The sequence below is a fragment of the Candidatus Pelagibacter sp. IMCC9063 genome (assembly GCF_000195085.1).
Taxonomy (GTDB): domain Bacteria; phylum Pseudomonadota; class Alphaproteobacteria; order Pelagibacterales; family Pelagibacteraceae; genus IMCC9063.
The window spans coordinates 167,672-225,342 of the sequence record NC_015380.1; the positions used below are offsets into that span (position 1 = coordinate 167,672).

At 32.0% G+C, this 57,671-nt stretch carries 53 protein-coding genes and 1 tRNA gene (2 of these 54 running past the window's edge); 14 read left to right on the top strand and 40 right to left on the bottom strand.

What is annotated here, in order from left to right:
- The 6 genes from pstB to SAR11G3_RS00915 all read right to left on the bottom strand — a co-directional run.
- Positions 1–97 carry the 5' portion of a phosphate ABC transporter ATP-binding protein PstB gene (gene pstB / locus SAR11G3_RS00890; RefSeq protein ID WP_013694837.1) on the bottom strand. 668 nt of this gene lie to the left of the window's left edge, so the window shows 97 of its 765 coding nt (coding positions 1–97); it begins with the start codon at positions 95–97; its stop codon lies off the left edge, out of view.
- A gap of 2 nt (positions 98–99) precedes the next feature.
- The gene (gene pstA / locus SAR11G3_RS00895) at positions 100–1,362 is read right to left on the bottom strand and encodes a phosphate ABC transporter permease PstA (protein ID WP_013694838.1); all 1,263 of its coding nucleotides are present in this window, start codon (positions 1,360–1,362) and stop codon (positions 100–102) included.
- Positions 1,355–2,761 (bottom strand): phosphate ABC transporter permease subunit PstC, encoded by a 1,407-nt coding sequence (pstC, locus tag SAR11G3_RS00900; protein ID WP_013694839.1) that lies wholly within the window; start codon positions 2,759–2,761, stop codon positions 1,355–1,357. The genes pstA and pstC overlap by 8 nt, the downstream gene beginning before the upstream one ends.
- Positions 2,762–2,849: 88 nt before the next feature.
- A complete protein-coding gene (locus SAR11G3_RS00905; protein WP_013694840.1) occupies positions 2,850–3,863 on the bottom strand; it encodes a substrate-binding domain-containing protein in 1,014 nt (337 codons plus the stop codon).
- A gap of 303 nt (positions 3,864–4,166) precedes the next feature.
- Positions 4,167–4,625: a DoxX family protein gene (locus SAR11G3_RS00910; protein WP_049775404.1), complete on the bottom strand. Its 459-nt coding sequence runs from the start codon at positions 4,623–4,625 to the stop codon at positions 4,167–4,169.
- Between the two features lie 18 nt (positions 4,626–4,643).
- On the bottom strand, positions 4,644–5,765 hold the full coding sequence (locus SAR11G3_RS00915) for a HupE/UreJ family protein (protein ID WP_013694842.1): 1,122 nt from the start codon (positions 5,763–5,765) through the stop codon (positions 4,644–4,646).
- A gap of 22 nt (positions 5,766–5,787) precedes the next feature.
- Here SAR11G3_RS00915 and SAR11G3_RS00920 point away from each other — a divergent pair, with 22 nt between their 5' ends.
- Complete coding sequence (locus SAR11G3_RS00920; RefSeq protein WP_013694843.1) at positions 5,788–6,573, top strand: DUF4198 domain-containing protein; 786 nt, start codon at positions 5,788–5,790, stop codon at positions 6,571–6,573.
- Between the two features lie 3 nt (positions 6,574–6,576).
- Here SAR11G3_RS00920 and SAR11G3_RS00925 read toward each other — a convergent pair.
- Positions 6,577–6,653: transfer RNA gene (locus SAR11G3_RS00925), tRNA-Arg, on the bottom strand.
- A gap of 111 nt (positions 6,654–6,764) precedes the next feature.
- On the opposite strand from SAR11G3_RS00925, the gene SAR11G3_RS07225 reads away from it, so the two are divergent.
- Positions 6,765–6,980, top strand: a complete 216-nt coding sequence (locus SAR11G3_RS07225) for a hypothetical protein (RefSeq protein WP_148225688.1) — start codon at positions 6,765–6,767, stop codon at positions 6,978–6,980.
- 68 nt (positions 6,981–7,048) lie between these two features.
- On the opposite strand, the gene SAR11G3_RS00930 is transcribed toward SAR11G3_RS07225, so the two are convergent.
- From SAR11G3_RS00930 to SAR11G3_RS07805, 11 genes are all read right to left on the bottom strand, one after another.
- Complete coding sequence (locus SAR11G3_RS00930; RefSeq protein WP_013694845.1) at positions 7,049–9,244, bottom strand: autotransporter domain-containing protein; 2,196 nt, start codon at positions 9,242–9,244, stop codon at positions 7,049–7,051.
- A 16-nt stretch (positions 9,245–9,260) separates the two neighbouring features.
- Entirely contained in the window at positions 9,261–11,396 is a 2,136-nt protein-coding gene (locus SAR11G3_RS00935) for an autotransporter outer membrane beta-barrel domain-containing protein (protein WP_013694846.1), read from the bottom strand.
- A 178-nt stretch (positions 11,397–11,574) separates the two neighbouring features.
- Positions 11,575–11,907, bottom strand: a complete 333-nt coding sequence (locus SAR11G3_RS00940; protein WP_041862296.1) for a hypothetical protein — start codon at positions 11,905–11,907, stop codon at positions 11,575–11,577.
- A gap of 45 nt (positions 11,908–11,952) precedes the next feature.
- The gene (locus SAR11G3_RS00945) at positions 11,953–14,007 is read right to left on the bottom strand and encodes a CHASE2 domain-containing protein (protein ID WP_013694848.1); all 2,055 of its coding nucleotides are present in this window, start codon (positions 14,005–14,007) and stop codon (positions 11,953–11,955) included.
- A 13-nt stretch (positions 14,008–14,020) separates the two neighbouring features.
- The gene (locus tag SAR11G3_RS00950) at positions 14,021–16,153 is read right to left on the bottom strand and encodes an autotransporter outer membrane beta-barrel domain-containing protein (protein WP_148225689.1); all 2,133 of its coding nucleotides are present in this window, start codon (positions 16,151–16,153) and stop codon (positions 14,021–14,023) included.
- Positions 16,154–16,190: 37 nt separating this feature from the next.
- Entirely contained in the window at positions 16,191–18,380 is a 2,190-nt protein-coding gene (locus SAR11G3_RS00955) for an autotransporter outer membrane beta-barrel domain-containing protein (RefSeq protein ID WP_237697293.1), read from the bottom strand.
- Positions 18,381–18,472: 92 nt separating this feature from the next.
- Positions 18,473–19,708: a FecR family protein gene (locus SAR11G3_RS06940; protein ID WP_013694851.1), complete on the bottom strand. Its 1,236-nt coding sequence runs from the start codon at positions 19,706–19,708 to the stop codon at positions 18,473–18,475.
- 125 nt (positions 19,709–19,833) lie between these two features.
- Positions 19,834–21,225, bottom strand: a complete 1,392-nt coding sequence (locus SAR11G3_RS00970; RefSeq protein WP_013694852.1) for a porin family protein — start codon at positions 21,223–21,225, stop codon at positions 19,834–19,836.
- The gene (locus SAR11G3_RS00975; protein WP_013694853.1) at positions 21,218–21,448 is read right to left on the bottom strand and encodes a hypothetical protein; all 231 of its coding nucleotides are present in this window, start codon (positions 21,446–21,448) and stop codon (positions 21,218–21,220) included. Before SAR11G3_RS00975 ends, SAR11G3_RS00970 begins: the two co-directional genes overlap by 8 nt.
- A gap of 28 nt (positions 21,449–21,476) precedes the next feature.
- A complete protein-coding gene (locus SAR11G3_RS07850) occupies positions 21,477–21,899 on the bottom strand; it encodes a type IV pilin protein (protein ID WP_013694854.1) in 423 nt (140 codons plus the stop codon).
- A gap of 18 nt (positions 21,900–21,917) precedes the next feature.
- Positions 21,918–22,391, bottom strand: coding sequence for a type IV pilin protein (locus SAR11G3_RS07805; RefSeq protein WP_013694855.1), 474 nt, complete (start codon positions 22,389–22,391; stop codon positions 21,918–21,920).
- 149 nt (positions 22,392–22,540) lie between these two features.
- Here SAR11G3_RS07805 and SAR11G3_RS00990 point away from each other — a divergent pair, with 149 nt between their 5' ends.
- Both SAR11G3_RS00990 and SAR11G3_RS00995 read left to right on the top strand, forming a co-directional pair.
- Positions 22,541–22,840 (top strand): STAS domain-containing protein, encoded by a 300-nt coding sequence (locus SAR11G3_RS00990; protein WP_041862452.1) that lies wholly within the window; start codon positions 22,541–22,543, stop codon positions 22,838–22,840.
- Positions 22,840–23,253 carry an ATP-binding protein gene (locus tag SAR11G3_RS00995; protein ID WP_013694857.1) on the top strand — a complete coding sequence of 138 codons (414 nt, stop codon included), beginning with the start codon at positions 22,840–22,842 and terminating at the stop codon, positions 23,251–23,253. Before SAR11G3_RS00990 ends, SAR11G3_RS00995 begins: the two co-directional genes overlap by 1 nt.
- Here the strand turns inward: SAR11G3_RS00995 and SAR11G3_RS01000 are convergent.
- The 9 genes from SAR11G3_RS01000 to SAR11G3_RS01035 all read right to left on the bottom strand — a co-directional run bounded on the left by SAR11G3_RS01000 (position 23,250) and on the right by SAR11G3_RS01035 (position 33,533).
- The gene (locus SAR11G3_RS01000; RefSeq protein WP_013694858.1) at positions 23,250–24,242 is read right to left on the bottom strand and encodes a type II secretion system F family protein; all 993 of its coding nucleotides are present in this window, start codon (positions 24,240–24,242) and stop codon (positions 23,250–23,252) included. The genes SAR11G3_RS00995 and SAR11G3_RS01000 overlap by 4 nt on opposite strands.
- 70 nt (positions 24,243–24,312) lie before the next feature.
- Positions 24,313–24,480 (bottom strand): hypothetical protein, encoded by a 168-nt coding sequence (locus SAR11G3_RS07425; RefSeq protein ID WP_013694859.1) that lies wholly within the window; start codon positions 24,478–24,480, stop codon positions 24,313–24,315.
- Between the two features lie 9 nt (positions 24,481–24,489).
- Complete coding sequence (locus SAR11G3_RS01005; protein ID WP_013694860.1) at positions 24,490–26,250, bottom strand: GspE/PulE family protein; 1,761 nt, start codon at positions 26,248–26,250, stop codon at positions 24,490–24,492.
- Positions 26,251–27,807 carry a type IV pilus secretin PilQ gene (gene pilQ, locus SAR11G3_RS01010; RefSeq protein WP_013694861.1) on the bottom strand — a complete coding sequence of 519 codons (1,557 nt, stop codon included), beginning with the start codon at positions 27,805–27,807 and terminating at the stop codon, positions 26,251–26,253.
- Positions 27,797–28,183, bottom strand: coding sequence for a hypothetical protein (locus tag SAR11G3_RS01015; RefSeq protein WP_013694862.1), 387 nt, complete (start codon positions 28,181–28,183; stop codon positions 27,797–27,799). Before SAR11G3_RS01015 ends, pilQ begins: the two co-directional genes overlap by 11 nt.
- Positions 28,184–28,214: 31 nt before the next feature.
- Complete coding sequence (locus tag SAR11G3_RS01020) at positions 28,215–28,877, bottom strand: hypothetical protein (protein ID WP_013694863.1); 663 nt, start codon at positions 28,875–28,877, stop codon at positions 28,215–28,217.
- 5 nt (positions 28,878–28,882) lie between these two features.
- Positions 28,883–31,126 carry a pilus assembly protein PilM gene (gene pilM / locus SAR11G3_RS01025; RefSeq protein WP_013694864.1) on the bottom strand — a complete coding sequence of 748 codons (2,244 nt, stop codon included), beginning with the start codon at positions 31,124–31,126 and terminating at the stop codon, positions 28,883–28,885.
- 605 nt (positions 31,127–31,731) lie between these two features.
- Complete coding sequence (locus SAR11G3_RS01030; protein WP_013694865.1) at positions 31,732–32,982, bottom strand: MFS transporter; 1,251 nt, start codon at positions 32,980–32,982, stop codon at positions 31,732–31,734.
- Positions 32,982–33,533: a hypothetical protein gene (locus SAR11G3_RS01035; protein WP_013694866.1), complete on the bottom strand. Its 552-nt coding sequence runs from the start codon at positions 33,531–33,533 to the stop codon at positions 32,982–32,984. Before SAR11G3_RS01035 ends, SAR11G3_RS01030 begins: the two co-directional genes overlap by 1 nt.
- A 353-nt stretch (positions 33,534–33,886) precedes the next feature.
- Between SAR11G3_RS01035 and SAR11G3_RS07430 the strand changes: the two genes are divergently transcribed.
- Entirely contained in the window at positions 33,887–34,225 is a 339-nt protein-coding gene (locus SAR11G3_RS07430) for a prepilin peptidase (protein WP_013694868.1), read from the top strand.
- A gap of 17 nt (positions 34,226–34,242) precedes the next feature.
- Positions 34,243–34,650 carry a prepilin peptidase gene (locus tag SAR11G3_RS07435; protein WP_237697303.1) on the top strand — a complete coding sequence of 136 codons (408 nt, stop codon included), beginning with the start codon at positions 34,243–34,245 and terminating at the stop codon, positions 34,648–34,650.
- 10 nt (positions 34,651–34,660) lie between these two features.
- Here the strand turns inward: SAR11G3_RS07435 and SAR11G3_RS01045 are convergent, their stop codons facing one another.
- Genes SAR11G3_RS01045 through SAR11G3_RS01075 form a run of 8 tightly spaced genes read right to left on the bottom strand, consistent with a single transcriptional unit; the run spans position 34,661 to position 43,697 of the window.
- Complete coding sequence (locus tag SAR11G3_RS01045; protein ID WP_013694870.1) at positions 34,661–39,223, bottom strand: PilC/PilY family type IV pilus protein; 4,563 nt, start codon at positions 39,221–39,223, stop codon at positions 34,661–34,663.
- Between the two features lie 16 nt (positions 39,224–39,239).
- A complete protein-coding gene (locus SAR11G3_RS01050; protein WP_013694871.1) occupies positions 39,240–39,779 on the bottom strand; it encodes a hypothetical protein in 540 nt (179 codons plus the stop codon).
- Between the two features lie 3 nt (positions 39,780–39,782).
- Positions 39,783–40,361 carry a hypothetical protein gene (locus tag SAR11G3_RS01055; RefSeq protein ID WP_013694872.1) on the bottom strand — a complete coding sequence of 193 codons (579 nt, stop codon included), beginning with the start codon at positions 40,359–40,361 and terminating at the stop codon, positions 39,783–39,785.
- Positions 40,362–40,372: 11 nt separating this feature from the next.
- The gene (locus SAR11G3_RS07440; protein ID WP_013694873.1) at positions 40,373–40,561 is read right to left on the bottom strand and encodes a PilX N-terminal domain-containing pilus assembly protein; all 189 of its coding nucleotides are present in this window, start codon (positions 40,559–40,561) and stop codon (positions 40,373–40,375) included.
- 8 nt (positions 40,562–40,569) lie between these two features.
- Complete coding sequence (locus SAR11G3_RS01060) at positions 40,570–41,457, bottom strand: PilW family protein (RefSeq protein WP_013694874.1); 888 nt, start codon at positions 41,455–41,457, stop codon at positions 40,570–40,572.
- Positions 41,457–42,023: a type IV pilus modification PilV family protein gene (locus tag SAR11G3_RS01065; RefSeq protein ID WP_148225710.1), complete on the bottom strand. Its 567-nt coding sequence runs from the start codon at positions 42,021–42,023 to the stop codon at positions 41,457–41,459. Before SAR11G3_RS01065 ends, SAR11G3_RS01060 begins: the two co-directional genes overlap by 1 nt.
- Before the next feature lie 5 nt (positions 42,024–42,028).
- Positions 42,029–42,721, bottom strand: coding sequence for a pilus assembly FimT family protein (locus tag SAR11G3_RS01070; protein ID WP_013694876.1), 693 nt, complete (start codon positions 42,719–42,721; stop codon positions 42,029–42,031).
- Positions 42,684–43,697 (bottom strand): type IV pilus twitching motility protein PilT, encoded by a 1,014-nt coding sequence (locus SAR11G3_RS01075; RefSeq protein ID WP_013694877.1) that lies wholly within the window; start codon positions 43,695–43,697, stop codon positions 42,684–42,686. Before SAR11G3_RS01075 ends, SAR11G3_RS01070 begins: the two co-directional genes overlap by 38 nt.
- A 57-nt stretch (positions 43,698–43,754) precedes the next feature.
- On the opposite strand from SAR11G3_RS01075, the gene SAR11G3_RS01080 reads away from it, so the two are divergent.
- Positions 43,755–46,196 carry an autotransporter outer membrane beta-barrel domain-containing protein gene (locus tag SAR11G3_RS01080; RefSeq protein ID WP_148225690.1) on the top strand — a complete coding sequence of 814 codons (2,442 nt, stop codon included), beginning with the start codon at positions 43,755–43,757 and terminating at the stop codon, positions 46,194–46,196.
- Positions 46,196–46,540, top strand: coding sequence for a hypothetical protein (locus tag SAR11G3_RS01085; protein WP_013694879.1), 345 nt, complete (start codon positions 46,196–46,198; stop codon positions 46,538–46,540). The genes SAR11G3_RS01080 and SAR11G3_RS01085 overlap by 1 nt, the downstream gene beginning before the upstream one ends.
- 8 nt (positions 46,541–46,548) lie before the next feature.
- Here SAR11G3_RS01085 and SAR11G3_RS01090 read toward each other — a convergent pair whose 3' ends face one another.
- Positions 46,549–48,354 (bottom strand): hypothetical protein, encoded by a 1,806-nt coding sequence (locus tag SAR11G3_RS01090; protein ID WP_158304707.1) that lies wholly within the window; start codon positions 48,352–48,354, stop codon positions 46,549–46,551.
- A gap of 614 nt (positions 48,355–48,968) precedes the next feature.
- Here SAR11G3_RS01090 and SAR11G3_RS01095 point away from each other — a divergent pair.
- Positions 48,969–49,955 carry a TAXI family TRAP transporter solute-binding subunit gene (locus SAR11G3_RS01095; protein ID WP_013694881.1) on the top strand — a complete coding sequence of 329 codons (987 nt, stop codon included), beginning with the start codon at positions 48,969–48,971 and terminating at the stop codon, positions 49,953–49,955.
- A gap of 11 nt (positions 49,956–49,966) precedes the next feature.
- On the opposite strand, the gene SAR11G3_RS01100 is transcribed toward SAR11G3_RS01095, so the two are convergent.
- The 3 genes from SAR11G3_RS01100 to SAR11G3_RS01110 are packed head-to-tail and all read right to left on the bottom strand — an operon-like array spanning position 49,967 to position 52,898.
- Positions 49,967–51,142, bottom strand: coding sequence for an L-rhamnonate dehydratase (locus SAR11G3_RS01100; RefSeq protein ID WP_013694882.1), 1,176 nt, complete (start codon positions 51,140–51,142; stop codon positions 49,967–49,969).
- Positions 51,129–52,130, bottom strand: coding sequence for a 4-hydroxythreonine-4-phosphate dehydrogenase PdxA (locus SAR11G3_RS01105; protein ID WP_013694883.1), 1,002 nt, complete (start codon positions 52,128–52,130; stop codon positions 51,129–51,131). Before SAR11G3_RS01105 ends, SAR11G3_RS01100 begins: the two co-directional genes overlap by 14 nt.
- A 51-nt stretch (positions 52,131–52,181) precedes the next feature.
- On the bottom strand, positions 52,182–52,898 hold the full coding sequence (locus tag SAR11G3_RS01110) for a GntR family transcriptional regulator (protein WP_013694884.1): 717 nt from the start codon (positions 52,896–52,898) through the stop codon (positions 52,182–52,184).
- Positions 52,899–52,979: 81 nt separating this feature from the next.
- Here SAR11G3_RS01110 and SAR11G3_RS01115 point away from each other — a divergent pair, with 81 nt between their 5' ends.
- From SAR11G3_RS01115 to SAR11G3_RS01135, 5 genes are read left to right on the top strand one after another with little or no spacing between them, the layout of a single operon-like run.
- Positions 52,980–53,954, top strand: a complete 975-nt coding sequence (locus SAR11G3_RS01115) for a Bug family tripartite tricarboxylate transporter substrate binding protein (RefSeq protein ID WP_013694885.1) — start codon at positions 52,980–52,982, stop codon at positions 53,952–53,954.
- Between the two features lie 18 nt (positions 53,955–53,972).
- Positions 53,973–54,482, top strand: coding sequence for a tripartite tricarboxylate transporter TctB family protein (locus tag SAR11G3_RS01120; RefSeq protein WP_013694886.1), 510 nt, complete (start codon positions 53,973–53,975; stop codon positions 54,480–54,482).
- A gap of 6 nt (positions 54,483–54,488) precedes the next feature.
- On the top strand, positions 54,489–55,985 hold the full coding sequence (locus SAR11G3_RS01125; protein ID WP_013694887.1) for a tripartite tricarboxylate transporter permease: 1,497 nt from the start codon (positions 54,489–54,491) through the stop codon (positions 55,983–55,985).
- A gap of 10 nt (positions 55,986–55,995) precedes the next feature.
- Positions 55,996–56,829, top strand: coding sequence for a fumarylacetoacetate hydrolase family protein (locus SAR11G3_RS01130; protein WP_013694888.1), 834 nt, complete (start codon positions 55,996–55,998; stop codon positions 56,827–56,829).
- A gap of 13 nt (positions 56,830–56,842) precedes the next feature.
- Complete coding sequence (locus SAR11G3_RS01135) at positions 56,843–57,589, top strand: SDR family NAD(P)-dependent oxidoreductase (protein WP_013694889.1); 747 nt, start codon at positions 56,843–56,845, stop codon at positions 57,587–57,589.
- 12 nt (positions 57,590–57,601) lie between these two features.
- Here SAR11G3_RS01135 and SAR11G3_RS01140 read toward each other — a convergent pair whose 3' ends face one another.
- On the bottom strand, positions 57,602–57,671 hold the final stretch of the coding sequence (locus SAR11G3_RS01140) for an isocitrate lyase/PEP mutase family protein (RefSeq protein WP_013694890.1). 812 nt of this gene lie beyond the right edge of the window; only the last 70 of its 882 coding nucleotides appear in the window; its start codon lies beyond the right edge, outside the window; it ends in the stop codon at positions 57,602–57,604.

The window sequence follows — 57,671 nt, forward strand, 5'->3', positions numbered from 1 at the left end:
CATTTTGATTAATTTCTAAATTAATATCAAACAGAGCCTGTTTTTGTCCGTAAAAAACATTCAAATTATTTGATTTAATTTTAATTTTATTATCCATAGTTAAATCCATTTTTTCTCAAACTTTTGTCTTGCATAAACTGCTATGGAATTCATCGCAATTAAAAAACCAAGTAACATCATAATTGTTGCTGAAGTTTTTTCAACAAACCCTCTTTCAGCTGATTCTGACCACAAATAAACCTGCACTGGTAAAGAAGAAGATGGATCCATTGGGGTACCAGGTACCTGCACTACAAAGGCAACCATTCCAATTAATAGCAAGGGGGCCGTCTCTCCTAAGGCTTGCGCTAAGCCAATAATTGTACCAGACAACGTTCCTGGCATCGCCAAAGGAACCACATGGTGCATCACGGATTGAACTTTTGAAGCCCCCACTGCAAGCGCTCCTTCTCTAATAGACGGTGGAACCGCTTTTAGAGATGCCCTACATGGAATAATAATTCTTGGTAAAGTCATAAGTGCCAATGTAATTCCTCCTACCAAAGAAGTAGATCTTGGCAATTCAAAAACATTAAGAAGAATACCCAAGCCCAAAAGTCCAAACACGATCGAAGGAACTGCAGCCAAGTTATTTATATTAATCTCGATAAAATCAGTAAAAGCATTTTTAGGCGCAAACTCTTCTAAATAAACTGCAGCAAGAAGAGCTATGGGAAAAGATATAATTAAACAAACTATAATACTAAAGAATGAACCCAGCATAGCACCTCCTATACCAGCAATTTCTGGGTTTCTAGAATCTCCATTAGAAAAAAGATAATTATTAAAAATTTTACTAATTTTATTTTCTTTTAATAAAAAGTCATAAATTGTTAATTGAAAATTAGAAACTTTTCTTCTCTCTTCAGGAATATCTCTCGTGTAATTTCCTTTATGCATTTGATCTAAGTCCGATGCTGCTGTAATTTTAAAAAAAACCTTCTGGCCAATTAAATTTTTGTTAGACAGGATAAAATCTTTTACTTCATATTCAAAGTCTGAACTAAATAAGGTTAATAATTCTTTTTTTTCCTTAGTGGTTATTGCAGGATATATTTTTAAAATGTGCTGTTGGGCAAAGTCATAAAAATCTATATTTTCAAAGTCTTCCTTGCTAGGTTTTTCAGGTAAGTTTAATTTTTCTTTACTAAGATCCAGCTCCAACTGAATAGCTGTTTTAACAAACGCTCCCGATCCTTCAGAAAAAACTTTAAAAACTAAAATCCCAACAAAAAGTAAGGCAGCACATACAGATATAATTCCATAAGCTTTAAATCTTTTTTCTGCAGAATATCTTTTTTTTAATCTTTGTTCTTTAGTCATATTTTTCTCGGTATTTATTTACCGCTCGTAGAGCAATAAAATTTAAAATTAATGTCATAACAAACAAAGTTAGTCCCAAAGCAAAAGCAGCTTGTGTTTTTGCACTGGTAAATTCTTGGTCGCCAACCAAAATCATAACAATTTGTGTAGTGATGGTAGTAGTTGAATCTAGTGGATTAATAGTCAGTTTAGCTGCTAATCCTGCGGCCATCACCACAATCATAGTCTCTCCAATAGCTCTGGATACAGCCAGTAAAATTGATCCAATAATTCCTGGAAGAGCCGCTGGTAATACTACTTTTTTAATTGTTTCTGATTTCGTAGCACCCAATGCATAAGATCCTTCTCGTAGTGATTGGGGAACTGCATTGATAACATCATCTGATAATGAAGAAATAAAAGGAATGATCATTACACCCATTACCAAACCTGCAGCAAGAGCGCTCTCAGAAGAAACAGCTAACCCTAAAGATTCTCCAATAGTTTTGATAAAAGGCCCTACCGTTAAAGCAGCAAAAAAACCATACACCACCGTTGGAATTCCAGCTAAAATTTCAATAATTGGTTTTCCAAACTTCCTTACGCTAGGAGTTGCGTATTCAGCTAAGTAAATCCCAGAAAACAAACCTATCGGTACAGACACACACATTGCAATAAAAGCAATAAATCCAGTTCCAGCAAATAATGGAACCGCTCCAAAAGCCTTGCTCAATTCTTTTGCTTCTTTTGCACTTAGAGCTACTGAAGTATCGCTCACAAATGCTTTTTGTGGACTCCAGCCAAGACCAAATAAAAAATCAAAAAAATTAATTTGAGAGAAAAATTTTATACTTTCTAATAATAGTGAAAAAATAATCCCAGCAGTAGTTAATACGGCGACAACGGAACAAGAGATTAATACAATCTTAAAAATAAACTCCACACCTTCTCTTGCATGGGTATTATTTTGAATTTTCTTGTAAGCAACCAAGGCAAAACCAATAACCAGGGTTAATACTAAGACAACTTTTGCACCCTGGGCTATAGAAAGAAAATGACCATATTGTTCAGCTCCTTTTTTTATTTGCTCGCTAGCAATACCAGTAAAATTTCCGAAGTAAGATGCCTTAATTTTTTGATATATTAAATTCAGTTGATCGGGATCAATAGAGTTAATTGAAATTTTTTCTAAACCACTAATGATTAAGTATTTAACAATGAATGGTTCAAAAATAGACCATAACAAAACAATTAAGAGAGCTGGCAGCGCACACCATAAAGATAGGTAAAAACCATAAAAATGAGGTAGCGCCTTGGGTTTAAATTTTTGTGAATATGCAATTTTTTTAATTTGAGATTTTCCGAAGAAAAAGCAGGAAAAACTAAATAAGGCTATAAAAGCTAATATTAATATATTCATATTTTCCTACCCCTTAAAATATTAAGAGCCAGAAAATTTCTGGCTCTTAATCTTATTAACTAAATTACAAGCAACTAGCTTGCAAAACTTACATCTTAATGTTGGTAAGTTTCGTAGCTGAGTTTCTTGTGGTTTTATATTTGTCATTACTCAAAGGTACCAAACCAATGTCCGCTAAGTAGCCTAAATTTCCCATTGCTTTCTTGGAAGTAAATTCATTTAAGAATTCCTTAATACCAGGAACAACACCGATGTGAGCTTTTTTTACGTAGAAAAAAAGAGGTCTTGCTATTGGGTAAGAGTAATCTTGGATGCCTTCTAATGAAGGTTTTACTCCATTGATAGAGGCAGCTTTAATTTTATCTTTATTTCCAATTAAGTAACTGTAGCCAAATAATCCAAATAATTCTGGATCAGCTGCAAGCTTGTTTACAATCAAAGTATCATTTTCACCCGCTTCAATTGCCAAACCATCTTCTCTAAGTTTTGGACAACCTTTTTTTGCATCTTTTCCGGCAAGTTCTTTATAAGCTTTTGAACAACCTTTACCCATAACCAATGAGTTCCAAGCATCTCTTGTTCCTGAAGTTGGGGGAGGAACCATAATTTTAATTCCAAAATTTGGAAGTGACTTATCTATATCGCTCCATTTTTTGTAAGGATTAGCAACTATCTTTCCATTGATATCAACATCATGTGCTAAAGCTCTCCAAAGTTGCTCTTTAGTAAAATTTGCATCTTTTGCTTTTAAAGAATGTGAGAATACAATTCCGTCATTTCCTACAACAATTTCAATAATATCATTCACACCATTTTTAGCACAAAGAGCTTTTTCTTTAGATTTGATAGCTCTTGATGCATTAGTAACATCTGGATGTTGCGTTCCAACACCTGAGCAGAATAATTTCATTCCACCACCAGTACCTGTGCTTTCAACAACTGGAGTTTTAAATTTTCCGCTTTTACCAAATTTTTCAGCAACAACAGTTGTGTAAGGATACACTGTGGACGATCCTACAATTTGAATTTGATCTCTTGCTGAAGCGGCAAAAGTTATACCAAGCCCCAAAACAAGAACTGCAATAAACTTTATTTTATTCATTTGTTATTTTTCCTTTTTTTAATTGTTTAATTGCAGTTTAAATAATTTGTATTTGGAACAATTGTGTTACAGAATTGTTAAAGTTTTATGACAAAAGCAAACTTTATAGTTGTATTAAAAATCTGTTTACTTGAAAAACCTATGTATATTGGGGCTTATAAGACTATCGTTGTAAATATTTTAAAAAACAGAGAACTTAATTAAGTAATGACTATACGATTAAAGTAATTCCAAGAATCACTGCTGCAACTAAAATCAAAAATACTACAACAGCTTTACTAAGAGGTAAGCTTGATAAATTCATTAAAATTCTTTTCCGAGTAGGTTGTCTATGCTCAATCTGTACCCACCTTTAATGGTAATAGCAACCATGACTACTAACCAAAACAATGGGTATTCATATCCACCCTTAACCCACATAAAACCACTTGGTAAATGAATATAAAAAGTAGCCACCGCAAGAACTCCGATGAGTTGTGCTGACATGAATCTAGTAAACAATCCAAGAGCCACGCAAATACCGCCAACTAACTCAATCAAACCAACATACCAGGCTAACATTAAAGCAGGTTCTAATCCTGCACTTGCAAAAAATTGGGTAGTTCCTTCAATTCCTCCGAACACTTTTCCATACCCATGAGGTATCATCATCGCACCTGCAACGAACCTTATCATAGGATATGCTAATGGATCTAACAGATCGTAAATGGGGTCTAAGAACCTAAATATTCTTTTGGAAGTTCTGTGTACAATTGGATCCATATATAATCATAACAAAATCTAAATTAAAAAACCAACTCTTTCTATAAACCAAAACAAGCCAACTATAGCAATCATTGCAGATAATGGATTGGTTAAGTAGCTTCGGTACCATTTTTTTTGACCAAACCAAAGTCCGATCGATACAAAACAAATACTGATGACAAGCAACTGTCCAATCTCTACTCCGATATTAAAAGAGATCAGGCTCGTTATAAAATAGCTTTCTGCAACACCAATTTCATTTAGAATTCCGGCAAATCCCAGTCCATGTAACAGTCCAAAAATAAATACTAACACTGGCCTCCATTTGGATAGATCTTTAAGAAATATATTTTCTATAGCAATATAAACAATTGAGACAGCGATGATGGGCTCTACTATAAAAGCAGGAATGACTATAATCTTCATAACTCCTAAAAAAATAGTTACGGTATGGGCAAGAGTAAAAGCTGATACTTGCCAAATCAAAGGTCGTAGTCTAGTCGATAACAAAAACAATCCCACTACAAATAAAATATGATCTAAGCCTTTGGGTACAATATGTTGAAAACCAATAATGATATAATCTTGAACTACACTTAAAAAAGTTTGTTGTTGATTGGTTGAAGTTGAAAAATTAGCAGTATCTCCATTTTGTAAATATTTGGTGAATAGCTCCTCTCTATCTTTATTAACCCTAAGAACAATAGAGCCATAAAAAGGGTCCCAACGAAATTGTAACAAAGGATTGCTAGAAGAAAAACTACCCCTGACTACAATTTCTGTTTCTCTGGCCAAAGAAACATCACCAACTTCACTTATATGTATATCGTAATTTTTAAATGCAATTTTATCATTTCCATTTAGAAAATAAATATTTTGAAAAAAAGACGTTCTAATTTTTTGATATTCTTGCCGCAAAAGCTCTGGTGTATATCTTCTTAATTGTTCATACCGCTCTGAATTCTTTGATTCATTTGTATTGTCATGATTAGGATCTACTTCAGAGATAATCGATTCTAAATTTAGCTGAATCTTAAGTTCATAATGTATCTCTGATGGTTTAGAAGTTAATTCTAAATTGGCAATAGCCGGCTTCAATTCATGACTAAATGCAAATTGACAGAGACTGAAAAAAATAATTAAAGAGCGTATTAACATTGAAGTAAGATATAATTAAGTAATGAACCATTTTCTAGCTAAATTAACTGTAGTCCTTTTATTTAGTTCTATCTCTCTAACCAGTTCTGCGCATGAACTATGGCTAGAACCTGAGGCTTTTATCACACAGCCTAATTCTAAACTAAATGCACATATTAAAGTTGGCCAAAAATTTAATGGGGACAAGTTTCCTTACCTTCGTTCTGAAACAAAAAGTCTAAAACTTTTTTTAGAACAAAAATCAATTACCCTACAACCTAGAGATGGAGATTATCCTGCTATTCAATCTTTATTAGAGGGATCTGGTTTGCATGTTCTTTCATATGAATCTACTCCAGAAAAAGTTGATTATAAAAATTTCGAAATATTTAAAACTTTCTTAAAAGATGAAGGAATTTGGAATGAGTGGAGTGCAAAAAATCCTGACTTTATTAATTCTGATATTAACGAAACCTACACAAGGTATGCAAAATCTCTTATTCAAGTTGGTGCTAAGTCGGGCGAAGATTTTAATACAGGTCTTCTTTTTGAATTAATTGCATTAAACAATCCTTATGGAAGTGAAAATAAAGTTGATGTTCTTTTGCTTTATAAAAACAAACCTTTTCCCAATTCACAAATTACTATTTTTAATAAAACCGGAAATGAAACTACAATTAGCAAAATCAGAACTAATAATGATGGCAAGGCAATTATTTCTCTTGAAAAAAAAGGAGCTTTTTTAATAAGCGCAGTACATTTTAAAAAATCAGAAATCAAAAATGCTGACTGGCATTCTTTGTGGGCCAGTTTAACCTTTAAAAAATAAAATTGGTGCGCTCGAAGGGATTCGAACCCCTAACCTTCTGATTCGTAATCAGACGATCTATCCAGTTGATCTACGAGCGCTCAATGTTTGCTTGTAAATAACATAGGTCAATTCATCTTTCTACGGCAAATTGAATCGTTGTTAACACTTGCTATCATCACCGATTGGATTTGTCTTGGGGTGCTGCTGGGGTGCTGCAAAAAAAAATCGTTCCTAAATGTTCTTCTAGGAATTCCTTACCCTTAATGGCTTTGGTAGTCAGAAGATCAAATAAAAAAGGAGTAGTTCCAATGATTAACGAAGATAAGAAAACGAAGAAAATAGTAAGGCAGAAACTAACAGAGAGTTTCATTGCTTCTGTTGAGAGGAAAGATAAGCCACAGGTGTATCTTTTGAAAAATCTTTAGTTTTAGCGTGGGTGTACCATTCTTTTTTATTTTTGAATTTTAAAGGTTGAACATATTTTTTTGCTTAATTAAAATGGTTTACTTACTTTAAATGCAAATTCATTTTCAAAGTCTTGATTATTTCTAATCAATCTTCTTATTGAAGTAGAAAAATACCAACTATCAATTAAATTTAAATCAAAGCCTAACTCTAATTTTATAGAATTTGAATAGTCTTCTTTTACAGTATAACTATATTTAGTGTTGGGATCAGATATATAAGATACTTTTACATCTGAATCGGGAGTTAAATTTTCAAAAAACTCAATTCTTCCGTATGGTAAAAAATATCCTTTCTTAATTTTTTTTTTATATTTTGTTAAAGCGCCAATTGAAATGGATTTATTTTTTAAATTTTGTTCTTCAAATCTTAATGCTTGAATATTGCCTGACTCTAAAAAACTTTCAAATTTAGATATACCATAATCAAATCTTCCAAATAATAATGATGTAGAGTTATCTTTGTCCATTATTTTATTAAATTTTATTGAGCTAAAGTATTGCTTAACACCTCTATTCCCCGTTAAAGAGTTGGAAGTGTTAGCTTGCTCAATTCTTGTAAGATCATTCTCAATATGTCCATAACCAACTAAACCATCAATAAATGTTGATTTATTGTTATGCCAGCTAGAATAGATTGTTGCACTTTTTGCATCAGAATTAATTTTAGTACCCAATTGCCCTACATCCGTATCCTGATCTTCTAGTCTAATGGCTATACCAAAAAGAGTATTTTTCTCTATTATTTTATCTATTCCAATTGTTAAGGCATCTGAATCAAATTCTTGATTTACCTTACCTGATTTAACTTTCACTTTACCCTTTTTAAAATACCCTGAACTCCAAATTTTCCATTTTCGAGGCACCATTCCAAATTCATTTTTTAAATATTGTGAAAGAGGTAACTCACTTATAAATTTTTCAATATTTTTATTTGATAGTTTATGCTCTTTGTCGACATCGCCTTTTAAAAGATAAACGTCTAATAATTTACCTTTTAAAAGATAAGCATCTAATAATTTTGCATAGGGGTAGGTATCTTTGTTTGTTGTATCAATATCTATACCTAGATCTTGAAATTTAATATTGTCATTTTTTTTGGTGGTTCGATACCACTCCATTCTTTCTAAAACAGGATAAGTTGATCCATAAATAAATCTTTTTGCACTTTCTGATTGTCCTTCAACTATCCCGACTAATTCTTTATCGTCAAAAACATCAAATGGGTTATCCGTAGCTTCTGTAGATGTTATGGATATTGATGCTGCTCCAAAAGCTGTGGCTGTACCTCCCTGACCGCCGTACTCAATAATATAGGCATCAACTGCATCGTTATCAATTACAAAATCATTCCACTTTCCTCTCCTATCGTCATCTAACGCTCCATAAACGTGCATATAATGTTCATCATTTCTGTTGTAGTCATTTGGTTCACGGTCACCACCCGCGGCTACAAGCCAATTTAAATAACTTTGTTCTGAACATCCGCTGATTGTGGCTCCTGGTCCACCAGAATTTAAAAGAGGTTCGATTGCGCAAGTATAACTTTGGCCAGCTTCAGGTCCATCCATCCACTTCCATATTCTTTCAGTTCCACTATCAGATCCTCCAGTCCATGCATTTGTTGAAATTTTATCTTTTATCCATGCGTTTTCTTGTGCAGATGTAATGTTTACTAAATAACCCCTAAGCCCATTAAATTTTTGTGCATCACTTTTAGCAGCTGCTCTTGCATCATCCCATTCTATATCTGTAGCTGCAATAGCTCTATAATAATGACCATTAACAGGATTGTAAGAGGCGCCTGTTGGTGTTGCAGAAACCGAAATAGTTGCACTAGAGGTGCTTCCATCACCTTTAAAAGAAAGTGTAGCTAATGCATTATTAACTTCTGCTTGAGTTCCCTCAAAACCAATCTCTGTTCTATTATCATTTGAACAATTAGCAGGTTCAGAACTAGAATTATCAGCCGTATAACCACAAAATCCATTAATTTGCTCAAGTCCCGTAACCGTTGTTATTTTTACAAAACCAGCTGTTGCAGTAATTGTTATAAGTACATCTGTAGAAAAACCACTTACAGAAGGAGTAGTGCCAGTTTCAGAAAGTAATACAAAATCTGAAGTATTGGTTGTTAGAGTTGAAGGAAAAGTGAAACTTGCAGAGTAAACTGCTTTGGTACTAAAAAAAATTATCAAAAAAAAGGTAGTAAAAATAAATTTCATAAATTTTTTAAATCAGCTAAAATTTATTTGAAACTTCTATATTTGCACCATAGTCAGGAGTTTTACTCATCAAAGTGTAATTAGACCCAACAGTAATATCAAAGCCATTTACATTGTTGGTGAATGATAAACTAGTATTGTTAAAATTATTAACATCAAAGACAAATTTCATTTCATCAATTGGAACATAACCTACAGATAAATAAATTTCATTACTGTGGCTTTTGGCAGATTGAAATCTTTCAAAATTTCCAACTAATGACCAACCTGATATGGAAGTGACATCAAAACCGTAACCAATTCTTAAATTATGTTTGGACTTATTATCTACTTTGTAATTATAAACTGTACTTTGATTATTTAGGTAATAGAATTCTGCATCTGATGATGGGCTTAGATCGGCAACATACTCTAGTCGCCCATGGTGATTTATAATTTCATCTTCTTGCCTATCAGTATCCGTTTTATCCAGAAGGATACCAAGGGTTGCTAATGCAGATTTAATATTTTGATCCTTGTAAAGTAATACATCTGTCAAACTATTTGCTATATTAGATCGTTCACTAAAAGCTTTTAGTTTGGTGTACCCTAAATCTAATTTAATACCTGGATTAAGATTTATATCTTCATCAACTATTCTTTTTCCAAAATTAAATGATCCAAAGATCTGTTGACCTTCTCGGTTTCCCTCTAAGGTATTGCCATAAATAACTCTTCTTTGATCAATATCTAGTGAGCTAACTCCAATTAATGTATCGGTAAAAACCTGATTATCTCTAAGTTTAGTGCCGTATAGAGCCAAACTATAAGCATCTGTCTCTAATTTGCTTCCTTTATATCCAATATCAACATTATCGTTTCCATATTGAAAAACGTACCCATACATAGCGTCTCTATCATCTTCTTTAATTCTATCCGCACCAATTGAGATACCATAACTATGAAAATCTCTTGATGATGAGTTTGAGGATTTATTTTTACCTAAACTAACTCTACCCTCGCTCCACTGAAACCAATCGTCACTATCATAACTTCTATCAACTTCTTTTTTAGAGCTTTTAAGAGCACTAACTAATTTTGATATTTTTTCATTTGTAAAATCAATTTCTGCATTAAGATTTGATAAATTGTCTTTATTTTTATGTCTTCTTAACCACTCTGTTCGGTGAAAGATTGGAAGAGTGTTGTTTTTAATTATACGTTTTGATAATTCAACATTAGCTTCAATGATTGCTTTAACATCACTATTATTAGAAGGATCGCTACATGTAATAGTGCCAGCACAAGCTACACTATATTCATAAATTGTATTAGAACCAGTGGTACTCTGTCCAGTATGTGTATCCTCTGTAATATATAGTTTTGTAAAATTGGCTGAAAAAATAAACCCTGTCATAGTTGAAGCTCCTGAAGATGAAACTTGGGTACTAAATGAATATGACTGAGAAAATTCTAAAGTACTAACATCCCATGGAGTTGTTAATGTATATTTATGAATTGAGTCTGTGCCACCTCCACCTATATAAAATATAGTTCCACTTGAATGAAATTGAATACTTCTTGGGTTATCTTCTTTACTGGTTAAAGCTGAAGATTGAGTTGAATCTTTTGTTGCAGTCGTAACATCCCATGGAGTAGATAGTGTAAACTGTTGTATTACTTCTGTTTGATTACCAGTGACATACATCCTGGTTCCATCATATTTAAAAGCTAATGATCTTAATTGATTCTCATTTGATACATCAAAATCATCATCATATTGTAATGTAGAAGTATCCCAAGCTGTAGTTAAATTGTATTGTCTAATTGATAAGGCTGCATTATCTACAACGTACATCACTTTTCCATCAGGTTTAAATTGTATTGCGTGAGGTTTATTTATGTTGGTTAAAAATGTTGAAGAAGTTTTAATTGCTGTACTAATATCAAATGGGGTACTTAAAGAATACTGAATTACACTGTCAACCTCAGAATAACTATCTTTTTCACGATTAGTTACATACATAATTGTTCCATCTGGTTTAAAATTTATTTGTCTTAAACCATCTGCATCTGTGGAAATATCTTTTGATTGCTTAAATTCTATAAAAGCAAATGAGTTGGAACAGAAAAAAAATATATAAAATATTGAAATAAGAAATATTTTTTTCATTATGATGTTAGATAACTTTGGGTTAATTTTCTTAAGTTATATAATAATATTTAACGAATTCTGAAATGACCGACCTATTTTGGGTCTAATAATTTTTTTTACTTGCTCTAAAGATTGAGGATTATTGAGAGGTTGAATGTTAAGGATTTAGACTTTGATAAAACTAGATATCTAGTATTTATTTAAGCTTACTAAATGAGTCTTGAAAACAGTCAATCTCATCTAAAGTTTCAAAAAAAATTTGATTTAAAGATGAAGAGTGAATTATTTGACACTTTTTTTGTTTTTCGCCGTCCATTAATGACGAATTATTTTTGACTAGAGTATTTATGTGTTCAGCAGGAGTAGAACCTGTTGTTTTTTTAATTCCATAAGATGTGGCTGCAGATGCACCTGCAAGTATAGGATTACCTGTTTTCGCCAGAGTATATACTGGGCCCACAGCTGAGCTATATTGAGTACAACCACTTAAAACTATAAAAACAATAATATAAAAAATATTTTTCTTCATACGCTCAATCATCCTAACATATTCTCTTTGTATTTGTCTTATTATTCATTTTTGTTTTGCAAGCTCTGTATTTCTAATATTTAAAGCCAAGCAAGTAATATCATCTCTTAATTTTTCTGCTCCCCAATTAAGTTCTGTTGTAATAGAATTTATTATATTTTGCGGAGTAACATTTTCTATTTTTTTTATTATTCTTTCAACGCCCTCTACTCCTAGTTCTTGACCATTGCTTAAATAACCTTCTGTTACGCCATCGGTATAAATTAAAAATGTTTTTTCTTTCAAATTGGTAGCTATTGATTTTACCATAGACTCTGTAGAATATTTTAAAATTCCTATTGGTGGTATTTGAGATTTCATAAACTCAAAATTTTTTTCTTTATCAAAAACCATAATACTTTCATGACCTGCGTTTACAAAGATCGCCTCTCCAGTTTCTGTATTAAATTTTCCAAATACAGCTGTCATAAACATTCCTTTAAACTTTGCTTCAACTAGTTCATTATTTACTGTGAATACAACTTTTTCTAATGGATAGGACAAATTAGAAATTGTTCTAAATATTGAGGCTGCTTTAGCCATGTACATACCAGCTGTAATACCTTTTCCTGATACATCTGCTAATATGAAAAAATATTCATTTTTACCTACATTGACTACGTCAAAAAAATCTCCAGAAACATCTCTGGCTGGAATATTTTTTGCATAAAGAAAATTTTTAAACTTTGATATGTCTGGAAATAAGCTTTTCTGTACATCTCCTGCGAGCTCCCTTTCTCTTAATAACTTTGCCTCTTTTTGCAAATTTGCGAGTGCAATTCGATTTTCTTCTATAAACCTTAAATAAAGTCCAGTTAAGAAAGTAATTGTAAGCATGAATATAGGATAGCTAATATCTACAAGTTGGGACTTAAATAAAAAAGCGCTAAAGCCAATTATAATTACTATGATTAAGCTTCCAAAGAATATTAATAAACTATATTTGGGTTTAGTATGTTGGGAGAGAAAAAAAACAACACTAGCGACTATAATTGAAAATAGTAATTCAAATAAATAAGTGTTTGGATTTCGAATAAGATAGGATTGATCTAAAATATTTTCAATTATGTTTCCATGCACTTCGACTCCTGGAATTGTATTTCCTAAAGGAGTTTTTACTAAATCAAACAAACCCTGTGCTGATGCACCAATCAAAACATACTTATCTTTAAATATTGATGGATTAAATTTACCCTCAAAAACAGAGCTTGCGGAAATATACTGGTTTTTTAATGATTCTTTATATCTAATCCAAATAATTCCATTCGGATCTGAGTAAATTTTATGAGGTCTTGAACTTATTCTGTTAATGCCCGCCTCATTCATCTCTACATATAAATTCTTTTGATTGGACCCTACGCGGATCATTTCTAGTGCCATGGTTGGATATAGCTGATTTTTCAAACGAACAATCAATGGAAGGGATCTGATAATACCATCAGTTTGATCTAAAAAAGAAATAGAGCCCAATCCTTTTGCACTATTTTCTAATTTTTCAAGTGATCCTATGGAGTGAGGAAAAGAATATGTAAATTTTTTAGGATCTCCTCCTTTTACAAGAAATTTTGCTTTTGGTGATCTATCATAAGTTCCATGAGAGGGAACATTGCTACCGAGCACTGCTGTAACTGATTTTGATTTTTTTAACTGCTCTCTAAATATTTCATCAGGTCCTTTAATATTTTGCAAACCAGCGACATCGGCTGGTATTAAATTATAAGCTCTAATTATTTCTTCGGGAGATTGTTTGTCCTTCTCTGCAAAGAAGATATCGAGGCCTATGGCTTTTGGATTAGAGGCATTAACATTTTCCACAATTTTTGCAAAAATAGATCTATTCCATGGAAATTGGCCAAAATCACCTAAACTTTTTTCATCTATATCTATTATAATAACTTCAGAAGTTTGCTTGTTTAATGGAAAAATTTTTTGATAAACATCAAAACTTAAATAAGAAATTGATTGTATAAAACTAGGATTAATTGTTTTTAAAAAAACTAAAAAAAATAATAAAATTAAAAAAATTGTATAGTTCTTATATTTAGCAAATAAAATGCTCATGTTTTTTTTATAATTAAAAAATTTGTCTTAAGCTAAGCATTGCTTCTTCAATGGTATTTGGCCTCAATGCATCTTGATTATTTAATGTAAAATCAATTTCAAAATCATTAATTTTTTTACTTATCTTAAATTCAGATCCTAAATGTTCTGAGCCTGCTAATTTGTAAGCATAGTTAGTTTTTTTATTGGGCAAGAATCCTATCGCTAAATTTATTTTATCAGTATGACCTACTCCTAATGCTTGATTTCTTTCATAAATTAAAAAGATACTAAAGCTATCTGGTAAAATTATATCTACCCCCAATTCACCATTTAAATTATGTAAAGCACCTGAATATAATTTGGTATCAAAATCACCTGTTGTATCAGCGAGATAAGAATATTTTATGCTGGAGGATCGGTGTAAATTTGCTTTGTATTCTAATTTTCCATGCTTTCTAATTTTATATTTTTCATTTTCTAATTCTTCAGCTGCAGCAATTGAGAGTCTTGCATTTCTTGATTGAACGCCTTGCTTTTTAAATTTCATGGCAGCGTTACCACTTTCTTGATATTTATTTAACAAAGTGTAACCAAGATCAATTTGTCCTGAAGGAACTAGAGTTAAATTATTTTTTTTAATCTCATCTTTTAATTTAATTGTTCCATATATTTGTTTACCGTCTCTTTTGGCAGTGACACGCTCACCGTCGAACACTGATAAAATATCAAAATTGAGAGCCCCCACTCCAATAACCGTGTCTATAAATTTTGTATCATCTTTAATTGGCGAAGAAGTATAATGGGTTAAATTATAAGTATTCGCATCTAAATTACTTCCAACTGTTCCAACCTCAACATCATCTTTACCAAACCTAAATGCCAGCCCCCTGATGCCATTATTTTTGGTAAATTTATCTGCTCCAACTGTGATTGCATCCGTTTTAATTTTTTTAAATGAGGAAGCTTTTGTCTCTCCAACTCTTCCAACAGCAATACTTCCTTCGCTCCAAAAAAATATATCTTGTTCTTGTTCTTGTTCTTTAGTTTTTTTGCTAGTAGCTGAATTTTTTACAACTTTAGCAAGAGAAACTAGCATTGGATTAGTAAAATTAAGATCTAAATTAAGATTAGTTAAGTTTTGATTATCTTTGTTTCTTCTAATCCACTTTAAACGATTTAAAGCAGTATCGGTTGACTGTTCAATGGTTCTTGTTGCAACTTCTATTTGTGCAATAGCTATTCCTGTTCTGATACTATTTTCTGTAATTGAAGGACAATTACCTGAAAAAAGAGTAAACGGACAATTTAAGGTATATTCACTTACCTTTTTACTCGAACCAGTAATAAACATTTTTAATCCAGAAGGACTAAATGCTAAACCATATGGGAATGCCTCGCTTGATAAGTCTAAAAAACCTACATGAGATAAAGTTGATATATCGAAACCTGTAGATAAATCGTATTGATTAACAGTTTTTTCACTCGTTCCTATTATAAACATTCTGGTACCATCAGTATTAAACTCTATATTAGACGGTGTTATACTCTGAGTACTCAGATCTTGTGATCGTAAAAAAGTAACATCTGAAAGATCAAAACCTACAGCTAATTCATATTGGTGTATGGAATCATTCTGATGTCCAGTAATATACATCATTGTTCCATCATTATTAAAATCAAGACCATAAATATTATTATCCTGGCTTTGAACCCGAAAAAAACGTACAAAATTTGCTGATGACAAATCAAAATTTGCAGTAAGTGAATATTCCTGCACATAATCTCTGTTTTTTCCAAGAACAAACATTTTTGATCCATCATTGTTAAATTTTATACTCGTTTCAAAAGCGTCACCAAGATTAGCCAAACTATCTACATAAGAAGCTGTCGATATATCAAAGGGAGTTGATAAAGTATATTCATGCATATCATCCTCACCACTACCAGAAGTACCTCCATTACCGTTCTGTTCACCAATAACAAACATTTTTGTTCCATCATTACTAAAGGTAAGACCTCTAGGCATATCCTCTTCACCTGCAACTGAAAAGCTTTGCAGAAAGAGTGGAGTAGCAGAATCACCACTTTCTAAAGCAGCACCTTCTCTAACAAAAGTTAGATTAATAATTAGAAAGGCTAGTATAAATCTAATTGTCGATTTCATGAAAAAATTTTTATTTAAAGACATAGTTTAATTTTTATCAAAACTTACTAGTTAAATTAATTGTTGCTTCTTCAATGGTATTTGGCCTCAATGCATCTTGATTATTTAATGTAAAATCAATTTGAAAATCATTGATATTTTTACTTATTTTAAATTCAGATCCTAAATTTTCTGAGCCTGCTAATTTGTAAGCATAGTTAGTTTTTTTATTGGGCAAGAATCCTATCGCTAAATGTATTTTATCAGTATGTCCTACTTCCAAAGCTTGATTTCTTTCATAAATTAAAAAGATACTAAAGCTATCTGGTAAAATTATATCTACACCCAATTCACCATTTAAATTATGTAAAGCACCTGAATATAATTTGGTATCAAAATTACTTGTTGTATCAGCGAGATAAGAATATTTTATGCTGGAGGATCGGTGTAAGTTTGCTTTGTATTCTAATTTTCCATGCTTTCTAATTTTATATTTTTCATTTTCTAATTCTTCAGCTGCAGCAATTGAAAGTCTTGCATTTCTTGATTGAACGCCTTGCTTTTTAAATTTCATGGCAGCGTTACCACTTTCTTGATAATCATTTAACAAAGTGTAACCAAGATCAACTTGTCCAGAAGGAATTAATATTAAATTATTTTTTTTAATCTCATCTTTTAATTTAATTGTTCCATATATTTGTTTACCGTCTCTTTTGGCGGTTACACGTTGCCCATCGAGCACTGATAAAATATCAAAATTGAGAGCCCCCACTCCAATAACCGTGTCTATAAATTTTGTATCATCTTTAATTGGAGATGAGGTATAATGGGTTAAATTATAAGTATCCGTATCTAAATTGCTTCCAGCTGAGCCAACCTCAACATCATCTTTACCAAACCTAAATGCAAGTCCAGTTATCCCATTATTTTTGGTAAATTTATCTGCTCCAACTGTGATTGCATCCGTTTTAAATTTTTTAAATGAGGAAACTTTTGTCTCTCCAACTCTTCCAACAGCAATACTTCCTTCGCTCCAAAAAAATATATCTTGTTCTTGTTCTTGTTCTTGATTTTGATCTTTAGTTTTTTTGCTAGTAGCTGAATTTTTTACAACTTTAGCAAGAGAAACAAGCATTGGATTAGTAAAATTAAGATCTAAATTTAGATTAGTTAAGTTTTGATTATCTTTATTTCTTCTAATCCATTTTAGTCTATTTAAAGCAGTGTCCGTTGAGTGTTCTATAGTTCTTGTTGCGACTTCTATTTGTGCAATGGCTAATCCCGTTCTGTCACCTTTAGCAATTGCAGGACATTTTCCTTCAATAATATTAAAAGGACACACTAAATCAAATTCATGTATTGTATCATCATCACTCCCACGATCATCAGAGACAAACATTTTTAATCCAGCTGCACTAAATGCAAGTGCTCTTGTTTGATCGGCAGTTACACTTTTTATTAAATTTTTTATGTTTACCTCTCCATCTTTGACATAGGAAGATGTGTCATATGCTTTTGAAAGTGAATATTGAGCAACTGTAAATAGATCATGATCGGTAACAAAAATTCTTTTTCCATTTGCACTAAAAAAAATTGCATCAGGATTACTTTGCGTTAAAAGAATTCCAGCATTATCAACCTGTGATATTGTTGATAAATCATATGGGGTTGAAAGAGTATATTCTCTAATACCATCGAGAGAATCAGGATTGTTGACATCATTAAAGCTTAAAAATATTTTTGTACCATCGGGATTAATCTCAATACCTTGCACGTGATTATTATTTATACTTAAAGATCCATATCTCCAGCCATCCTGAATAGCTGTAGTGTCAGGATTCACATTCGCAACATATACACAAGTTGAAACATCATAAGGTGCAGTTAAATCATATCTATATACAAGGTCTCTGTTAGAACCATTGGTACCTCTAGTGACAGTAAAGATTTTAAGTCCATCACTACTAAATACCATATCACCAATATTACCTCTTATAGTGCCCGTTAAATCACATCTCGCAGAATCTCCTGCATAAACGGCTGTGGAAATATCAAATGGTGTTGGTAGATTATATTCGTTTATAAAATCATCACCATCGCCCGCACGATGTGGAGAGCTTGAACCATTCCCAGCAGATACAAACATTTTGGTTCCATCAGGATTAAAAGCAATACCATTTAATCCTAGAGTAGCACCGGATCCATCAAGAAAACTGTATGCTTGGTCGCTGTCTACTTCAGTTACCATAGCTCCAAAGGAATTAGAGATGGGAATTAAGAGAAAAAAAATGATTATAAATTTTTTTATTGAAAACATATAGCTTCTGTCTGGTCCAAAAATTATTTCTTACGTTTTCTTTTGTTTCTGGCTTTTCTTTTTTTCTTAGCTATTTTTTTTCTTGTTATTTTTTTTGCTTTTTTCTTTATTACTTTTTTCTTTTTAATTTTTTTCTTTTTTACTTTTTTCTTTTTAACTTTTTTCTTTTTAGTCTTGCCTTTTTTCTTCACTGCTTTTTTCTTTTTGTCTTTTTTCTTTACTTGTTTTTTATTTTTCTTTTTATCTTTTTTCTTTTTATCTTTCTTCTTTACTTCTTTTGTATTTTTCTTTTTATTTTTTTTCTTTTTATCTTTCTTCTTTACTTCTTTTGTATTTTTCTTTTCATCTTTTTTCGCAACCACTATTTTTTCTTCTGTTTCAATAACTTTTTCTTCAACAATGTTTTCAGATTGTGTTATGTCTGACACCTCTTCTTCATTTGTTTTTAGTAAAACAATTCTCTTTTCTTCGTCTTTTTTAATATTTTCTTTAATTAATATTTTTATCTCTTCTTTATCAAAACCCTGGGCTTTAAGTTCTTGTCTAATTTTTTTTCTAGTAGCTTTTCTTTCTTCTTTTGTAGTTCCATCAAGCTTTGCCACTCTAACTACTTTCATTCTTTTTTTAAATTTTTTTAGTTGGTTTTTAGTTATTTGTTTTGCTTTTCCTGGTGCACTACCTTGAACCATACTTGCTACACTGTAAGGATTATCCAGTAGTGTTTGACCCAAATTATTTCCAACCAGAACTGCCCCAGGCCTTAAACCCAATGTGTTATTTTTTCCTGGTCCTATTAATAAAGTATCTGTTTTTTGATTTGATACTATGGTTTGAAACTCTGTTCCTCTTGAACCTAAAGTTCCTTCAGGAACGTTAACAGTTAAGCTGTCTGGATTCTTTTTGCTTATTAAACCTGAAATTATTTTTAAACTTCCTTTTTTAACATTCGCTACAATTTTTCCATCATTTGTTGCTGGATCGTATATAAAGGTATCCATAACTACTTCTGAATCTGATCCAATGGTAAATGTTGATTGATCTAGTAGTAATATTTGTGTGCCCGAATCTATTCCTGCATAAATCGTTTCGTTTAAATAAACTTTATCGCCAGCTTTAAGTTCTCTTGTGCCAGCTTTAGCTGTTCCAGATACTGCACCTACAATTCCGACTAATTGCTTACTAATATCAATTTTTGCATCCGCCTGGCTGATATTGAATACAAAAAATAATAGTATGATTGGTGATAAAATCTTCTTCATTTGGCAGAAGATAAACTTTTTTTAGATTTTTATAAGGTTGCCTTGACCCATATTAGGTGCAGTTTCTGTGCATTTTATCCAAAATATAGCTGTGTATTTAATTTATAAAATAGGTTTTGTTTTGGTTACTTATTTAAGTGAAATGACTTCGATAAACTGACTGCAAACGAGTCTGAAATATAATCATAATTAATTATATTAGCTTCAGAGAAAATTTTTTCGTATGAAAAGCTGATAAATAAACTTTTATCTGGATCGATGGTAGGGAAAAAATCTCCAATAGCTTTAGTAAACATCAAATCAAAAGTGTTTGTTACATCTGATCTTATCCTGTTTGAATTTATGCTTGTATCTACATTTTTATAATCATTAAAACTCAACCCATTGCCTACCGAAATATAACCCAAAGGGAGAGCGAAATTTAATCTAAAATTCAAATCATAAGTTTCAAAGTCGTTTGTTCCTACTTTTGCTTCTGAAGTGCTGTACCCCAAACCTGTTGAGGATGAAATGATTTCATTAAATACATAATCGTGTCCAAGCGAAAGACCATGCCCTTTAGCATTCGTTTCATTTGCAGTTGTATCAGTGCTATTTTTATTATTTTTAGAATCTGAAAAAGAATAACCATAGCTAAATGAATTTTGATCTCCTACAGAAAAAGATCCTCCTATTCCTTGCATTAAAGAAAAGCCATCTGCATCATCTTGGTAATCTGTTTTGCTTATCATTACATATGGGCTTAAACTTTGGTTGCCTAAGTATGTATCCAAAGCAATAGTTAAACCGTAACTTTCAAAATCATCTGCTGTTTCCTCTCTTTGCTCTGAGTCTGTAAAACTCGCATTTATCATTAATGATGAATTTTCTCCTAAAGATCGAGTTGCTGTTAATCCTAAGCCCTCACTATACGTTTTGTCATACTTCGCACTATTAAACCCAACGACTTCATCAGCACTACTTTGTAATCTTGTTTTTGAAACACTATTAACATTTTGATTAGAAACACCACCAAGAGATATATCTGCATAAAAATTCCATAGCTTGGGAGCTCCCCTTTCTTTAAGTGTAGTTTCAATTTGATTTATTGTTTCTACATCTTCAGGTGTTAAGTCTTCACTAGTTTTGATATCTTCAATTATAGTCAAAGCTTTATTGGGCGAGTCTGCTTGGACTAAAACGGAAAGTAAATATAGTTTTATCTCAACATTATCTGGATAAATCATATTTAATCTTTCCAGAGTTGCGATGGTTTGTTTGTAATTTCCAATTTTTCCTTGTTGTTGTGCATATTTTAAATTTAAATCTAAATCATTTGGCTTTTGTAAAATTTGCAAATAAGTAATGTTTTTTTCTGAAGAACCTGGAATTAGAATTTCTTCTCCGTTAACTATAATTTTAGAGCCACTAGTATCTGCAGCCATTATTGCGCTCGTTGTTTCTAAAAAAAAGCTAACTAAAAAAAAAGAAAATAAGACTAATGAAACAGCACCTGTTGTTAGTTTTTTTTTAATCATTTTTACTCCAAATAAAATAAAAGAAATATGGAATAGTTGCAGGAACTATGCCAAACCAAAACCATTCATCCCATCTAAAACTCTTATCTAATCCTAAGTTGCTAAGTCCATTCCACCATGTCAGGTAACCAATTCCTATTATCCAAACTAAGCTAATAGTTACTGATATCTTTTCTTTTTTAGAAAGATTGAAGGGAAATAATTTTTTAGTAGGTTCGTTCATTGTTATGAAAGCATTTGATCAATTTAGACTACTTACCTGTCCAAGTTCCGTTAGCAGTCATTGTTAACGTTTTGTCGCCATTGGTTGCTGTCACAATGTAGCTCGTCCCAACTTTAGCTATACACATGTCATAACCAGCTTCTTTTGTAATTACATCTCCTCCACCAAACAGTGCGTCCTCAATTGCTATTGATGATGCACCAGTTGAAGGTGGCACACCAATATCTGGTGAGCAGCTACCGATTTCATTTCCGGTAAAGTATTCACTATTATCTGAGTAATATTCTGTTTGTGCTAAAGATATTTGCTGCATAGCATTTTCTGCAGACTTTTGTTTTGTTCCTGAAACATAGCCGTTGTAACTAACAATACCTATGGATGAAAGAATTCCTATGATTGCAACAACCACTAAAAGCTCAATTAAACTAAAACCTGAGCTTTTAGTGATCATAACTTTTAGATCTATATATTATTCAGCAACTTCAACTGTGTTTACAACTGTTGGTGCTTCTCCATCTACTGTTGCACAATCGTTTTGAAAACAAGTTGTAATTGTTAACACATTACCAGTAGCTTCCATGTTAACAAAACCCATGTCCGCTTTTGCAGCATATGCGCTTGATGATCGTACTGCAGCACTATCTGGGTCATATGGATTTTTAAAATCTTTCAAAGCTTCTTTAGCAGCAACAATCACATCTGCACCAGTTCGACCTGAACATGTAAGTTCAGTGCTCATTGCCTTCGTCTCACCAATATTACATTTTTGATCCTCTGCAGCTATGTATTTTACAACAGTAGCATGATTGGATTTAGCAGATGCTTTTTTTGCGCCTGCAGTATAACCGTTATAAGCAACCGTACCAACTGCTGCTAAAATTCCTATAATTGCTACAACCACTAGCAATTCAATTAATGTAAAACCTTTATTATTTTTTTTCATATATAATTTCCTTTAGTTTATTACTTGTATTTTTTGATTCTCGTCAATAATACCGCTCCAATTCAAGAAAATATCTAGTCATGCACCCATAATGGGCTCATTTACTTGATTTTTGTGGTAAAAAATTGATGTTATCCCTTTTTAAAAATATGACTTATAAAACTAGCGAAAATGCCAACATCAGTACTGTTTTTCTAGACGGAGAAATAGACATGGATGTAATTGAGAAAGCAAAAGAAATTATTTTTCCTTTAGTTGAAGCAGGTAAGGAAGTTCATATTAATTTAAAGGATGTTTCATACATGGATTCATCAGGAATTTCTGTTCTTATTGAGAGCCACCAAAAAGCAACAGAAAAAGGTACGAAAGTAATTATAAAAGAAATTAGTAAATCTGTCTTAAAGGTAATCATGATGGCAAAGTTAGAACAGATATTAAATCTAGAGTAATGACACTATCAGAATCAAAAGACTTTGTCGTACATAGTTCCAATCTTAAAGAAGTCAGAATATTTTCAAGAGAGGTTTTTGAAAAAATAAATTTGCCTCAAGAACAAAAAGATGAATTGGTTTTAGCAATTGCAGAAGCTGCTCAAAATATAGTCAAGCACGCCTACAAAGATGTAGAAGAAACTAAAGATAAAATGCAAATTAAAATTTCATTTAAAGATAATCAATTAGAAATAGGATTCTTTGATAAAGGAAAACCTGTCATTCCTGAGAATATTCAGCACCGAAAATTAGATGATATTAAGCCAGGAGGGCTAGGTACTTTTTTTATTAAACAAATTATGGATGAGGCTGTTTTTAAAAAAGACCAAAAAGGTTGGGTTAACCATCTTGTTTTAACAAAAACAATCTAACCAATTAATGCTCCCACATTAAATATTGGTGCATACATCGCAATCATTAATCCACCAATCATAATTCCCATAAAAACAATCATGATCGGCTCTATTAAAGTAGACATATTATCTACTGCTGTATCAAACTCTTCTTCATAATAATTTGCAACAGAAGTAAACATTTCATCTAAACTTCCAGTTTGTTCACCAACAGAAATAAGCTGACTAAACGTTGGTGGAAATAAAGGTTCTTTTAAAAAAAGTTTCGTAAGTGTATCTCCAGAGAAGACTCCTTTTTTAACATTCTCTAAAGCTAAAGTAACACAATCATTATTACTAACAGATTTAGCAATATCTATACTTTCTAATAAATTTACACCGGCGGCACTTAGATTACCCATGATCAATGAAATTCTTGCCAATAAAGATTTTAAAATCATATCTCCAAAAATTGGTAATTGTAAAATTTTAGCATGCCATTTATATCGAAACGCTGCATTCTTAGACACGGTATACTTGAAGGCAATAATAGTTCCTGAGATAATAAGAAAAGTCATCAGTCCTCCTGTACCCCTCATAAAATCACTGGCAGACAAAATACTTGCTGTTGCTCCAGGTAATGCAATTCCCATTCCTTCGTACATCTTTGCAAACACCGGAACAACTTTAATTAACATGAATACCATAACCGTAATGGCTACGGTAAACATCACCGCTGGGTACATTAAAGCACCTTTAATTTTTTTCTTAATTCTTTCTTTTTTCTCTAATGACTCAACTAGCTTTAATAAAAACACATCTAATTTACCACTAGCCTCTCCAGCTTTAATTAAGTTTACATAAATATTGTCAAAAATTTTTGGATAGCTTTCAAAACATTTTGATAAAGTTGTTCCTCCTTCAAGCTTTTTTTTAATCTCAACAACAATCTCTTTAAGCGAAGGATTTTCAAGTTGACTGCCTAACATATCCAATACTTGAAGTATGGGTAGACCTGCCTTTACCATTGTTGCAAACTGTTTTGAAAAAATTACAATATCTTGAGGTTTAATTTTTTGCTTAAAAAAAGAGGATCCTTCACCTTTTTCTTTTTTTTTTTATCTTTTTTTTTTTAGATCTTACTAAATTGGTAATAATTAATTTTTGTTCTTTTAGTTTGTGAGAAGCTTCATCTTGATTTAAGGCTTCAATTTCTCCTTCTACGTATTTACCCGCTGAAATACCCTTGTATGTATAAAATTCCATTAATTATAATTATGAACTTGATAAAACACGCTCAAATTCTCTAAAATTAAGATCTCCAGAAGCAATCATTTTTTTGCCCATTTCTTGCATGGTTTGAAAACCTTCTTTAATAGCAATTGCTTTGAGTTCAGGTGTGGTTGCTTTTTTTAATATCGCTTCTTTAATGGGTTTTGTGACATTTAAAATTTCATAAATTCCCATTCTTCCTTTGTAGCCAGAATTTTTACATTTTGGACAACCTTTGCCTTTAGTGGCTTTTACTCTTGATGCAAGTTCTGGAGTAAAACCAATATCAGTTAGCACTTTTGGATTTACATCATCGTCTGGCACTCTACAGTCCGTACAAGTTTTTCTCGCTAGTCTTTGAGCCAAAATAAGAGAACACGCAGCACTTATTAAATAATCTGGAGTACCCATATTTTGTAATCTTGTAATTGTACTTGGGGCATCATTAGTGTGCAGGGTGCTAAACACTAAGTGTCCTGTAAGAGCTGCCTTTAAACCTATATCAACTGTTTCCTTGTCTCGCATTTCTCCTATTAAAATAATTTCAGGATCTTGACGTAAAAAAGATCTTAAAGCTGTAGAGAAACTATAACCAATATCATCTTTAATTTGAACTTGAGCCACTCCATCTAGTTCATACTCAACTGGATCTTCAGCCGTTAAAATATTTAAATGAGGTTTGCTCACTTCTTTTAGAATACTATACAATGTAGTTGTTTTACCCGAGCCCGTTGGTCCGGTAACAAGTATTAGACCTTGTGTGCTGTGAATATTTTTTCTTAAAATTTTTAAATCAGTTTCATCAAAATTTAATTGTTCAAGTGTAATATCTCCTGCATCTTTATTTAAAACACGCATTACAATTCTCTCGTTGTTTGCAGTTGGTAACATTGATAGACGTAAATCAACTACTTTTCCTTCTATCTTAAAATTAATTGCTCCATCTTGTGGTAGTCTTCTTTCCGCAATATCCAATTTACCCATTATTTTAAAACGAGTTACTACTGCTCCATAATTGTCATGTAAGAATTTTGTATAATGATCTTGCACTGAAAGCATTCCATCTACTCTATAACGAACTCTTGAATTAAATCGATAAGGTTCAATATGAATATCACTTACTCCTAATTTAATTGCTTCTGCTACAACTGCGGTACTAAATTTGATAACCTCAGATTCATTTTCTATTGCTTCGATATCTTCTTCTGGGGCTTTCTCGAGAACTTCTCCCACATCCCCTAATTCAGATTCAAATGTTTTTGTTTTTTCTCTATTGTCTTTATTTTCTTTTCTAATTGTTGCTGTAGTTACATCTCCACTTTCATTAAGAAGTTTTTCAATAAATTCTGAAATTTGAGATACTTTAGCTGCATGTAATTCTATATTTTTTTTTGTTATAGCTTTTAAATTTCTCATTAAACCAAGTTTAGAACTATCTGGTATTGCAATATGAAGTGTTTTGCCGTCAACTTTAAATGGTGCAACAAAATTCATATTTATATAATTAGAAGGAAGTACAGTTTTGATATCATCCGTAATATTAACTTTTGACAAATCTACTACTTCAAGATTTTGTTCTTTAACGAGCACATCTAAAATCTTAACTTCATCCGTAAGTTTAAGCTCAAAGACAGCATCAATTTGAGATTTATTACCCTCGCTACTTACCTTTTTAATATTTGGTAAATCTTTACCCGAAATAATGTCATGATCGATTAAAACGTTAATGAGATTAATTTCACTTTCTCTGCTGATTTTAAGCATTTACAATATCCTTGGTGCTATAAATATTAATAGTTCGTCCAATTTGTCTGATTTGCTTTTACCTTTGAACAGATTTCCTAGAACTGGTAAATTTCCAACGCCTGGTGTCTGTGATTTGCTGCTAAATACTTTATTCTTTTTTATTCCACCGATTACAACAATATCTCCGTCTGCTACTAAAAGCTTTGTTGAAATTTCCATTTTATTTATGGATGGTTCACCTGCATTTGCTCTATTTACAGTGTTATTGTTGACCATAATTTCTAATAGCACGTTACCATCTCCAATAATGCTTGGTGTAACTGTTAGTTTTAATGCCGCTTCTTTAAATGAAGTATCTGCTCCTTCAGATCCGGTGGCTTGATAAGATATTTCTTCTCCTTGTGTGATTGTTGCAATTTGATTGTCTAAAGTAAAAACTTTTGGATTAGATATGGTCTTACCCTTACCTAATACTTCTAAGGCTGTAATTTCTGCTTTTAATACGGCTGATCCAGTTTGTCTTAAAATACCTATTCCACTTGTTGCACCAACTGCAGCAAAATCGGTTAAGGCATCCGTTACACCTCCTATAGCTGCAGCTGAAGGGCCGGGTCCTGCTGGAGGTGTAACAGAAGCCATACTGCTTGCGCCTATGCCACCTATTTTATAATCTTTTTTTGCAGAATATGCTCCACCTAACCTAGTTCCCAATGCTTGTTCAAAAGTTGAGTCAGCCTCTACGATAAACGCTTCAATTAAAACTTGTTTAGTTCTGACATCAATTTCTTTAATAACTTTATCAACTACATCTAAATCTTTTTCTTTTCCTCTTACGATTATAGATCTTGTAGTTATTTCTTCTGTTATTTGAATTGGAGAGTAAGAAGAGTCTCCCACTGAAGTAAATAGTTCGGTTATGGTTTTTTTAGCTTGTGCAGGACTGATGTAATAAAGTCTAAAAATTTCTGAGAGAATTGGCTCAACTGAATCCTCAAGTTCCACTTTTTTCTTAACGGCCGCAGCTCTTGTTGATTTGTAAGTTTCTTGTCCAGTTAAGGTCGATGGAGTATGTACTCTTATCAGGTTACTTGATACATCAATATCAGCTGCAAAATTCTTCATGTCTAACAAAGCATTGAATGCCTTGTCCCATGGAACATCCACTAATTCTGCTGAAATAGCTCCTGCAACTTCATCACCTACTAATATATTAATTTCTCCAATTTTACCCATTAAACTCATGGCTTCTTTGTAATCTAAGTTTTGAAAATTAAGAGTTACCGTTTGTTTTAAAAGTTTAAAATCATCAGGTATAAGCAAATAGTTTCTTGTTTTCTGGGACGATATTTTTTTTCTTTTTTGTAATAAATTTGTATCCTGAATTCTAGGTTTTGGTCCCATTCTAACTGTTTTATCAACTTCAATTGTTCCAGACTTTTTAATATCCTCTTTGATTAAAGGAGTATTGTGGTCAAATGGCTTTGATTTATTACCTCGCTGACTAGATGCACAACCAGCTAAGCTGAGTGCTAAAAAAGAAAATAAAACAAATATTTTTATTAATCTAAAATACATCAGTTTCCTTTATTTTGTTTTTAAAATTAATTGTTATGTAAGTGTCATCCGCTTTTTGAAATACTGCTTCGTTAAGTGTCATATCAACTAACTTTACTCCGTCACTTAATTCATCTTGTAATTTCAGAGTTATAATTTCACCTGAAGCATTAACTAAAGACACATAACTTTCTTCAGAGCCTGAAATAATTCCCACAAGTTTAAAATTATATAGACTCATTTCTTTACGTTCCCCTGCTTGACCTGATGAAAGGATACTTCCTCCACTTCCTAAAGAAGAGTTTCCTACAAAAGGATCATTTAAAGGCAATGGTTCCTCCGTATTTTTATTCACATCGTGACTATCAGCTATTACATTGTTTGGAGTAATGCTCATAAAGAGCAACACCAGAAATAAGGCTATAGTTTTAAAAAAAATCATTTGCTAATCCTACAATAGTTAAAGTTCCATCAACTTTTACTGTGCCAGCTGAAGTTCCTTGCACAACTTTAATTGACTCTTCGTCAAAATTGAGCATTTTTTTTGACAGAGATATTTGTCTTTTAAATTTAATATAACCCAAGAAATTACCAGTAATTTCAAAATCCACAGGAATTTTATAATAAGCTATATTGTTTATGCTTTTCTTTTTGGTTGTCTTTTTCTTTTTCTTTTTCTTTTTATTTAAAATATCTGATCTACTGATTGCTTCTGGTTTTTTCTTTTCTATTTTTGAAATAACTAAATTATTTTGTCCTGCAAATTCACTTAGAGTTTGATAAAGCCCTTCAACTTCTGCTCTAGAATGAAATAATGTAGAATATTTTTCATAATCAGGTTCTAGTTTTTTTATCTTATTTTTGTTTGTTTTTATTTTTTTGTTGAATTTAATTATTTCATTTTGTTTAACGATCATGTCATCTAGTTTAATTTTTTTTGAATTTACAATTGGGTTTAAAATAGAATAATAAATAATTAGAAAAAAGATAATTGCTCCAAAAGCAATGCCACTTTTTATAAGAGTCTTTTCGTCAGTAAAAGTTAAAATTTTTGCTTTTAAATCCTCTATATTTAAATTATTCAAATCCATTTTTTCTATCCTTTTTTAATTTTAACAAAAATTTTAAAACCTTTGCTAGCTTGTCCTGTTTTGTTGGAACTATTAGGTAATTGCATTGAAGTTAACGATGCTTGTTGAATTAATTTTTTACTACTTAAATTACCAATTAACCTCAAAATATCTTGATCACTAGCAGCAACACCTTGAATGATAACTTGGCTTTTTCCGTTATAGTCTACAGACTCAAATTTTACTCTATTAGGAACACTCGATGCTATTTGCGCTAAAACTCTATAACTCATTTCTTTATTTGATTTTAAACTTTTACTTAATTTTAAAGTCTTTACGATTAAGCCCAGTTCTTTAGTGCTTTTTATTTTTTCTTTTGTTTTAACAGCGTGCGTTGAAAGAACATTTTCATAATTATTTAATTTTTTGTTATAGGAGTGAATATTCCAAAAAGATAATGTGAAAAGTATTGCATAAATCCCTATTACTCCTCCTACTACCCCTTTAAATGCAAAATTTGAAAGAGCTTTTATTTTCTTTTCTTTAATTACACTTTTTCTATTTGGCAATAAATTGATATTTTTGACTGCAGTTACAAATTTGTAATACCCAAAGACATCTAATTTTCTAAAAGCTAGTCCAATAACTGTTGATAAATAAGATCGATTTTTTAAAGAAATAGCTTGGTGTAATTGTTGTGGAACTTTCAACCCTTCTAGTGGATCAAATAACTTAAACCCTACGTTAATTAAATCTTTTCTAAAAATTCCTAAAAACAAATCTACATTTGGTAGGTCTGAAACTACTTTTATATTTCTAATTCTTTTTTCATATTTTGTTTCAAAGTCTTGTATCGCTTGTTTAACTTGTGCAATAAACCTTCTACTTAAAGCTTCGCTTTCTTCATGAGTTCCTGTCTCTAACAAAATTTTTCTATCCTGACCTCTTAAAAAAATATCGGTTATAATTGGATTGTTGTCATATAAAATCATTACATAATTTTCATCTAAACCGAATTCTAATACTGCTGTTAAATTAGCATCTTCTGTACTTAAAGAAATTTGATTAATTTGATCTACTGCTGATTTTAATGCAAAACATTTAACATCAATAATTACTGGATTAAGACCACTATTTTTAATTATGGAAGTGTAATTATTTATGTCAGACAACTTGGATGCAACAAATAAAATATCCATAGTATTTTCTTTTTGATTTCTATTTATTACTTGATGAAAAATAGAATAATCATCTAGGTTGTCAGTTAGCTGAACTAAGTTTTCCCAAAGTGAATTAGTATCAATTGCTTTTGCCAATTCTTCCTCAGTCATTAATGGAGCTGTGACTACACGTATTATCGCACTCGTTACTGGAATGGCAATAGCAGCATTCGTTGTCACAATTTTTGCTTTTTGTATAGCAACTGTTAATTCATTACTTACATGATCCGCGTTTTCTAAAACTGAAGTTTCATCTGGTAAATTAATAGGATGTATAAAAAATTTATCAAGAACCCATTGATTTTCTTTATTAGTTGAAATTTGAGCCAATCTAATTTCTTTATTAGTAAGTTCTATACCTAAAATTTCTTCGCCTTGAGCAGATTTTTTTCCAAGTCGTGCTTTAAAAAAACTTTCAACTTTTCCTACATAATTATTTTTTGCTAGTGCAGAAATTTTATTGGTTAAATCTTTTTTATCAAAACTTATTTTTTTTAAATTAATATTTTTAAATTTTTCAAGAATACTTAAATTTATTTTTGATTCTGAAACATTTTTATTCTCAACAGAAGTAGAAACTTTTTCTAAGGCAGCTACAGGTTCTGTTTGTTCTGGTAGTGCAGATGGTTCTTCATTTACTTCCTCTACTACTTCTTGATGAACCTCTTCTTCCTTTTTACTTTCTCCATAAATATCATCAAACCATTTTTCCAATATTGGTATAGCTTCTTCAAGATTAGGTGTTCCTGATGAAGAAATTTTTTGTTTTCCATCAAAATAAAGTCTACCAACAAAGTTTTTTGATTTTAGTTCACCTTTATATTTATCTTGCCTAACATATATGTGTAACCTGCCTTCTTTTTTATGAATTACTTCATGGTTATTATTCTCTTCAATTTTAGGTTGTATTTCTTCTTGATTTTCATTTGATGTCGCGGAAGAATTATTCTCAGTATAACTAGATTCACCCTGTGATTGATTCTCATCAACCTTGGTGTTTTCATTGGTCTCTTCGTTACTATTAATATTGTCTTTATTATCTTCTACCATAATTATTATAATAAAATTTTTTCTCTAACACCAAGCATTCGAATCTCTAACACAAATTGAGAACCTAACTATAAGTTGTGAACCTAAAATGGGTGACGTATCAAAATTCAAAAACAATTGAAAAAATTAATCTTTTAAAAAATTTAAGAATTAGATTAAATCGAGCTTAGTGGAGATAAGATGTTCAATTTGTTAAAATTTAAAATAGAGAAATTGTTGATTTTTAAATAGCGATTATAAAAAGTAGAAAAAGTTTTTAATTTTATAATAAATTTTCAGACTTTGGTCTAAATAGAGAAATTATATTGTGTTAGAGTAATTTTAATATTGTGTTAGACTGCTTTGTTGTTGTGTTAGACTTTTTTGTTATTGTGTTAGAGCAATTTAGAAAAATAAAATTTTTTTTAAGTTAAAAATCAACAAAAATGACTCTTTTTCATTTCTGTAAAAAATTATATCTTTTGTGTTAGAGATATTAAGCTTGTGTTAGAGTATAATTTTTAATTGTTAAATATCTATTAATCTTACAGATTCATATTTGTAAAAAAAATATCCCTATTTGCCCCAAACATGAACTATTTATATTTTAAAAAAAAATTAGATGGTTAAGAGATTTTTTCGCTTTTTGGCTCTTTATCGACAAAAAGCATCAAAATAAAACCTATAATAAAGAAAATGCTAATAGATAAGAGTCCTATTCTTTGAGAGAAAAAAAAAGTCATGGTTCCAGCCAATAAAGGTCCGGCAAATGCTGTAATTCGACCTGAAAAGCTAAATAATCCAAAGCCACTTCCCTGATCTTCAGATTTTAATAATCCTGTCATCATAACGCGGCTTGCGCTTTGAATACTTCCTATAAAAAGAGATATAACCATAACATTACAAAAGAATTGTGTTTTAGTTTGCGCAATAATTGAAGAGTAAAAAATACATAACGTTAATACGGCAATACAAATTAAAATAATAATTTTTGATGAAAATTTATCATTCAAATACCCACCTATCAAAACTCCTACGAACGCAACTAAGTTTGCAAAAATAGCTAATTTTAACAACTCTTCCGAAGTAAAACCGAAAACTCCAGAAGCATACACGCCTCCTCCTGCAACTAAAACAATCAAAGCATCTGAATAGATCATTCTAGCTAAAAGAAACTTTCCAGTAGTTGTAAATTTATTTTTCCATATTAATGCAATAAGTTTTTGAAAAACCGGAACTCCATCGTCATTTACTTTGTATTCCACGCGATGTTTAAAATAATGTATCATGGGATAAGAAAAAATTAAAAACCAAATCGCAGCAATAATAGGAACAAACCTTATATTTTCAAATTTATTTTTATCTAAACCAAAAGGAACAATGTCAGGTAACACAAAAACATATAATGAAAATAATAATACAGGAACGCATCCAATATATCCTAAAGCAAATGCAAAGCCTGATGTTTTTCCAATATTGTTTTCATTTGAACAGTTCTTTAATAGTGAATTATAAAAAATAACACCAGCTTCATAACAATAATTAGATACTAAAAAAATAATCAATGCATACCAAATATAATCTACTGATGGTTTAGCAAACCAAAACAAGCTTGTGAATAAAACACACAAAATAGTAAATATGTGTAATAAATTAATTTTACCTTTAGAATGTTTGTCAGCTATGTTTCCAAGTAAAGGACCTGTTACGGCAACTAGTATTCCACAAACTCCAGCTGTCCACTGCCAGTACGCTGCTCCAAGTTGTGGATTACCTACAATATGATTTGCAAAGTACGCTGATGTAATAAATGTAACAATTATAATAGTATAAGCTGAATTGGCTAAGTCATAAAGAGCATAAAATAACTTGCTCATTACTTTTTCTCATTCATTTGTAATAATTTTTCGAGTGTACCATTTGTCTTCCATCTTTTAACTAAGGTGCTTGTATCTATTGTGGTTTTTGAAACAAATTCTTTATAAATTACTTTATAGGCTGGCCCAAGTATAATTCCACTGACAGCATCAACTTTTACTATTTTTTTTTCCTCAAGTTGTAATACTTTTCTACGAACAGTTTCTCTTGGTAACTGCAGTACTTCCGCAATACTAGCAAATGCTAATTTATTAATTTTACTTAAATTAGACATAGACATCAGATCAAAATTTTTTTGAATTTCAGTAAATGTTTTAACTCCATCTTTGTTCATATGATAAAGTGAATGACTAACAACAACCTGAAGAACAATAAAAGATTCAAAATCAATCTTTAAATTTTCTCTTATTCTTGAATAGTAGGTTAATAAAAACATTAACCATTCGTATAGTCCTTTTGAAAAAGCTGGTTGACTGTCTTTACTGATGTATTTTTCTTCCTCTGAAGACAAAGCCTCGATATTTTCGTTTGTTTCTTCTTCTATTGCCATAATGATTTACCTATAATGGGTATGTATCGCCTAAATTGGGTTTCTGTCAACTTCTACTTTTACCCTCTGCCTCACCTAGAAGAAATTACTATTGCGAATATAATTTTTGTCTTTTTAATATCTTAAATTCTATTCATAAGATTGAACGAGTACCAACGTAATTAATTGTGTTATGAATTTAGACTATGAAATTGAAAAATTGCATTTTAAAACTATTTTGATATTTCTTACTGACTATGGAAATTATTATTAACTCTCCAAATTTTTATTTGCATCTTCAAGACATGGCATTATTCATACAATACTCTATAGATGGCTTGTTGCATTTTGCTTCACAAATAAAAATTTAATTTGTGCATTATTTAGCTTTATTTTTTTTTGGTATTATCTGTGGAAGTTTTGCCAATGTTTGTATTCATCGTTTGCCCGAAAATAAAAGTATAGTTACAGGGCGATCCTCCTGTCCTAACTGTAAAAAGAAAATTATTTGGTATGACAATATTCCTTTACTATCTTTTATATTGTTAAAGAGTAAATGTAGATTTTGTAAAAAACTAATTAATTTACAATATTTTATAGTTGAATTAATCACCGCCATTAGCTTTGTATTAATCTATTATTTTTTTGGATTAACCCTTGCTTCTTTATTGTTATCTATATTAAGTTTTTTTTTATTATTATTTTTTTTATAGATTTAAAACATTTTATAATTCCAAATGAATTAACTTTTCCTTTAATGGTTATAGGATTTTTTAAATCTTTTGATCCAAATTTAAATCAAACAATTTTTCCAAATTATATCAACTCTTTAATTGGGGGGGTCTTCGGTTATTTAATAATTTGGTTGATCATTTTTTTTTATAAAAAAGTTAGAAAAAAAGAAGGTATGGGTCTTGGGGACGCTAAATTATTAGCAGTAGTGGGTTTTTGGTTTGGCTGGTTTAGTATTCCTTTTACAATTTTTATGTCTTCTGTCGTTGCTCTAATATTTGTTATTCCATCACTAATCAACAAATCAAGAAAGATGTCGTCTCAAATTCCTTTTGGTCCTTATATTATTATTGCAGTTATTTTTTATGTATTTTTTTCCAACCAAATTAAAACTTTTTTATTATAAAAAAATTTTATTAGTAATTTTCTCTCCAAGATCTTCTGTAAGTAGTAACTTCTCCTGCATTGGTAGAGAGGATGAATAATGTATCTTCTTGTTCAGCAGGTCCTGCTACGTTACCATAAAGTGTGTCTGCAAATATTGTTAATTCAGACAATATTCCTCTTCTAACAAATAAACAATCTTCACCTGCTATTACTGCGCCTAGTTCAGATGAATTATTAGTTCCGCATTCATCATCGGCTGAACAAATAAACGCTTTACCTATATTACATTTATTTCCTACAGGAGGTTCGTAAATTGGATAGAATACATTCCCTTTATAAACCGTAGGCGGTGCTGACACTTTTCTAAATCTTTTTGGCTGATTTGGATCTAATTTAATAACCCATGCTTGTTCATTAGGACCAGGACAAAGCTCTCCAGTGGCATCAATAGTGGTATTCACACAAACCGTTACATCATCAATATGATTAGCCGCATCTGCACCTTTCTTAGCCTCTTCCTCAAAGTTACCTTCCGATTGTTTAGGAACATTAACTTCATTTAAGTGCTTAAAGTATGGAAATTCCTCATCTTTTATCCCATATAAGATATTGTCCATCTTATTACTTCTGTCACCAATTCTTTGGAAGTCACCAGTTCCACCAAAGAGCCAAAAATTATTTGTATCTTTTCCTATTGTGGCATCCATGGATTTATAACTATATCGTCCATTTTCAACTGTTGCATTTAATTTGAATAATGTTGTTTGATCATAAAGTTTAGCATTATTAATTGTTTGGTTGGTTAAGTTAATTTTTGTAATTTTTCCTTCAAGGTCATTAAAATAAACCATGGCTCCTCTCCAAGGAACACCTCGTGTTAAATCTGGTGTGATAACAACAGGCGTTGTTGGAAGTGCATTTGCTATATCACTAGTATCAGTGTCAACGATACTAATAGCTCCTTGATTAACCACAGCACCAAAAATGCTGCCTGGATTTTCAAGATCTTCTAAATTAACAAGGAATACATTTGATCCTGAGCATACAAAGGTATTTCCCATGCCTCCTCCAATTACTGCTACATATTTATCATCATTAATATTTTCATCACCTTCTTGTGCAGGAATTCTAAATATTCTTGGTGTTGACCAGGTTTCTCCTAGTTGGCTATAATCATATCCAACTGGGTCTGTGCCAGTGGACGAGCATGAAGTTTGCAAAACAATTTGATTACTTGATGTATCGCCTATACCTACGTTGAAAGTTTTTTCAGCTCCAAAATCAACTTTCAAAAAACCATCAACCATTTTAGCGCTTGCAAAATTTATTTTAACTTTATCTCCATTTATTATTTCAGTAACTACAAGATCATCTTGACTAACATTACCAGCGCCATCTGAGGGAACCTCTATATCAAATACGAATGTTGAACCTGTAAAACAAGCTGCTGTTCCGTTAGCTCTAAATGAGCCGGAAGCTAGAGCATTTGTTTGACAAGTAGCGATGGCATCTTGTTGAGTACAGCTATTATCAGCTTCACAAGTGTCTGAGTCAGCAGCATCTGCTGTATTTTGATTTTCAGATGCTATTTTAGCTTCTTCTGAGTTACTTATATTTATAGTTGCCTGAGTATATTGATATTCTGCAATCTGACCTGTGTTATCAGCTACTAAAACTTTACTATTTATATGATCATTAAAAACGGAATACATATGCAGAGGTCCTTGATTGCCATTGATAATGGGATTGGTAACATCTAATACAGAAAAACCAGCTCCTCCTCTTCCATAGGGAATCATTAATATCGTACGCCAGCTTTTACCTTGCTCATAAGCTCCATCTGCATTTAGTCCTTGTATATACATGTCATGAACAACTGGTGAACCATCGACACCAAAAATTGGATTAGTTCCACCTGGATCTCCTGCAAATTTTCCATCATAAGCTTTGTTTATTATCGTTGGTAGTTTTGATGCAATAAAAGGAGGTATAAAAGCCCACTCCTCTTCTCCCGTAGCTGAATTAAATGCATGTAGCATTCCATCATTTGCTCCCGCATAAATAACATTTTGTCTAGATTGATTTGCATTAACAAAAGACTGGTAATTGTTTTTAGCTCTCCAATATGCCTCTTGATTGACATCTGTAAAATTTGAATTTGCATCTGGAGGTCCAACTTCTAATAGTTGTGAATTGTAAACATCGCCCAGTAAGTGGGCTCTTTTTTCAATTATATTGCAGTCTCCATCGTAATCAAAATAATCTATACCTCGAACAAAGTTAATTAATCCCTTAACATCATCATTTACTCCATCTTCTACACCATCAGCACTTGAACAATTAGATGTGGTATTATGATAATCTAAAATTGAATTTCCAGTTAAGTCAAAAAGACTTTCTATATCTGATCTATTTTGGTCATCTGTTGTCCAATTATTCCAATTTCCTATATATGAGTTATCTGACAGAGTAGTCCAAATGTTTCTCTCGTTACTTCTATTTTTTAATTTTTCTGCTGCATTCCAATTTTCTTCACTTGATTCTGTATTAAGAGATCCATCAGCTTTAACACTTTGTCTACTGATGGTTCCTCGCCATTCTCCATACTGGATATATTCAAACTGTGCTTGGTATAAAGAACCCCCTTCTTGAATGGTTGCGGTAATTGATGGAGCGGTGAAAGATAATTTTTCAGCTATAATTTGTTGTATTTTACTTGCTAACTCTGTTTTTAACATTTGAGCGTTATCTGCATCTATTCTTGCTTGACAATCTGGTGAGCCTGCAGTGTCACATGAACCAGCAAGTGCCATTGCATCAAATTTGCTCAGTCCTGAAGCATTAATTCCGCCACCATAAGCAACGACTAAAGTTTTTACACCCAAATTTTGTCTCAATAATCGAATTTTTTCTGCTGCTTGTGAACCATGTGTCCATTGACCATCACCAATAACTATTACATAACTTATTTGGCAGTCAGCTTCGTCGGCTTCCGTACCTTTTAAGTTTAATGCATCTTGGTGTTGCCTAAAATATTCATCAGCTAGTTGTGCAAAAGCATTGGCATCTGTTCCCCATTCTAAAGATGTAACATCAAGTGCCCCCGGTATTTGTGCAGCACCCTCTTTGCTAATTCCTACGGATATACCTGAGTCACTGTTAAAAAGTTGAGATCTTCCTTCTGGATGCACTCCATTCCAGCCTCTATAATAATCACAACCATCAACGACATGGCAGTAATATCCTTTACCTACTGTATTTATATTACCTTTTCCCGCACCTAATACCCCAGCATTCCAAAACCCATAGCCAAAATTAGCTCCTGCTGTTAACGAAGAGTCGGATACAACTGCTTTGATAGCTTCCTTAGCTCCTTCAAATCTAGTCTCTTTTTTTCCACCGTATTCAGCCTGCCATGAAGTATCAATATTGGCTACTGTAAATTTGTTTTCATCAAATTCTTGTATCGTTGCTTTATTATCTGACACCCATACTTTTGTAGAAGTAACAAACAAAGCTTGTGGACCCCATAAATTAACTTCCGCTGCACTAAGTGCACCCGCACTGGCTGTATTCTCGGCATTTCTTTTTCTTCCAGCAAGTATGACTGAGGTTAATGTATTATCTCCTGTAAGACTTACTTTTTGAACTACACCATGATTAGAACTTGTAACATATATTGTAGAATCGCTATCTGGAGAAACCTGAATTGCAGTAGCTTTTCGATGAGAAGTGTTTGAGTTGCCTTGAGCATAATATTTGTCTCGGCCTGTATCACTAGGACAATAATTGTTTCCAGTTTTAGTTAATGCATATCCATGGATGTGTCCCTGGTAGTTATAATATACAAATCCTCCACTATTATCGACTGTAAGACGAATGCCGGATTGAATAACAGTACCCAAACTTCCACCATAATTACTTCCACAAGTTAAAGAGTCACCTGTCGTTAAATTTTTAGTATAAAAATATTTTCGCCAGTCATTACCTCCCCACCATCTTCCAGATGCAAACAAATGATCGTTACCATTAATAGTTCTTACTTCCATTGCCATAGGTCTAAAGCCACCAAGCTCAGCATAAGTAATAACTTCAATACATTTTCCAGATGTATTAATTCCTACAATTTTTCCATTATTTGAGCCAAGATCAGCACCATAAATCACATCCCCCGATACACCCTTAACATTAGTTGCAAGACCCAAGTTATTTATAGTTTTAACTATAGAATTATTAGTTCCATCTAAAGTACATGTGTCTGTTGCAGAACCTCTAAAATTTCTATTACCTGCTGCAAAAGTTCGATCAACAGTATTGTCAGCTGTTAGAATTTTTACAAAGCCTAAATTTCCTTCACCTACAATTAAGTTACCATCTGAATCTTCTACAATATCACCCGGATTCTCAATTCCATTACCCGAACTAAGCCTTCTATTCATGCTGGCAGAGCTATCTAAAAGTATTAATATGTTAGCTGGGACATCTCCTGCACCCGAGCCTGGAGGCAAAGGTTTAGAGATAGCATTTTGATTTAATACAACAAGTACAATAAACAGATTGCTAATTATAATTTTTAAAAACTTTTTATACATTTTTTTATTATTCCTTTTACTCAATAATTAAATAATCTTTATATTCTGCATTTGATATTTGTAATTCTTCAATTAGAAATTTTTTTCTGTGGTACCACTTACCGTATATAATTTCTTTGCCACCAATTTTCCAAGCTTTATAACCTGTCCAGTCTGGTCTACTACTATTTTCAATTTTACCATAATTGCTGATTACATAATTATAAAGTAACTGTTTTTTACTTTCCTCATTATCCGTTCCATTTAATACTCCAACTATAATTCCAGCAATTTTATCATTGACAATAAACGCTTGAATAAAAGAATTACCTAGATTTGAATTAGGACAAAAACGATCAATCCCTGTTGAAACAGTTGTGACATCATTTGGTTCCTCTGCATTTTCTTTATCTGTCTCGATAGGTCCAAAATACTTTTCAATTTGAGATTTGTTGCCACCAATGTTAATAGAAAGGAAATCGCATGCAAAACTAGCCTTGTTTACAACTAAAAGAAATACCAAGGAAATGGATGTTACCTTTAATATCTGCATAATTTTTTTTAAAATTTTATTCATATTTTAATTTGGCATAACCATCACTGTTTCTAACGGAATAATTATTTCTTCCTCACCGTCATAATCATCAAGTTCCGTACCTTGGGCAACCATGATTCCGCAGGCATATATCTTATAAGCTGTTCCTAATGATTGAGAATTATTAGATGTTTTTTTAATGCTTGAACCAGTTCCAAGATAAGGCGCACTTCCAATATTAACTGAAAAAAATTCATACCTGAATCTTTTTAGATATTCTTTTTCTTTTGTAAGCTTTTCCATGACTTTGGCATCACCCGAGGTAAGGGGATCTACATCACTCGGAGTTCCAAAAATAGGCTCAATCAGCTTTCCAAAATTTTGATTGACAACATGATGGGTTACTTGAAAATCTGCTCTTTTAATATTTCTAAAGCTTTTAAAGCAATTTGTTTCTGTTACGTTTATTTGATTTCTTGGTAATGATCTGTCATTTGTATGTCTAACATTCCCTCCCTCATCTGCTTTTAAAGAGCTTAAATATAAATTATGAGCATTCACTTCATCGACTGTAGCTTTTTCTCCAGGTCCAGGTATGTTGTCTTCATGTATCCATGGTCCCAAAAATTGATTAATTATTTTTTTTCTCCCTCTAAAAGGCCCGTTTCTGCTACATAAAATGCCTGTTGGTATTGATCACTAGTATTGTTGCTTTGATGATCTCCTGAAGAAATAACTATTAAAGCTCCACCCATAAGTGACATCACAAGCAAAAGTATAAGTGACAGAACTAGAGCAAATCCTTTTTCATTTTTATTCATCATTTTTATCCTTAACTACCAATATTTCTAGTATTCACAGTGACGACAACTGAGTCTCTTAAATACTTATCTATAAATTTACGGGTTCTCTCCCCAAGTCCTTTTACAAATCTTGGATTGTCATCTTTTGCATTGAATCTATAAAACTCATTTTTTGATCTAAAAGTTAATCTTATATCTACAGCTTTAATATTATAAAGATTTTCTCTACTACTTGTGTCTGGTCTTGGAGGAGGATTGATAATTCTTCCTTGCTGATCAAAAACTATAAACTCCATATCCACAAGATGATCTCTAATTAATTCACCGGAGAAACATTCTGCACAACTACTGGACCAGTTACCTGTTACACTTTCACTAGACTGTATCCAACTTTGTTTTGATTTATAAACAGCATAATATTCATTATCCCCACTTGGTTTAGCGTAGTAAGTAACTCTATACCGCTTGTAAGGTTGTGCATCATTTTGATTGAAGTCCCCGTAAACTATATGAATTTTATCACAACATAAATCTGCGTCATCGTTTTTAGAGGTGGCTATATCTGACTCTGCTGCATCTCCTAATGTATCTTTGATTACTATAATTGGATCATGGCTTGTTTCTATATCGCTACTACCAGAAATGTATTCAAGATTATCTTGTTTTGATATGTCATCAGTATTTACACCATAGTGATATTTAAAGCCTGCCAACCTAATATCTCTAATCAACATTGCAACAATATCTCTTCCAGAACGACTTATTTTTGCACGGTCTGTGACTTGAGTATAACTACTATTTACAATGCTGTAAGTTGTATACATCGCTCCCATCATAATAGCTGAGATAACCACTCCAATCATAATTTCTATTAGAGTTATTCCAGCAATATCTTTTAATTTATTTTTTTTCATCATTATTTAAGTTGGTAATCAGCAGTGAAATATAAAAATCTTCTTTTCTTTCCATCGTTCATATTAACTTGCACTCTACCTATGAACATCTCATCATAAACCTCAGCATGAATATCTGACTCGTCTTCTTTATATGATGAAGTATAATCACATCCTGTTTTACATATTTGAAAAATTTTTACATCTTTAATATCTTTTTCACTTTTACATTTAAGGTATCTGTCAGTTTTAAAAATGCTATTCCATTTTTCTCTTTTATTTTCCGCAGCATCTTCCACAGCTGTCTCATAAATTGATTTTATTGAATCAATGGTGTTTTTTTTCGGACCACATGCCTCGATCCTTTCAAAACTAGTATTCGTTATTTTGTGGGCTATAACATCTTCTGCTATCATGCTTACTAAATAGTTTGCCTTGGTTCTTTCGCTAGAGCTATCAATCGATTGAACCGAAAAGTTGACCATTTGAAAAATAGCAACAAATCCTATTCCTATAATTGCGGTGGAGATTAAAGACTCTAAAATAGTGATTCCTGATTGTCTTTTTCTTTTATTTGAAAATTTAATCATTTTATTTATTGTAAAATCCATTCTGATTTGGATTTGCTCCATTTTTCTAAAGTAATATTGCCAAATCTAGACCAATTTAATGCAAATAAATTATCTTGATTTAGATCGTTTGGATCTCCATCTTCTTTAACATCACATTTTATTTCTTTAACTTCACAAATATAAAACGCTCCTGATGATTCAAATTCTTCAGCAGTGCTATACCAAGACCCATCTTTAGAAAAACAAACGGTTCCTGATTTGTCTTCAAAATTTACTGCTATGTCGTCAAATTGTAAGGAGCTAACTTCTAATTTATTAGATTTAATTCCTTCATCCATCCCTTTATCATCCCAATCCTGAACAAGAGCACATCTTGAAGTTTGGTCAACATTCCAAGCATCCTCACTGTAATTAATTTTTTGTGCAAGGTTACTCAGTTTCATACCCTTCGAGATAACCACGACTTCGCCGTCTTCTGTTGCTGTTACTTCTACTTGGACAAATCCATACAATCCTCTTTGAACTTGAGAATTAATATTTGTGAATAAGCTTTTTATTTCTATAGCGGCTCCCCTTACTTCTCTTGCTTTTTTCCAAGACGAAAAATTTGGGTAAGCTGCTGCTGATATTACGGATATAATTGCAATCACAACCAAAAGCTCTATGAGATTAAAACCTTTAATGTTCTTTTCCTGCACCTGGATCAATTTTCCCATTATTAACAAGTTCATCTAATGATTTTTGCATTGTAATCATACCATCACGAACTGACGTTTGCATGATACTTGGGATTTGGTGAATTTTAGCTTCACGTATTAAGTTTTGTATTGGAGCTGTACATTTCATAACTTCAAAAGCAGCCACTCGGCCTTGACCATCTTTTGTTTTTATTAATCTTTGAGTTACTACCATTTTTAATGAAGTGGAAATTTGCGCACGAATTTGTGCTTGTTGTTCTGGAGGAAATACATCAATAATTCTATTAATAGTATTGGGCGCTCCACTAGTATGCAATGTTCCAAAAACTAAATGACCTGTTTCTGCAGCAGTTAAGGCAAGACCAACTGTTTCAAGATCTCTCATCTCTCCCACTAAAATAACATCTGGATCTTCACGCAAAGCTGCCTTTAAAGCACTTGCAAATGATTGTGTTTGTTTTCCAACTTCACGCTGTGAAACAATACTTTTTGCATCTTTGTGCACAAACTCCACCGGGTCTTCAACTGTAATAATATGCGCTGTTCTTGTTTTGTTAATTTCATTAATAATTGCTGCAAGTGTAGTTGATTTTCCAGACCCTGTTGGTCCTGTAACTAGAACTAACCCTTTATGCATATCAATAATATCATAAAGAACATCTGGTAAATCAAATTGTGACATTTCAGGAATGACACTTTCCACTCTTCTAAGAACTGCAGCAGGCCCTCTAATTGTTTTATAAAAGTTAGCTCTAAACCTTAATCCGCTTAACATTACAGCAGAATCTAATTCATGCGTTTCTTGAAATTTTTTTGTTTCTGTTTCATTGCAATTTGTCGACATAAGATCTTGAAGATCTTGTGCTTTTACAAGAATATCTTTAACCGTCACTACTTCACCTGTTTGTCTATAAGCTAACGGTGAGCCACTTCGAATATGAAAATCGGAAATTTTTTTATTATTTTTTGCTAATTCTTCTAATTTTTCAAACATCTGTATTTTTTATACAATAAAAAAGAATATTACCATTAGAGGTCACCCAATTTGGGCTTGCTAACAGTCCAAAAAAAAAACTGGAATGTATTAATACATCTTCATGTTCAAAATTTTAAAGAAAACCAAATACACAAACACGTTAAATTTTTTTTTGGGAAAAATAAATTATTAACTATAAAAGGTGTTCTTAAGCCTAAGATATTTTTAGTTTTATTTAGTTTATTTTTTTCATCTCTAGCCCTTGCTGCAGCTTTAACAGTAACTTGGGTGGATGGTCGTATTCCATCTGGAAACGCAAACTGTACAAGTTCTCAAACTGGCGCTTCTCTCGTAAATGACAGAACGACGGATCCTAATGATGTTCAATTTAGTGATGATGGTCTTCAAGTATTTACAGCAAATCCTGCTATGCAATCAAATCTTAACTTATCTATGAATAAGTTAAGCACACCTTTTGATCTGACCTCAGTTAAAACTGATAATGGCAGTAATGATTGTGATGATCTAGATGGTTTTTTACCTTCAAGTATAGCTAGTGGAGCAATGCATGTACAATTAGAAAATATACAGATTGTATCAAGTGGTAGAAAATTTTTTATATTGGATATACATGGAGAGTTAGGTAGGTTTGATTTATCTACACCAAATGATTTTTCAACGGCAACTTATGTTGGAAAACTTTCCTTTTTAAATGAAAAAGATTCTTTTGCGCTAAATAGAGATGGAACAAAAGTTTTTACATTAAATTCTACAGATAATGCTCCAGTAGTTACCACTTGGTCTTTGCCTGGTCCTTACGATGTTTCTTCAAAGACAAAAATAAGTGAATTAGATTTAACATCTTTAGGTCTTGAATTAACAGCAGGTCCAAATGATATAGGACGTGATATTGAATTTAATGATACTGGGAGTGCTATGTTTATTTTAATGTCAAATGATGCTGCACCTAGAGATAAAAGTTATATTCATCATTTTAGATTAGGAACAAATTATGATGTATCAACAGCAACATTTGTTGGAAAATGGAATGTTGGTGATTTTGGTAATACGCCAACAGGCTATGGAATGCCAAGAGGATTTTCTTTTTCAAGCGATGGAATGCATATGTACATCGTTCAAATTCAAGCTGGGGCTGGGGTAGATCAGATAAATCAATATAATTTAGAGTGTCCTTATGGGTTGGTAGAATGTACATCTGATGCAAGTGCCTCAGTTAGTTCTCAAGCTGAATTAGCTAATCAAAATATAAGTTTAAATGTTTCAACTATTTTTAAAAGATTTGAATGGATAAAAAGAAATAGAAAGAATGAAAATTTATCTAGTCATAATATTAATATAAACTATTCTAATCCTTTGTTAAAATCTTTAGCAAGTAAGTTTGAACCTTCATTGACAAATAATTTGGTATCACTTGTAAGCAATACTTTAAATAAAGACAAAAAGAAGAAATCTAAATGGTCGTCATGGAGTATAGTCGATGTATCAATAGGAGATTTTGAGGAAACACTTTTAGATAAAGGAAAAGCCATTAAAACAAAGGGTATAACATTTGGTTCAGATAGAAAAATTGGAGATAATAAGTTTTTTGGCTTGGCATTAAGGTATGCGGATAGTGCATCAAATATTAGACGTTCTTTTCAAAATGTTGATCTGGAGTCTTTAACATTGAATATTTATGGTACTACTCCCGCAATCAACAACCAGTATATAAATACAGTCTTGGGCTTAAGTGCCTTAAAATTTGATAATAAGCACTCAGGGAAAACATCGGGTGAACGGAATGGAAAACAAGCATTTGCATCCGTTAATTACAGAAGTAAAAATACATTTAGTAAGCTCAATATTACTCCTACAGGAAAACTTACTTATGGAGTGACGCAATTATCTGAATTTACAGATTTTATAAGCAAAACTATAGATACGCTAGCTCAAGAAGATATTCGTTATCACGAGGATACATTTGTAAGTGGTGAATTTGCAGGTGGTCTTTTATTTGAAATGGAAAAATATGAGAATGAAAAAGAGGGAACGACTTTCCAACCCATGGGAGGAATTGAAATTATTTATGATCTAAGCGATGATATTACTTACGAATATCAAAGGCTAGCCTCAACTAGTGTAAATAAAGAAACGATTACTAAATATTATAATAAGAAATTAAAAACTAACATTGGTTTTGAGCATATAGTTGAAAATGGCTTCACCATATTTGTAGATTATCAAAAGATGATTAGTTTAAATGATGATTGTGAAAGTTGTGTTCACGCAGGAACAGGTAGAACTTTTAAAAATGAAAGTTTTATAATTAAAATTAGTAAATCAAAAGAAGAAGATTCACAATTTGCTTTTGATTTCGAGCCTTTATCAAATAATTCTGCAAAATTAAGCTACACAAAAAACATCAATAATTTTAATCTTAAATTAAACTCTAATATGGATTTATTTACTCAAAGTTCTGACTATGGTGCAAATTTAGAAATTTCAAGTAAATTTTAATGAGTAAAATAAAAATATTTTTTTATTTAGTGTTAGCTTTTATTTTTTATAAAGGCTTTGTTGCATTTCAAAATTTTGAAATTGGTGTTGCTGACAGAGTAGCTGATATAGAAGAAAAAGCAGATTTTGAAAAAAAAGGTGAAGTAATTGGTCTCATGATGTATTTGGGTGACCCACCAAAATTATATGAACATTTATTAACTAAGAATAAATCTAGGTGTTTGGAAATGAAACAAATGGCTGAAGAAAACTCATCTGCGTACTATGAATGTGAAAGAGTGAATGCCGTCCTTAAAGGTAGAAAAATTGTAAGCATCATTAATAAAATTGAAGTTATAGAATAACTATTAAATTAAAATTTTAAATTATAATTTAAATTTGCTTGCAGTCCGCCTGTATCTTGACTTGTTTGCAGTCCGTCTAATGACATTAAAAAAATATTATTTTCTGAAAATTTATACTCGTAATTTATACCTGCAGATAAACTTAATTCTTTTTTTAAATCATTGTTCTGAGAGTAAGATCCCTTTACCCCATTTACATAAAAAACTTGTACATTATCATCAATGACTGATCTAGCATCAGCTATCCATGAAAAATAAAAATTTGTTTTTTCATCATTTATTATTTCGTATTCATCACTTAAAGCTATTGATCCATTATAAATATCTTTCTCTTCCCATGTAAAATATTTACTTTCTTCGTGTGAGGGCGTGTAGGAATAACCAAAATTGAAACTTATATCTGGAAGAGAACTATTCATACTTGAATTAGAAAATAAATTATCCAGGTTTGTCTTAGCTCCCATTAAAAACTGATAATTTTCATATGAATCTGTAACATTTAAGTCACCAGTTGTTGTTGTGTTGGTTAAAATGTTTCTCTCACTTTTATTATAATTTGCTCCTCCAAGTATGAATAATTCTGAGTTTGTATTAAAAATTTCAATTTCATTAAAATGCAATCCTGCTAAAAAACCATTTTTCTTAATATCGTGGTCTTGGGAAATATTTAATAAGCCAGTCTCAACTGACACAATAAAATTTTTATTTTCTGATATAGGGTTGATGATATTTGCACCAACACTAGTTGTTTTACTGCCAAGCCTCAAGGTGCTTTTCTTTTCTTTTCTTTTATGAAATGAAGTGAATAATTCACCCCAAGCTTCGTTTTGATTTAAATATTCCTCACTTTTTTTAAAACGAGTAAGTGACTTTCTTATATTTAAAGATTTATAACTTAATGTCTCATCTAACATTTCATTACCAGCTTGACCAATGGATCCAGCTGAACCTTTGACAACTGGGTTACCATCCAAATCCTCTAAATCGTAAGTTCCATCTCCCGTTGTTTCGTAAAAATAACCCTGACCAGCACCATGTTGTAATTTAATAGTGTGCCCTGAACCTTCTATACTAATTTTACCTATTACTTTTCCTTTATCTTTTAAATTTACCGTGACACCACTTCCATTTAATCCAAGTGCGAAACCATCAACACCAGCTTTATTTTCTATTGTACCACTATTTGTAAATGTTGCAGTTGAAACTGCGGAAACAAAAACTGTTGATCCTCTGAAAGCATTTTCATTGTCATTATTATTATGGATGTATCCTCCAGAATTATTTATTATAGTTATATTATCTGTATCATCTTCAGATTTGACAGCATTGCTAGGTGTATTTGATCTACTAATATCTTCTGCATAAATCTCTCCAGAATTATTTATTGTTACATTGTTAGCGTCATTATCATTGGTTGCTGTAACGGTAATTGTATTGGTATTACTTTTAATAATACCACCTGCGTTATTTGTAATATTGGAATTTGTAGCATCGAGTAAGTTTATAGCTTTAGAATTACCGGCGCTGATAGTTCCTGAGTTAGTTACAGTTAAGCCTGATTGGTTTTTTCCCTGAATTGTATTTGAGGAAAGTGCGCCATTAGAAAAAATTGAAGATCCAGACTCAACTGTTACAGTTCCATTATTTTTTGTAAAAATATTTACTGTTTGTGATGAGTCTGTTGATAAAGTGGTAGATTCTGAAATTGTTAAAGATGTGCCATTTGCATCGAATTTTTTTTGAGTGGTATTATTATTACTAGTACTATTTACAGTATTGTCTCCTGTTATATTTTCTGAATAGGCAGAACCCATAATAAAAGAACAAAATAAAAAAAATAGAATATAAAAATAATTGAGGAATTTTCTCCAAAAAAAAATCATGGTGAAAAATACTCTATAAATTATTTTTTATTAGCGCCTTTGCAATTGTATGTACCCAAACTGGGTAATAAAAATATAAAAATTTAGGTAAATTTTGCTTACTTGTTGCAACTTTTTATTCATATTAAAGTACAATTAGGATTATATTTGTATTATTTTAAATTAGTAGCTTGGGGTGCTGTTGGGGATGTTGCAGTTTCCTAATCAGACGATCTATCCGGTTGATCTACGCGCTCAATGTTTGATTAGCGAATATCACAGTAAGATAAATGTTTCTAGGAAGGATTAGTTTTGTTTTTAATTACACAGTCATTTGTTAGTATCTATTCATGTCAAAATTAATCATCAAAAAATGTGAGAAGTGCAATTGCCAGAATGAAACCGTGTATGCAAATTTTTTACTATATGGGTTTATGATTTGCGATTCTTGCAAAATTTCAGAGACTATTTTCCCCGTTTAGATTTTTTTAAAGTTGCCTACAAATAAACAAATTTATGTTTACTATAGTTTTCTTTTAAGGTTTATTAAAAACACAATATAACAAATGAACAAATTTTTAAAAAAAATTTTAATTATTTTAGCCGTAAGCTTTTTTAGCTTAACTGCCAACTCTATCTCTGCTGAATATTTTACTATTGGATCGGGCGCTTCTAATAAAATTAACTTTGTATTAGGAAATGCTATCTGCAAAATGATGGGAAAGTTACCATCTGAAGAACATGGCACAGGTAATAATTCTAAATCCTATCGTTGTACGGCACCATCGACTGGATCTGCTTCATTTAATTTAGACCAAGTTCAGGAGGAAAATTTTCAATTTTCTTTTGTAAGATCTGACAAGGTTAACGCTGTATTGTCACAGCAAGGGTCTGAAACTATTAAACCCTTCAAAGAAATTAGATCCGTTTTTTCTACCAGTCCTTATATTTTTCAAATTGTCGCTAGAAAAAAGTCAAACATTAAAGATTGGAAATCTTTAAAGGGTAAAAAAATACATATAGGGAAAGAAGGATCCGTTGAGAGAAAAACTTTTGATTTGCTCATGGATGCCAACCGAGTAAATAAAAGTTTTTTTGGAATTACGATAGAAGACGACAATATATTTAAGGCAGATGATATTTGTAGTAATAAATTAGATGCCGTGGGTCTTATAAGTGCAGTACCTAACCTAGAGATAGAAAAAGCAATAACTAAATGTGGGGCTTCTGTTTTGGATTTAAAAGATTCTAACCTCGATCATATAATAAAAAATAATACTTACTTTTCTTTAGTAGAAATTTCTAAAGACACCTACAAAAACAAAGAAAAGATTAAGTCTGTTAGCTTTGTCGATAATTTAATTACTCACTCTAATGTTTCTGAAGATACCGTTTATCATTTGGTCAAAGCTGTATTTGAAAACTTTTCTGACTTTCAAAAAGAACATGAAGCATTCGCTAAATTAAATATTCAACAAATGATTAGACAAGGAATTGCTGCACCCTTACATCCTGGTGCCATTAAATATTATAAAGAAAGAGGATGGATGTAGTTATTTGATATTTAATTAATAATATCAAAACTATCCAAATATTTATCGGAAATTGTAAGACCCAAGCCAGGCTTGTCATCCTCTAAATCGATAAAACCATTTTTAGGAGCAGGGTCGCCTTCAAATATATAATAGAAAAGTTCATTTCCAATCTCCACATCGTGCACTGGGAAGTACTCTGAAATAGGGCAATTTACATTGGCCATAGTTAAATGGTAGTTATGCATCTGTCCTGCGTGAGGAACAACTGGAACTTGATAAGCTTCCGCTAAAGCATTTATTTTTTGTGCGGCTGTTATTCCACCCACTCTATTAGTATCGTACTGAATATAACTGACTGCTTTCAAATCTAACAGTTGTTTAAATCCAAACAATGAAAACTCATGCTCTCCTCCAGAAATGGGAATCATGTTCATATTATTTAACTCGGCATACCCGTGAATATCATCTGCAATGACTGGTTCTTCTAACCACCTCGGATTAAATTTCATTAGCTTGGGCATCATTTGTTTGGTGTAATCCAGATTCCATCCCATATAACATTCAAGCATAAGATCTGTATCGTAACCAACCACTTCTCTTACCGCCTCTACTAGTTCTAAGTTTTTTTTCATACCTGAAATTCCATCTTTAGGTCCCCATCCAAATCTCATCTTAAACATGGTAAAACCTTCTTTGACGTACTTCTCTGCTTCTTGCTGAAGATCTTTAATTGGTTGGCTGTACAGCTTAGAAGCATACACCGGGATTTTTTCTTTGGTCCTACCGCCTAATAATTTAAAAACAGGTTTCTTAGTAATCTTTCCAATCAAATCCCAAATAGCAATATCGACTGCAGAAATTGCTGTCATACCAACCCCTTTTCTTCCCCAAGCTAATGTTCTTCGATACATTTTTTCCCAAAGATAAGCATAGTCAAAAGGGTCCTCATTAATTAACAATGGTTTTAAATAAAGATCGATTGTTTTTTTTACAATCTGAGGCGCCAAGGCTGCATTACCAATTCCTACAATACCGTCATCTGTTTCTATTTCACAAACAAGCCATTCATGAAATCTAAATGACCCCATATTGTCACCACGGTCATAAAGTAAATCTGAGGCGTTAGTACAAAAGTTTTTCTGAGGAGGGACAGTTTTCCCCTTCCACTGGTAGACGGTAGTTTTAATATCTTTAATTTTTGTCATTCATTAAACCGTGACTCATATCTAGAGCTATTTGAAAAGAATTTATTGTAGGCTCCATATTAGCAATATTTTTATCTGTAATATCGAATGCAGTTCCATGTGCAGGTGTTGTTACTGGAACGGACAATCCTCCAGATACAGTTACCCCTCTATCAAAGCCAAAAGCTTTAAGTCCACACTGTAAAGCATCGTGATACATGCCAATAATGCAGTCATACTCTTTATTCTTAAAGGCAGTAATGAAAGAAGTATCGCACGGCAAAGGGCCTCCCGCATTAATTCCCATTTTTTTAGCTTCCTCAATAGCTGGGATAATTTCATCTTTTTCTTCCGTTCCAAATTCTCCATGAGGATTTAGTGCTTGAACGGCTACTCTTGGATTCTTCATGCCACTCATTCGTAAAGTTTTATCAATTAATTTTATGGGTTTTAAAATATTTTCAATTGTGATGTTTTGTGCAACATCTTTTAATGGAATGTGGGAAGTGACACGAGCAGTCCAAAAATTGTCTACCACATTGAATTCGCAACAAAACTCTTTCATCCCTAGTTTCTCTTGCATAAATTCATGTTCATCGTTGTATTTGCAGCCACCTAAAATTAAACTAGTCTTATTCATAGGTCCAAAATTGATAGCGTGAATCTTTTTTTCTTTTGCTAAGTCAAGTGCGTAATCTAGGCTTTCTAAAACACTCGCACCCGATTCTGCATTAGCTATTTTTTTTTCATATGCTCTATTTTTACCATTAGTAATATCAATAAAAAATTTAGAACCTTTGCTAAAATCTATTTCATCAAAATTTTTTGCAGGGATTAAGTCTGTCTTTACTCCCGATGTTTTTTCTCCATCTTCCAGAATACTTCTTTCGCCGATCAAAACACAATTTGCCTTGTCTGTTATCTTGTCTGTAAGCAATTTTGTTACTAATTCTGGACCAATTCCAGAAGGATCTCCTAGTATAATTCCTATAGTTGGTTTGTTATTCATTTTTTAAGTGGCCTTTCTTTTTTTTAATACTTAATAGTTTATTATATTTTTTTACTTATCAAAATACTTATCCGTAATTTTATAATGACCAATTAGCGCATTTACAGCTTTATTCTCGTCTCGTTTTAACACATGCTTTAATATATCCGCATGTTCTGTATTAACTTGGCGTTTGTGATAGGATTTTTTTTGCTTAATTAATATAAACCTAAATCTTAAATTTAAATCATAAAGCTGTTCACAGAATTTAACTAAATACTCTGACCGACATCTATTAACTAAAGTCATGTGAAATTTTTTATGTATCATCTCCCAAGAGTTAGTATTGGATGGATCATACTCTTCCTTCCAGTCTCTTTTTTCCATTCTATGACATAAAACAATCAATTCTTCCTCCCATGAATCAATGCTCTTCTTGTTTTGCATGGATTTTCTAAAGGCTATTTCTTCTATCCATAATCTTGTTTTTAAAATTTCTTTAAAATCTTGGATAGTAGATTCTGTTGCAACAAATCCTTTTTGGTCTATTTTTTGTACTAAGTTATCTGCAACTAGCCAAGTCAGAGCTTCTCTAATTGGTGTGGATCCAACATTATAAATTTCTTTTAATGAATCAATTTTTAACTTTTCTCCTGGCTTTAATTCACCATTGATTAAAGACTTTTTAATTTGGTTATAAATTTGTGCGATATAAGAGGTGGGTCTCTCTTCAACTTCAGGATGCAAATCTAAAATTTTAGTATTTTTTTTTATAATACTCTGCTTCATAAAAATATCGTTTTTTTGTTGACTGTACCTGTATAAACGTTTTTAATCAAAACAATTAAAAACTAAAAAGGGGAGTCAATAATGATAAAGAAAAAACTACTTACAGTAGCGTTAGCAGCTCTAGTAATGGTTCTTGACATGCCAATTACCGAAATGAATGCTCAAGCTGGTTCGCATAGTAAAAAAGCGATCCAAGCTGTAACTCATGCAGGTTTTGGTGGTGGAACAGATGTAACTACTAGAATGATGCTATTAAGAGCTCGAAGAGTTCTGAAACAAGATATGCAATTAGTAAATAAAAAGGGTGGCGGTGGTGCTGTGTCTATGGACTACATGATGTCATTACCTGCTGATGGTCAGCATACTTTAACGTGGACAACAGGTCATGCTGTTTCTATGGCTTTAGGAAAAACTAAAGTGAAGCTAAGTGATATGCAACCTTTGGCTAGAGGAACAGATGATCCTCAGTTATTTGTTGTTAGTTGCAAATCTAAATTTAAAGACGGAAAAACTTTTGTGAAAATGCAAAAGAGCAAGTCTTTTTCTTATGGAACAACTCACACAGGTGGAATTGATGACGTAAGTGCAATTGCTTTTACTAAAAAAGGAAAATTAAAAGATCCTAAAATTGTTGCTTACAAAGGTGTATCTCCAATTAAAACAAACCTAATCAAGGGTGATATTGATGTGGGTGTTTTGAATTTAGGAGAAGCATTAACTGAAATCAACGAAGGTAAACTTTGTGTTGCTGTTGTATTGGCTAAAAAAAGAATGGCTAAGCTTTCAAAAGTTCCAACAGCCACTGAGCTAGGAATACCTGTTGCACTATCTACAGTTCGTGGATTTGTAACTAAAAAAGGTGTTTCGGCTGAACGAGCTAAAGAGCTTGAAAACGGAATGCTAAAAGCTATGGGTCATAACTACTACAAAAATTTCTTAACAGAAATTGGTTTAGACCAGACTAGTGTAGTTGGTGCAGACGAGTGGGGAAAGCAAATGGAAGATATGCTTAAAGAAATGACCGCTCAACTAAAAGCATTAGGTTACTTAAAATAAACCCAACTATATTCTCCCATGAATAAAGTTAAGGTACTTAAAAAGGGCAGATTTAATTCTGCCCTTTTTTCTTTGAATCCAGAATTTCTTTTATTATTATTTATATATTTATTTTGTATTGCTACTTATACATCTTCTTTGTATTTCAGTGAGGTTCCTCCTATTTTGATGAGAGGAATTCAACCAGCTACTTTCCCAAAGGGATTGATTGTACTGATCGCTTTTCTAAACTCTATTTTAACTTACCTCTATTTTACAACCAAAACAGCTTCTAATAAGGATCTTCCTCGCATATTTTACAAAACTATTTTTGGTCTATTTGTGTTTGTGTTTATCTCTCATTTTATAGACTTGTTTCTTGCTCTAATTATTTTTGCTTTTTTCATTTCCTATTGGTGGGGAGAAAAAAATATATTATTAATTTTATCTCTTTCTATTATATTTCCAATATTAGTATTTGTCTTATTCGAGGTGGTACTTGGCCTAAGATTTCCTTCTGGAATACTAACTAACCTGTACTATAACTAACTACTTATGACTGAAAACTTTCTTTACATGCTTGCGCCTATAATGAATGGTAAAATATTTTTAATTTTACTTTTAGGAACATTATTTGGTTTGATTTTAGGAGTTTTACCAGGCCTGGGTCCTACTACCGGTGGTGCATTAATATTACCTTTTACTATGACTCTAGAACCTCTTTCAGCAATTATTTTACTCACTTCTATTTATTGTGCAGGAACATATGGTGGAGCTATTACTGCTATATTAATTAATACTCCCGGCACTCCTGCTGCTGCTGCAACATGCTTAGATGGATATCCACTCGCACAAAAGGGAGAGGCTGCAAGAGCTTTGGGTATGGCAACTTTTGGCAGTGCCTTTGGAGGAATTTTTAGTGTGATAGTGCTAGTATTGTTTGCTCCAATTTTAGCAAATATTGCTTATGAATTTGGTCAACCTGAATATTTTGCCTTAGCTATTTTTGGCCTAACTATGCTGGCCTCCATTGGAGAAGGAAGCCCGGTTAAAAATTTACTAGCAGGTGCTTTTGGTATTTTGTTATCAACTGTTGGAAAAGACATTATGACCTCCGTTGACAGATTCACTTTTGGGGTTGGTCAATTGACGGAAGGGATTGGTTTTATTCCAGTCGTGGTTGGTCTTTTTGCAATAAGTGAGATGCTAGTTCAGTCAACATTAACTAATCAAATTTTTAAAAGAGTTGCGATGAAGGCTGTAAAACTTCCTACTAAAGAAGATTTTAAATATTGTTTTAAAACAATTTTACGTTCTTCTGGAATTGGTTCGTTTATTGGAATCTTGCCAGCAGAGGGTGGAACAGTTGCTTCATTGATTGGATATTCAGAAGCTAAAAGATGGTCTAAGAATCCAAGCAAATTCGGCAAAGGTGCAATCGATGGAATTGCAGGTGCAGAAACTGCTAATAATGCAGCGACTGGCGGAGCGATGGTCCCTACTCTTGCCTTAGGAATTCCAGGCAGCGCAACGACAGCGGTTATTTTAACAGGAATGATTATTCATGGATTAAGACCGGGTCCAGATCTATTTAAAGAGCAGCCAGAGTTTTTGTATGGGATTTTCGGAGCAATGTTTTTTGCAAATATTTTATTTTTTATTATGGGATTTTTCGGAGCAAAGCTATTTGCAAGAATTACATTAATTCCAAGTAGATTGTTATGGCCCATGATTTTTGTACTTTCTGTATGTGGTACCTACTCTCTCAATCAATCTTTTTCCGATGTATTGCTTATGATTATTTTTGGAGTCATTGGATTTGTTTTAAGAAAATTTGGTTTTTCAGTAGTTCCTATAATCATTGGTTTAATTTTAGGGCAACTAGTTGAACTTACATTGAGACAATCTTTAGTTATTTTTGATGGAAACTATTTATTATTTTTTACAAGACCTATTGTAGTTGCGTTCTTTGTACTATCTGTAATTGCCCTAACTTTTCCATATCTAAAAAAAAAGAAACATACCTATTTTAAAAACAAGAAAACAAACTAAAAGGAGAAATATGAAACTATTAAGAGTAGGAAATACAGGCAAGGAGAAACCAGCCTTATTGCATGAGGGTAAAATAAAAAGTTTAGAAGAACATATTCTAGATTTGGATCCGGCGACAATAAATTTTGATACTTTAGACAAGTTAAAAAAAATTGATGTATCGAAACTTCCTGACTTAGATTCTGATCAAAGAATTGGATCTTGTGTTAAGAATCCTGGCAAGTTTATTGCGATTGGCTTAAATTATTCTGATCATGCCGAAGAATCAGGCATGGCAATTCCCAAAGAGCCTATTATATTTCATAAAGCCACCAGTTCTATTGTGGGGCCCAATGATAATGTGGTTATGCCCAAAGACTCTAAGAAACTTGATTGGGAAGTAGAAATTGGATTTGTTATTGGAAAAGAAACCAAGAATATCACAGAGCAAGAAGCCTCAGATCATATATTGGGATATTGCATTGTGAATGATGTTAGTGAGAGAGAGTGGCAAATAGAAAGAGGTGGTAACTGGACTAAAGGAAAATCTGGGGACACATTTGGTCCCATTGGTCCCTACCTGGTAACCAAAGATGAAATCAAAGATATTAATAATTTATCACTTCAGTTAGACGTAAACGGAAAAAGAATGCAAACAGGCAGTACAAATAAAATGATTTTTAATTTTAATTTTATTTTATCTTATTTGAGTAATTTTATGTCTTTGCAGCCAGGAGATGTTGTTACCACAGGAACACCGCCTGGAGTGGGAATGGGAATGAAGCCGCCAGTTTTTCTCAAAAGAGGAGACAAAATTACCCTAGAAGTAACAGGGCTAGGAATGCAAAATCAAACAGTTGTTTAAGAAAGGAAAAAACATGAATCAAATTAATTTAAAAGATAGAACTGCCATTGTGACCGGAGGTGCTCAGGGATTTGGGCTTGCAATTACAGAGCGGTTTTTAGAATCTGGTGCAAACGTTATCATGTGGGATATTGATGAAGATACTAGTGGCAAAGTTTTAAAGGAAAAAAATAACCCTAAACTTTCTGCTGCAAAAATAGATGTAACTAATTTTGATCAAATTTCTTCTGAAATTGAAAAAATTTCTCACCAAACAAAGATTGATATTTTCGTAAACAATGCTGGCATCACAGGGAAAAATGCAACAGTCTGGGATTATCCTATTGATGAATGGAAGAAAGTTTTAGATCTAGACTTGAATGCAGTTTTTTATTGCTGCAAGGCAATCGCTCCACATATGATTAAAAATAATTTTGGAAGAATTGTTAATATATCTTCGATTGCTGGAAAAGAAGGAAATCCGAATGCCAGTGCTTACAGTACTGCAAAGGCTGGAGTTATTGGATTGACTAAATCATTAGGAAAAGAATTGGCTGATAAAAATATTGCAGTCAATTGCATTACCCCTGCGGCTGCAAAAACAAGAATTTTTGACCAAATGACCGAAGAGCATATTAATTATATGCTTTCTAAAATTCCTAGAAATAGATTTGCTAAAGTTGAGGAGCTAGCCTCTTTAGTTGCTTGGTTAGCCAGTGAAGAGAATTCCTTTTCTACTGGTGCGGTATTTGATTTGAGCGGTGGAAGAGCAACTTACTAATATATAAAAATATTATTTATATTTATCTTCAATTTCGTAATATTCATTAAAACCAACAATATCTCTTAGGTCGGAGAATTTT

Coding starts and splice junctions, on each gene's coding strand:
- pstA (WP_013694838.1), bottom strand. CDS start 1,362: ATGACTAAAGAACAAAGATTAAAAAAAAGATATTCTGCAGAAAAAAGA.
- pstC (WP_013694839.1), bottom strand. CDS start 2,761: ATGAATATATTAATATTAGCTTTTATAGCCTTATTTAGTTTTTCCTGC.
- SAR11G3_RS00905 (WP_013694840.1), bottom strand. CDS start 3,863: ATGAATAAAATAAAGTTTATTGCAGTTCTTGTTTTGGGGCTTGGTATA.
- SAR11G3_RS00910 (WP_049775404.1), bottom strand. CDS start 4,625: ATGGATCCAATTGTACACAGAACTTCCAAAAGAATATTTAGGTTCTTA.
- SAR11G3_RS00915 (WP_013694842.1), bottom strand. CDS start 5,765: ATGTTAATACGCTCTTTAATTATTTTTTTCAGTCTCTGTCAATTTGCA.
- SAR11G3_RS00920 (WP_013694843.1), top strand. CDS start 5,788: ATGAACCATTTTCTAGCTAAATTAACTGTAGTCCTTTTATTTAGTTCT.
- SAR11G3_RS00930 (WP_013694845.1), bottom strand. CDS start 9,244: ATGAAATTTATTTTTACTACCTTTTTTTTGATAATTTTTTTTAGTACC.
- SAR11G3_RS00935 (WP_013694846.1), bottom strand. CDS start 11,396: ATGAAAAAAATATTTCTTATTTCAATATTTTATATATTTTTTTTCTGT.
- SAR11G3_RS00940 (WP_041862296.1), bottom strand. CDS start 11,907: ATGAAGAAAAATATTTTTTATATTATTGTTTTTATAGTTTTAAGTGGT.
- SAR11G3_RS00945 (WP_013694848.1), bottom strand. CDS start 14,007: ATGAGCATTTTATTTGCTAAATATAAGAACTATACAATTTTTTTAATT.
- SAR11G3_RS00950 (WP_148225689.1), bottom strand. CDS start 16,153: ATGAAATCGACAATTAGATTTATACTAGCCTTTCTAATTATTAATCTA.
- SAR11G3_RS00955 (WP_237697293.1), bottom strand. CDS start 18,380: ATGGTAACTGAAGTAGACAGCGACCAAGCATACAGTTTTCTTGATGGA.
- SAR11G3_RS06940 (WP_013694851.1), bottom strand. CDS start 19,708: ATGAAGAAGATTTTATCACCAATCATACTATTATTTTTTGTATTCAAT.
- SAR11G3_RS00970 (WP_013694852.1), bottom strand. CDS start 21,225: ATGATTAAAAAAAAACTAACAACAGGTGCTGTTTCATTAGTCTTATTT.
- SAR11G3_RS00975 (WP_013694853.1), bottom strand. CDS start 21,448: ATGAACGAACCTACTAAAAAATTATTTCCCTTCAATCTTTCTAAAAAA.
- SAR11G3_RS07850 (WP_013694854.1), bottom strand. CDS start 21,899: ATGATCACTAAAAGCTCAGGTTTTAGTTTAATTGAGCTTTTAGTGGTT.
- SAR11G3_RS07805 (WP_013694855.1), bottom strand. CDS start 22,391: ATGAAAAAAAATAATAAAGGTTTTACATTAATTGAATTGCTAGTGGTT.
- SAR11G3_RS00990 (WP_041862452.1), top strand. CDS start 22,541: ATGACTTATAAAACTAGCGAAAATGCCAACATCAGTACTGTTTTTCTA.
- SAR11G3_RS00995 (WP_013694857.1), top strand. CDS start 22,840: ATGACACTATCAGAATCAAAAGACTTTGTCGTACATAGTTCCAATCTT.
- SAR11G3_RS01000 (WP_013694858.1), bottom strand. CDS start 24,242: ATGGTAAAGGCAGGTCTACCCATACTTCAAGTATTGGATATGTTAGGC.
- SAR11G3_RS07425 (WP_013694859.1), bottom strand. CDS start 24,480: ATGGAATTTTATACATACAAGGGTATTTCAGCGGGTAAATACGTAGAA.
- SAR11G3_RS01005 (WP_013694860.1), bottom strand. CDS start 26,250: ATGCTTAAAATCAGCAGAGAAAGTGAAATTAATCTCATTAACGTTTTA.
- pilQ (WP_013694861.1), bottom strand. CDS start 27,807: ATGTATTTTAGATTAATAAAAATATTTGTTTTATTTTCTTTTTTAGCA.
- SAR11G3_RS01015 (WP_013694862.1), bottom strand. CDS start 28,183: ATGAGCATTACTCCAAACAATGTAATAGCTGATAGTCACGATGTGAAT.
- SAR11G3_RS01020 (WP_013694863.1), bottom strand. CDS start 28,877: ATGGATTTGAATAATTTAAATATAGAGGATTTAAAAGCAAAAATTTTA.
- pilM (WP_013694864.1), bottom strand. CDS start 31,126: ATGGTAGAAGATAATAAAGACAATATTAATAGTAACGAAGAGACCAAT.
- SAR11G3_RS01030 (WP_013694865.1), bottom strand. CDS start 32,982: ATGAGCAAGTTATTTTATGCTCTTTATGACTTAGCCAATTCAGCTTAT.
- SAR11G3_RS01035 (WP_013694866.1), bottom strand. CDS start 33,533: ATGGCAATAGAAGAAGAAACAAACGAAAATATCGAGGCTTTGTCTTCA.
- SAR11G3_RS01045 (WP_013694870.1), bottom strand. CDS start 39,223: ATGTATAAAAAGTTTTTAAAAATTATAATTAGCAATCTGTTTATTGTA.
- SAR11G3_RS01050 (WP_013694871.1), bottom strand. CDS start 39,779: ATGAATAAAATTTTAAAAAAAATTATGCAGATATTAAAGGTAACATCC.
- SAR11G3_RS07440 (WP_013694873.1), bottom strand. CDS start 40,561: ATGATGAATAAAAATGAAAAAGGATTTGCTCTAGTTCTGTCACTTATA.
- SAR11G3_RS01060 (WP_013694874.1), bottom strand. CDS start 41,457: ATGATGAAAAAAAATAAATTAAAAGATATTGCTGGAATAACTCTAATA.
- SAR11G3_RS01065 (WP_148225710.1), bottom strand. CDS start 42,023: ATGATTAAATTTTCAAATAAAAGAAAAAGACAATCAGGAATCACTATT.
- SAR11G3_RS01070 (WP_013694876.1), bottom strand. CDS start 42,721: ATGGGAAAATTGATCCAGGTGCAGGAAAAGAACATTAAAGGTTTTAAT.
- SAR11G3_RS01075 (WP_013694877.1), bottom strand. CDS start 43,697: ATGTTTGAAAAATTAGAAGAATTAGCAAAAAATAATAAAAAAATTTCC.
- SAR11G3_RS01085 (WP_013694879.1), top strand. CDS start 46,196: ATGAGTAAAATAAAAATATTTTTTTATTTAGTGTTAGCTTTTATTTTT.
- SAR11G3_RS01090 (WP_158304707.1), bottom strand. CDS start 48,354: ATGGGTTCTGCCTATTCAGAAAATATAACAGGAGACAATACTGTAAAT.
- SAR11G3_RS01095 (WP_013694881.1), top strand. CDS start 48,969: ATGAACAAATTTTTAAAAAAAATTTTAATTATTTTAGCCGTAAGCTTT.
- SAR11G3_RS01100 (WP_013694882.1), bottom strand. CDS start 51,142: ATGACAAAAATTAAAGATATTAAAACTACCGTCTACCAGTGGAAGGGG.
- SAR11G3_RS01105 (WP_013694883.1), bottom strand. CDS start 52,130: ATGAATAACAAACCAACTATAGGAATTATACTAGGAGATCCTTCTGGA.
- SAR11G3_RS01110 (WP_013694884.1), bottom strand. CDS start 52,898: ATGAAGCAGAGTATTATAAAAAAAAATACTAAAATTTTAGATTTGCAT.
- SAR11G3_RS01115 (WP_013694885.1), top strand. CDS start 52,980: ATGATAAAGAAAAAACTACTTACAGTAGCGTTAGCAGCTCTAGTAATG.
- SAR11G3_RS01120 (WP_013694886.1), top strand. CDS start 53,973: ATGAATAAAGTTAAGGTACTTAAAAAGGGCAGATTTAATTCTGCCCTT.
- SAR11G3_RS01125 (WP_013694887.1), top strand. CDS start 54,489: ATGACTGAAAACTTTCTTTACATGCTTGCGCCTATAATGAATGGTAAA.
- SAR11G3_RS01130 (WP_013694888.1), top strand. CDS start 55,996: ATGAAACTATTAAGAGTAGGAAATACAGGCAAGGAGAAACCAGCCTTA.
- SAR11G3_RS01135 (WP_013694889.1), top strand. CDS start 56,843: ATGAATCAAATTAATTTAAAAGATAGAACTGCCATTGTGACCGGAGGT.